This is a genomic window from Labilibaculum manganireducens, from assembly GCF_002843385.1.
GTDB lineage: Bacteria > Bacteroidota > Bacteroidia > Bacteroidales > Marinifilaceae > Labilibaculum > Labilibaculum manganireducens.
Map to the genome: position 1 here is coordinate 1 of NZ_MVDE01000019.1, position 57,671 is coordinate 57,671.

General features: G+C 35.7%; 42 protein-coding genes and 2 tRNA genes (1 of these 44 running past the window's edge). 17 read left to right on the forward strand and 27 right to left on the reverse strand.

Annotated features, from left to right (window positions below; genetic code table 11):
- Nucleotides 1-408 precede the first annotated feature (408 nt).
- The 15 genes from BZG01_RS12750 to BZG01_RS12825 all read right to left on the reverse strand — a co-directional run bounded on the left by BZG01_RS12750 (nt 409) and on the right by BZG01_RS12825 (nt 25,077).
- Entirely contained in the window at nt 409-2,082 is a 1,674-nt protein-coding gene (locus BZG01_RS12750; protein WP_101310229.1) for a glycoside hydrolase family 28 protein, read from the reverse strand.
- A 23-nt stretch (nt 2,083-2,105) separates the two neighbouring features.
- Nucleotides 2,106-2,234 (reverse strand): hypothetical protein, encoded by a 129-nt coding sequence (locus tag BZG01_RS21995; protein ID WP_281256430.1) that lies wholly within the window; start codon nt 2,232-2,234, stop codon nt 2,106-2,108.
- Between the two features lie 88 nt (nt 2,235-2,322).
- Complete coding sequence (locus BZG01_RS12760) at nt 2,323-3,990, reverse strand: glycoside hydrolase family 43 protein (protein ID WP_101310231.1); 1,668 nt, start codon at nt 3,988-3,990, stop codon at nt 2,323-2,325.
- A 46-nt stretch (nt 3,991-4,036) separates the two neighbouring features.
- Nucleotides 4,037-4,990, reverse strand: a complete 954-nt coding sequence (locus tag BZG01_RS12765) for a pectinesterase family protein (RefSeq protein WP_101310232.1) — start codon at nt 4,988-4,990, stop codon at nt 4,037-4,039.
- The gene (locus tag BZG01_RS12770) at nt 4,987-5,973 is read right to left on the reverse strand and encodes a pectinesterase family protein (protein ID WP_218973103.1); all 987 of its coding nucleotides are present in this window, start codon (nt 5,971-5,973) and stop codon (nt 4,987-4,989) included. Before BZG01_RS12770 ends, BZG01_RS12765 begins: the two co-directional genes overlap by 4 nt.
- A 412-nt stretch (nt 5,974-6,385) precedes the next feature.
- Nucleotides 6,386-8,077: a pectate lyase gene (locus BZG01_RS12780; RefSeq protein ID WP_218973104.1), complete on the reverse strand. Its 1,692-nt coding sequence runs from the start codon at nt 8,075-8,077 to the stop codon at nt 6,386-6,388.
- A 271-nt stretch (nt 8,078-8,348) separates the two neighbouring features.
- Nucleotides 8,349-9,971: a DUF4957 domain-containing protein gene (locus BZG01_RS12785; protein WP_180327309.1), complete on the reverse strand. Its 1,623-nt coding sequence runs from the start codon at nt 9,969-9,971 to the stop codon at nt 8,349-8,351.
- A 172-nt stretch (nt 9,972-10,143) separates the two neighbouring features.
- Nucleotides 10,144-12,096 carry a RagB/SusD family nutrient uptake outer membrane protein gene (locus tag BZG01_RS12790; RefSeq protein ID WP_101310236.1) on the reverse strand — a complete coding sequence of 651 codons (1,953 nt, stop codon included), beginning with the start codon at nt 12,094-12,096 and terminating at the stop codon, nt 10,144-10,146.
- 31 nt (nt 12,097-12,127) lie between these two features.
- Complete coding sequence (locus BZG01_RS12795; RefSeq protein WP_101310237.1) at nt 12,128-15,412, reverse strand: SusC/RagA family TonB-linked outer membrane protein; 3,285 nt, start codon at nt 15,410-15,412, stop codon at nt 12,128-12,130.
- 21 nt (nt 15,413-15,433) lie between these two features.
- Entirely contained in the window at nt 15,434-16,633 is a 1,200-nt protein-coding gene (locus tag BZG01_RS12800; RefSeq protein ID WP_101310238.1) for a glycoside hydrolase family 88/105 protein, read from the reverse strand.
- A 550-nt stretch (nt 16,634-17,183) separates the two neighbouring features.
- Nucleotides 17,184-21,209, reverse strand: coding sequence for a hybrid sensor histidine kinase/response regulator transcription factor (locus BZG01_RS12805; RefSeq protein WP_143470909.1), 4,026 nt, complete (start codon nt 21,207-21,209; stop codon nt 17,184-17,186).
- Between the two features lie 542 nt (nt 21,210-21,751).
- The gene (locus BZG01_RS12810) at nt 21,752-22,552 is read right to left on the reverse strand and encodes a hypothetical protein (protein ID WP_101310240.1); all 801 of its coding nucleotides are present in this window, start codon (nt 22,550-22,552) and stop codon (nt 21,752-21,754) included.
- Nucleotide 22,553: 1 nt separating this feature from the next.
- Nucleotides 22,554-23,273, reverse strand: a complete 720-nt coding sequence (locus BZG01_RS12815; RefSeq protein WP_101310241.1) for a L,D-transpeptidase — start codon at nt 23,271-23,273, stop codon at nt 22,554-22,556.
- A gap of 9 nt (nt 23,274-23,282) precedes the next feature.
- Nucleotides 23,283-24,401 (reverse strand): L,D-transpeptidase family protein, encoded by a 1,119-nt coding sequence (locus tag BZG01_RS12820; RefSeq protein WP_101310242.1) that lies wholly within the window; start codon nt 24,399-24,401, stop codon nt 23,283-23,285.
- Between the two features lie 76 nt (nt 24,402-24,477).
- Nucleotides 24,478-25,077 (reverse strand): hypothetical protein, encoded by a 600-nt coding sequence (locus BZG01_RS12825; protein WP_101310243.1) that lies wholly within the window; start codon nt 25,075-25,077, stop codon nt 24,478-24,480.
- A gap of 184 nt (nt 25,078-25,261) precedes the next feature.
- Here BZG01_RS12825 and BZG01_RS12830 point away from each other — a divergent pair, with 184 nt between their 5' ends.
- Together BZG01_RS12830 and BZG01_RS12835 are read left to right on the forward strand one after the other, a co-directional pair.
- Nucleotides 25,262-25,831 carry an RNA polymerase sigma factor gene (locus BZG01_RS12830; protein WP_101310244.1) on the forward strand — a complete coding sequence of 190 codons (570 nt, stop codon included), beginning with the start codon at nt 25,262-25,264 and terminating at the stop codon, nt 25,829-25,831.
- 63 nt (nt 25,832-25,894) lie between these two features.
- The gene (locus tag BZG01_RS12835) at nt 25,895-26,302 is read left to right on the forward strand and encodes a hypothetical protein (protein ID WP_101310245.1); all 408 of its coding nucleotides are present in this window, start codon (nt 25,895-25,897) and stop codon (nt 26,300-26,302) included.
- A 68-nt stretch (nt 26,303-26,370) separates the two neighbouring features.
- Here BZG01_RS12835 and BZG01_RS12840 read toward each other — a convergent pair whose 3' ends face one another.
- The gene (locus BZG01_RS12840; protein WP_101310246.1) at nt 26,371-28,593 is read right to left on the reverse strand and encodes an APC family permease; all 2,223 of its coding nucleotides are present in this window, start codon (nt 28,591-28,593) and stop codon (nt 26,371-26,373) included.
- Between the two features lie 200 nt (nt 28,594-28,793).
- Here BZG01_RS12840 and BZG01_RS12845 point away from each other — a divergent pair, with 200 nt between their 5' ends.
- The 3 genes from BZG01_RS12845 (at nt 28,794) to BZG01_RS12855 (ending at nt 33,059) form a co-directional block, all read left to right on the forward strand.
- Complete coding sequence (locus BZG01_RS12845; protein ID WP_101310247.1) at nt 28,794-29,618, forward strand: oxidoreductase; 825 nt, start codon at nt 28,794-28,796, stop codon at nt 29,616-29,618.
- A 130-nt stretch (nt 29,619-29,748) separates the two neighbouring features.
- On the forward strand, nt 29,749-30,819 hold the full coding sequence (locus BZG01_RS12850; RefSeq protein ID WP_101310248.1) for a lysylphosphatidylglycerol synthase transmembrane domain-containing protein: 1,071 nt from the start codon (nt 29,749-29,751) through the stop codon (nt 30,817-30,819).
- A 365-nt stretch (nt 30,820-31,184) separates the two neighbouring features.
- Nucleotides 31,185-33,059: a DUF4114 domain-containing protein gene (locus BZG01_RS12855; RefSeq protein WP_101310249.1), complete on the forward strand. Its 1,875-nt coding sequence runs from the start codon at nt 31,185-31,187 to the stop codon at nt 33,057-33,059.
- Between the two features lie 51 nt (nt 33,060-33,110).
- Here BZG01_RS12855 and BZG01_RS12860 read toward each other — a convergent pair whose 3' ends face one another.
- The 5 genes from BZG01_RS12860 to BZG01_RS12880 form a co-directional block, all read right to left on the reverse strand.
- The gene (locus BZG01_RS12860; RefSeq protein ID WP_101310250.1) at nt 33,111-34,088 is read right to left on the reverse strand and encodes a DUF6427 family protein; all 978 of its coding nucleotides are present in this window, start codon (nt 34,086-34,088) and stop codon (nt 33,111-33,113) included.
- A 92-nt stretch (nt 34,089-34,180) separates the two neighbouring features.
- A complete protein-coding gene (purD, locus tag BZG01_RS12865; protein ID WP_101310251.1) occupies nt 34,181-35,452 on the reverse strand; it encodes a phosphoribosylamine--glycine ligase in 1,272 nt (423 codons plus the stop codon).
- A gap of 158 nt (nt 35,453-35,610) precedes the next feature.
- Nucleotides 35,611-36,228, reverse strand: coding sequence for a polysaccharide deacetylase family protein (locus BZG01_RS12870; protein ID WP_218973105.1), 618 nt, complete (start codon nt 36,226-36,228; stop codon nt 35,611-35,613).
- On the reverse strand, nt 36,228-39,290 hold the full coding sequence (locus tag BZG01_RS12875; protein ID WP_101310253.1) for a glycosyltransferase family 117 protein: 3,063 nt from the start codon (nt 39,288-39,290) through the stop codon (nt 36,228-36,230). Before BZG01_RS12875 ends, BZG01_RS12870 begins: the two co-directional genes overlap by 1 nt.
- Nucleotides 39,291-39,561: 271 nt before the next feature.
- Nucleotides 39,562-42,630 (reverse strand): glycosyltransferase family 117 protein, encoded by a 3,069-nt coding sequence (locus BZG01_RS12880; protein ID WP_101310254.1) that lies wholly within the window; start codon nt 42,628-42,630, stop codon nt 39,562-39,564.
- A 171-nt stretch (nt 42,631-42,801) separates the two neighbouring features.
- On the opposite strand from BZG01_RS12880, the gene BZG01_RS12885 reads away from it, so the two are divergent.
- A tRNA-Gln gene (locus tag BZG01_RS12885) sits at nt 42,802-42,872 on the forward strand.
- 54 nt (nt 42,873-42,926) lie between these two features.
- On the opposite strand, the gene BZG01_RS12890 is transcribed toward BZG01_RS12885, so the two are convergent.
- A complete protein-coding gene (locus BZG01_RS12890) occupies nt 42,927-43,298 on the reverse strand; it encodes a hypothetical protein (protein WP_101310255.1) in 372 nt (123 codons plus the stop codon).
- A 156-nt stretch (nt 43,299-43,454) separates the two neighbouring features.
- On the opposite strand from BZG01_RS12890, the gene BZG01_RS12895 reads away from it, so the two are divergent.
- Nucleotides 43,455-43,525: transfer RNA gene (locus BZG01_RS12895), tRNA-Gln, on the forward strand.
- Nucleotides 43,526-43,556: 31 nt separating this feature from the next.
- Here BZG01_RS12895 and BZG01_RS12900 read toward each other — a convergent pair.
- Nucleotides 43,557-43,829: an acylphosphatase gene (locus tag BZG01_RS12900; RefSeq protein ID WP_101310256.1), complete on the reverse strand. Its 273-nt coding sequence runs from the start codon at nt 43,827-43,829 to the stop codon at nt 43,557-43,559.
- A 243-nt stretch (nt 43,830-44,072) separates the two neighbouring features.
- On the opposite strand from BZG01_RS12900, the gene BZG01_RS12905 reads away from it, so the two are divergent.
- Nucleotides 44,073-44,951 carry a radical SAM protein gene (locus tag BZG01_RS12905; RefSeq protein WP_101310257.1) on the forward strand — a complete coding sequence of 293 codons (879 nt, stop codon included), beginning with the start codon at nt 44,073-44,075 and terminating at the stop codon, nt 44,949-44,951.
- A gap of 200 nt (nt 44,952-45,151) precedes the next feature.
- Here the strand turns inward: BZG01_RS12905 and BZG01_RS21565 are convergent, their stop codons facing one another.
- The 3 genes from BZG01_RS21565 to BZG01_RS12915 form a co-directional block, all read right to left on the reverse strand.
- Complete coding sequence (locus tag BZG01_RS21565) at nt 45,152-45,304, reverse strand: hypothetical protein (RefSeq protein ID WP_156195472.1); 153 nt, start codon at nt 45,302-45,304, stop codon at nt 45,152-45,154.
- 161 nt (nt 45,305-45,465) lie between these two features.
- Complete coding sequence (locus tag BZG01_RS12910; protein WP_143470910.1) at nt 45,466-45,990, reverse strand: hypothetical protein; 525 nt, start codon at nt 45,988-45,990, stop codon at nt 45,466-45,468.
- A 49-nt stretch (nt 45,991-46,039) separates the two neighbouring features.
- Nucleotides 46,040-47,386: a deoxyguanosinetriphosphate triphosphohydrolase gene (locus BZG01_RS12915; RefSeq protein WP_101310259.1), complete on the reverse strand. Its 1,347-nt coding sequence runs from the start codon at nt 47,384-47,386 to the stop codon at nt 46,040-46,042.
- 417 nt (nt 47,387-47,803) lie between these two features.
- Here BZG01_RS12915 and BZG01_RS12920 point away from each other — a divergent pair, with 417 nt between their 5' ends.
- From BZG01_RS12920 to BZG01_RS12960, 9 genes are all read left to right on the forward strand, one after another.
- Nucleotides 47,804-48,520 (forward strand): ABC transporter ATP-binding protein, encoded by a 717-nt coding sequence (locus BZG01_RS12920; RefSeq protein ID WP_101310260.1) that lies wholly within the window; start codon nt 47,804-47,806, stop codon nt 48,518-48,520.
- A 36-nt stretch (nt 48,521-48,556) separates the two neighbouring features.
- Nucleotides 48,557-49,810: an ABC transporter permease gene (locus BZG01_RS12925; protein ID WP_101310261.1), complete on the forward strand. Its 1,254-nt coding sequence runs from the start codon at nt 48,557-48,559 to the stop codon at nt 49,808-49,810.
- Nucleotides 49,811-49,837: 27 nt separating this feature from the next.
- A complete protein-coding gene (locus BZG01_RS12930) occupies nt 49,838-51,088 on the forward strand; it encodes an ABC transporter permease (RefSeq protein WP_101310262.1) in 1,251 nt (416 codons plus the stop codon).
- A 35-nt stretch (nt 51,089-51,123) separates the two neighbouring features.
- Nucleotides 51,124-52,242: an efflux RND transporter periplasmic adaptor subunit gene (locus BZG01_RS12935; RefSeq protein ID WP_101310263.1), complete on the forward strand. Its 1,119-nt coding sequence runs from the start codon at nt 51,124-51,126 to the stop codon at nt 52,240-52,242.
- 108 nt (nt 52,243-52,350) lie between these two features.
- Nucleotides 52,351-53,712, forward strand: a complete 1,362-nt coding sequence (locus BZG01_RS12940) for a TolC family protein (RefSeq protein ID WP_101310264.1) — start codon at nt 52,351-52,353, stop codon at nt 53,710-53,712.
- Between the two features lie 227 nt (nt 53,713-53,939).
- Nucleotides 53,940-54,653 (forward strand): tRNA (adenosine(37)-N6)-threonylcarbamoyltransferase complex dimerization subunit type 1 TsaB, encoded by a 714-nt coding sequence (gene tsaB / locus BZG01_RS12945; protein WP_101310265.1) that lies wholly within the window; start codon nt 53,940-53,942, stop codon nt 54,651-54,653.
- 18 nt (nt 54,654-54,671) lie between these two features.
- A complete protein-coding gene (locus BZG01_RS12950) occupies nt 54,672-55,439 on the forward strand; it encodes a DUF3108 domain-containing protein (protein WP_101310266.1) in 768 nt (255 codons plus the stop codon).
- A 145-nt stretch (nt 55,440-55,584) separates the two neighbouring features.
- The gene (gene efp / locus BZG01_RS12955; protein WP_101310267.1) at nt 55,585-56,154 is read left to right on the forward strand and encodes an elongation factor P; all 570 of its coding nucleotides are present in this window, start codon (nt 55,585-55,587) and stop codon (nt 56,152-56,154) included.
- Between the two features lie 120 nt (nt 56,155-56,274).
- The gene (locus BZG01_RS12960; RefSeq protein WP_101310268.1) at nt 56,275-57,504 is read left to right on the forward strand and encodes a GAF domain-containing SpoIIE family protein phosphatase; all 1,230 of its coding nucleotides are present in this window, start codon (nt 56,275-56,277) and stop codon (nt 57,502-57,504) included.
- A gap of 46 nt (nt 57,505-57,550) precedes the next feature.
- Here BZG01_RS12960 and BZG01_RS12965 read toward each other — a convergent pair whose 3' ends face one another.
- Nucleotides 57,551-57,671, reverse strand: partial view of a DUF4625 domain-containing protein gene (locus BZG01_RS12965; protein WP_101310269.1) — the 3' portion only. The gene runs 311 nt beyond the window's last position; only the last 121 of its 432 coding nucleotides appear in the window; the start codon falls outside the window, past its right edge — the gene reads right to left on this strand; the stop codon is at nt 57,551-57,553.

Here is a 57,671-nt window from a genome sequence, read left to right on the forward strand (position 1 = left end):
GAAATATCAGATCTACAAGAAAAGATTACAATGATGGTAAATGAGTTGAATCCCGATTTAATCAAATCCATTACTGGTTATCCAATTTATACAAATTGCTTTTGTGAGTAAATTAGTCTGTAAAATGGTATAACGTGAACTTTTCGGTGATTTTGGATGATATTGTTCCTTATAATTTATCTCCAATACAATGGTTCGTGTACCTTTCTTATTAACTGCCCTAGGCAATTAACCTTCCGGAGATCGTCAGATCATCAATAAGTTTATTGATGATCTGAACGTCTTCATCTCACCCATCATTGATAAAACGCCTAAAATATTCGACTCCGGGAAAGGCAAACTGCTGAGCCAGCGCAATTACAAGGAACAATAAAAAAACAACATAATTAATTTTCGCATTCTACTCATTTAGAATGTGTTTACTTTCAGTATATTTCGATTCACTTCATGTCCAACTTCTAGAATCGAATTAACATCTGCTGCTGAATGAACATCGATATGAATCTGTTCTGTCTCTTCTCCGTGAACTGAAATAAGTGGCTTCTCAGATTCCGACAACACAAGCTCTTTTACAGATACATTTTTTGAATTATATAAGGCAATTGCAGGAAATACATTGGTTTGCAAATGCAAATTTCGAATCGTAACACCTGTTGCATCGATACACAACAGCCCTTTTTCTGTTTCCATTGTAATATTTTCCAACAAAATGTTTTTAAGATTCATTTCGGGCAGGCCTTGTAAATAAATGGCTTGAGCGGCTCCTTTACAAGTGACATTTTTAATACTAATGTCTTTAAATTGCGGAGTTTCTTCTGTTATCTCAGGAAGCATTTCGGAAACCGATTTCCCTCCATAATACAAATTAAAGGAGATCGCCTTGTTTGGAATGTTAATCATATCGATATCAGAAATGTAAATTCCTTCCACAACACCACCTCTACCACGATTACTTTTAAATCGCAATCCAACATCAGTTCCCATAAATGTACAAGCCGAAACATGCATATTTTTAACTCCTCCCGACATTTCACTACCTACAGTTAAACCTCCGTGCCCATGATACACAATACAATTTTTCACAATCAGGTTTTCGGTAGGCATGGCTCTTTTGCGACCATCTTCATCTTTACCTGATTTAATACAGATTGCATCATCGCCCACATCAAAACTACAATTTGTTAAAATGGTATTTTTACAAGACTCTATATCAATGCCATCACCATTCTGAGAGTACCAAGGATTACGTACTGTAAGATTTCGCACCGTTAGGTTTTCGCACATTAGCGGATGAATGCACCATGCCGGCGAATTCTGAAACACGGGACCATCCAACAACACCTCTTTACAATTCACGATACTTACCATTACGGGACGTAGAAAATCTTTAATTTCCTCGTATTCTTTTATCGTTTTTAAATTTTGAGGCACATTCATTTTACTTTGCCTGTCTCCTTTTACAAACCCCTCAGACGGATACCACTTCCCTCCTTTTTCATCGACAATTCCTCCTGAAGCGACAAGCTTTTTCCACTGGTCACCGGTTAATTTCGAACGCTTTACCATACGCCATACTTCTCCTGACCCATCAAAAACACCACTTCCTGTTATGGCAACATTTCTTAAATCGTTCCCTTGAATTGGCGACAAACACCTAACTGTATTTAAGCCTTCGAAACTTGCATTCACTAATGGATACAAATCTTTATTGGTACTAAACAGCACCAAAGAACCAGCCTCGGCGTGAAGGTTGATATTACTTTTCAAAATAATGGGTCCGGTTATCCATATTCCCCTTGGAATAATTACTTTTCCTCCTCCTTTACCTGCAACATGCTTAATAGCATCGGCAAAAGCCTGTGTATTTATTGTTTTCCCATCCGCTACAGCTCCAAAATCAGCAATTGAAACTGAAAAATCAGGAAATGCAGGCTCTACAACCTGAGGCATATCAAACTCGATTCCCTCGTACACCTTGCTTATTCCACTATTTTCAATTGGTTTATTCTGACAGGCAAACGCCAATACAAGAACCAAAACCGAATAAAAAAATCTCTTAATTTTTTTTTCTACCACTCTCATTCTATCTTATTGATTTAGGGTTACTATTCTTCAAATGTTTTCATTCCCTCAAAAATCAATCGGACTATTTCTTTTGCTCCGACCGATTGAAAATGTTTATTATCATTCTGTCCATCAGGAAATGCTTCATAAATCCCCGCAGGTAAATTCATGAAATAATATTTGGAAACATATTCTTTTCTTTTACTGGGAAGAAAATCTATCGACAATTGTTTTAAACCGATCAACTAAATATGCGTCCTATTCCTCAATCTTCTCTATTCGAAACCAATCAATGTCAGCACTTCCTGCATTATTAATTACACCATCACGAAGAGCAAAGAATCCTACTTTTGCCCCAATCCAACGTCCCGGAACTGCATTAAAATTGTCTCCTGCCTCTGTAAACTTCTCTCCATCGGCGCTATAACTAAAAGAGCAAACGGCACCAGCTTTAACTTTTAGTCTGAAATAAACTGTTTTCTCTTTAAAACCATGTTCAAACAGTTCTTTTTCAGCTCCATTCTTTCTTGCATTACCGCAACGAACAACCCGAATTTTTAATTTCTCATTGATCTGTTTTAGAGAGATAAACTGATAATTTTCTCCCATTACAACAAAACCTATTTCCTCACCATCAAAATGATTATTGAATGTAAATTTCGTTGTCACCATAAATTCTTCAGCCGGAAATTTCTGTAGTAATAAATTTGGAGTCTCCCACAAATTCACATAATCGTCTGATTTAGGAATACAATTTAGACGATAAAAACCCATATGTCCGGTTGGAAATCCCCATGTTATTTTTGGATTGGCATGCCATTGCCATTGTAAACCCAATGATGGCTCATTAAACTCATCACTTTCGGATGGAGTCATTACTTTCCCTTTTGGCAAATCAGGCTTTTTATAACTAGACACAGGCTCTCCAATTCCATCCCCATCCAAGTCAATACCCATTACCGGCCAATCATTTTTCCAACTCATTGGCTGTAAATGAACAATTCGACCGTAAGCATCTTTATCCTGAAAATGAATGAACCAATCTTCTCCGGAAGGAGTATCGACCCAAGCACCTTGATGCGGACCATTTACAGCTGTTTTTCCTTTTTCCAAAACAACCTTTGAGTCGTATGGTCCATAAATGTTTTTAGATCGAATAATCAATTGCCAACCTGTTGAAACACCACCTGCCGGAGCAAAAATGTAGTAGTATCCGTTTCGCTTATAAAATTTTGGCCCTTCTAAAGTCGGATGATCTTGGCCTCCATCAAAAACCATTACCCCATCGTCTAACAGCTTGATTCCATCAGTACTCATCTTGCTAACAACAAGAATACTCTTTACACCAGCACGACTACCAGCAAATGCATGAACCAAATATGCTTTTCCATCATCATCCCATAAAGGCGATGGATCAATCAAACCTTTTCCTTCTTTCACCAATATTGGCTCGGACCAAGGTCCCATTGGATCTTTTGCTTTGGTAAGGTAAATTCCGAAATCAGGATCAGGATAGTAGATGTAATATTCCCCTTTGTGAAAGCGAATGCATGGAGCCCAAACACCATTTCCGTGCTGCGGTTTATCGAACACATCAAAAGGCGGTTGTTTATGTAATGCATAGGAAATTAGTTCCCAATTAACCAAATCGGTTGAATGTAAAACCGGCAAACCAGGAGTACAGTTAAACGACGAAGCTGTCATGTAAAAATCATCTCCCACCCTTACTACATCAGGATCTGAATAATCAGCATGCAAAATTGGATTTTTATAGGTTCCATCGCCATTGTCAGCGACCCATACCTGAGAGATGTCCTGTTTATTTTCATCATTAGATTGTGCTATCGCAGGACTAACAATACCTGCAAAAAAAGCAATCAGCCAGAACGGAACTATTTTCTTCCTATTTATTTTTTGTTTTCCCATAACACTTTATTCTCTTCAAAATCGATTAAAAACAATAATATCTGATTTATTTTATTTCCCACTTACTAAGCTGAAGCACATTCTCTACTGTATATTTTTCAGCTTGTTTCGCCGTTAATTGTTTCGACCAAACAACTCTATCGCTTGTATCAGCTCCTAAACCACGATTCCGATACTCTGCATAAAATGCTGTTTCTTCTCTCTCAGGCTTCGACCAGTTGTGCCATCCTTCAGGGCGAATATGTGCACCCAACACACAATTCAAGAAAACCACATTTGCGTAATCACGCCAAGGTCTTCCTAAAAATACCTTAGAAATTTCGGGCGTTGCTTCTATTTTGCAATTCATAAATACGTATCCAAACTCACTCTCTTTTGGTGTTGATGCCGCAGTGATGTAAGAATTTTTTTTACATAGAATTACACAATCCTGAAAGACAGCTGTTGACGAGCCAAAAATAAAATCGGTTGTTCCTTCTATATAACATTCCTGAAAATACTGACGGCTATTTTTTCCTGAGGCATAAACAGTGTCCTGATTTCCCAAAATCCGGCATTTTTTAAACGAACAGCCATCTCCTTCTACATGCAAAGCTACTGCTTGTCCTTGCATACCTTCCGAATTTTCAATCGTTAAGTTTTCAACACAAATATTATTTCCTAAAATCTGCATGGTAAAAGATGTAAATGTATTGATATCGCCTTTCCCAGAATAATCATCCCAGGTTATGATCGTTTTTGCAACGTCTTCGCCCACAAAATGAATATTCTCCTTATCTACAGGAACAACAAGCTTTTCTTTATAGATTCCTGATTTAATAAAAATAAGCTTTGTTTCCTCAGATGACCTTACGGCATTAATTGCTTCCTGAATACTTTTGTAATCACCTGATCCATCTGCTGCAACTACAATCTGATTTTCTATTGCTGATGAACAGGAAAAAAGAATTGTACTCCCCAATAAATAAAGGAGTATGAGTATGTTTAATTTTTTTCTCATTGTGTTTGAATGTTTGCGGCTGATTCAGGAATCCAGCCATTAAAAATATTTTCCAATGTATAAGTTTCTCTTTCTTCTTTTGTTAATTGATGCGACCATGAAACTCTATTCGCATATTTGGCTCCTGAACCCGTATTTTTATATTCTGAATAATTAACAGTTCGTTCAGCATCTTTTTTATTCCAATTGTGCCAACCTTCGGCTTTAATAACCTCTCCTAATTCGCAGTTTATAAATGCGGTTTTAGCATATGGCCTCCACGGACGTCCTAAATAAACCGATCCAGCAGGAGCATTTCCTGTGATCTTACAGTTGATAAACACAAAACCAAAAGGTGTTTCTTCCAAGGTAGAAGCCGCTGTTACGTAACCTGGCCCTTTGCAGAAGATCTCGCATTTTTCAAAAACCGCTGTCGACCATCCAAAAATAAAATCAACTGTTCCCTCGATAAAGCAGTTTTTGTAATATTGACGACTATTTTCGCCATGAGGATAAAGAGTATCCTGATTTCCTAAAAAACGACAGTTGTTAAAAAAAATACGATCGCCCTCAATACGCACAGCAACTGCCTGCCCAACCGGTCCTGAGGAGTTCTCGAAAGTAATATTCTCTGCTTTAAAATCATCTCCGAAAATGTAAAATCCGGAAGAGCCTGTTGTTCCTTTTTCTTCTCCGAAACAATTTTTCTTCGATGCATAATCATCAAAAGTAATTATCGTATTCTCCAAACTCTCACCAATAAATAAAACCTGATTTTTAGAAGCAGGAAGAATCAATTTTTCCTTGTAAACTCCATTTTTGATATAAATAGAAGTCCTGTTTTTTCTGAAATCAGGAACCGCATTAATCGCATCCTGAATGCATGTAAAGTCTCCGTCACCATCCTTGGACACAATAAAATCGTAATTTGAACCTGTACTTCCTCTTGAAAATTGACTAAAACAGGTAATAAAAACAATAAGAATAAGATATTTCCATTTCATACACATTAATTTTATTTTCAACATACATCTATATTTTTACAACACACTTAACAACATCCAGACTCTGGTTAATGATTACATTTGATCCGTTCACTCCAATTCTCAATTCTACAATCCAGGTATTACGAAACACATCACCTCCGGATCGTAAAGTAATAGTTGATGCTTCAGGCAATAAAATTAAAGCAACAGATGAAGTTAACTGCCTTTACCATTCCCAAAGAAGACAGTCTGTATTCCCTGACAGGAAATTATTTCCCAAACAAGAGGGGTATTCTTCCCAAAGACTGCAAAAAATAAAATTCAAAAAAGCACAATATACTACTATAGAGATGCTTATAAAGGCAAAACGCTGAATGTTCTTCTTCCAATTCACTTTTCAAAACTCTCTGTTTTTAGTGATATAGTATAGCTATTCAGCGATAATTTTTGTGCTTTTAACTTCTTTTTCAGAAACAGCTCTTACAATATAAAAGCCATGCTTGATTGTAAAATTAATGTCACTATTTATTTGCAGCTGTTTTACAAGTACCCCTTTTATATCAAAAACAGAAACATTAGTACTCAAATCAATACCTTTTATATAAATTCTGTGCCTTCCCCCAAATATTTGTATTTTCGGTTGTTGAATTTCACCCACCCCAGTAACTACATCAACAACTGCATCTTTGTTTTGGTTATTAACAATGTCTGAAACTAAACTATTAAGATAGGTTTCCAGGTTAGAATATTCGGCATCTACAGTCGTCTGCAGGGCATCATCAGCATTATTGCTGTTCAATCCATTATTTTTCTCCCAACTATCTGGCATGCCATCTTCATCAGTATCTACAGGCGCTTCTGCCGACATCAGATTCGGCCAACCACCAACGGCACTTTGTGTATCAATAATACCATTTGTACTCCCATTCCCTCCATCCATAACTGAGGCTGTTCCGTTTCGTACATCATCAATAATTCTTTTATCAACGGCATCTCGCATCAGGCTGGCACCTGCGTAGTCTAATACCCTTTTATAAGCTTCATCTGCGGTATGGGTAGTAATTTCGCCAGAATCGAATGATATATTTGCTTTAATTGCGTCTTTTTCTTCGTCAGACAAACTGCCATACTTACTGGCAAATTGATTATAAACACCATATGTCCAATTGTCTTCTGATGCTTCTTCCACCCCTTCAATAATAGTTCCATCGATATAAAAATGCCCCCAAATATCATAAATTTCAGAAGTGTTGTTTTTTGTGTATTTATCAATTGATACAATACGTGTTGATTTTGATGATGAGGTTGCTAAACCCGGTTTGTAATAACAATTTACAATATTCACATTCATAGCTTCTCCACCATAACAGCTGTTTCCACCCCAGTTATAAATTACATTATTCCGCAAATCAACCAAATCGGTTAATGCGAATTTATCTCCGGCATATTCCCCTAAGCGGGGATTTCGGCTATCGTGATCTGCAAGAAGATTGTGGTGAAAAGAAGCATTTTTACCTCCCCAAACTCCCCCGTATCCATGAGCTCCTTTTTCATGTACCGAATTGCGAAGACTTTCAGAGATGATACTCCATTGCAACGTGAAATTTTCATTTGCGTAAAAGGAAACACATTCATCTGTAGACCAACTCATAGAACAATGGTCTACAATAATATTTTCACGAAAACGACCTCCCAAAGCATCATTTTCTTGTTTGGCAGCATCTCCCATGCGGAATCTCATAAAACGGATAATCACATTATCACAGGAAATAATTACTGGATAATCTCTTAGGCAAATGCCATCGCCCGGAGCTGTTTGTCCTGCTATGGTAATATTGTTGCTGGTTATTTTTAGATTGGATTTCAACTGGATTGTTCCGGAAATTTTAAACAATATAATTCTGGCACCAGTTTGATTTATTGCATAGCGCAATGACCCTTTTTGATCATTATCACTCAAATTAGTTACATAAATCACCTTTCCACCACGGCCTCCTGTAACATATTTCCCATGTCCTTCAGCACCAGGAAAAGCTGGCAATTCACTCCTTTGTGCCAATGCACTACACATAACTGTAAACAGTATAAATATAGTATTGAATAATTTCATCTTCTTATTCATATTTCAATTCTATTAGAAAATAAATAGTTCAAACAATACCAAATTAACATTAAAACATAGCCTGCGAAATGTTTCTCTTCAACTGTATCTCAGTTAAAAAAGATGCAAGCTAAATTGGCTGTGCTTTCCTTTTTTACCTCGATCTACTAAAAATTAATTCATTTTGAGTAAAATCTCTTTTTAAATTAAACAGGTATAATTTTAATGAAAAAAAATATTGCAAAGAATACTGGTTCTTCTTTGCAATATTTTATTGTAGATTAATTGATGTTTACCACCAACGAGAATCACCAACTTTATCTTTCAAACGATCATCAGAAACAGAAAAGTCATTATTATCCGGGTCAGCAAAAACAGAATAAATGTCACCACTTAACTGATTTATGTCCATTGGTGCAACTACTGTAACAGCACCTGCCTCATCAGTAACGAAAGTCCATACCAAATCACTTGTTCTATAATTATCTTTTATAGTAACGCTTGCAGCACTGCTTCGATAACCATTAATCATGTCGGTATTCCATCCCATTCCAAATAATGATTTGGTAATTGAAAAACCATTTTCCAATAATTGCCCTTTAAGATCGAATAAATAATAATTGCTCGTACCAGGAACAAAACATGCTGTGAGGTTTTTAATGGTAAATGATTTTAAAGTAGGAGCCTTAGTTGCCTCAACAAACTTTTGTGCATGTGTTATTGTTGAGTTTGTAATACGAATATCTTCTATTACCGCTGAACTGTTATCTTGTTTTATCACACCGTAACCTCCAATGGAATCTATAAGGCAATTGTTCATTGTAATTGCACTAATTGTTGCCGCAGTTTTAATTCGTATTACTCCACGTTTGTATCTTATTTCACAGTCTTCAAATGTAAGTGAATCAACAGCAGCTCCCGAATTTGAAACATTAAATATATATGTGCCACCAAAATTACTGTCAGTAGTTTTTGGTTTATCCGGATGGTCGGTGAATGAAATACCTTCAAAATACAATTTCTGAATATTTGCCGCTCCATCAACATCGAAGTTACCCGATACTGCAATAACAGCTTTCCCATTCAAGCTGTATCCTGTAACAATACTAACATTGGATGACAATGTTGGTCCGGTTAATTCGTAAGCCATTCCTCCTGCCAATACAAGTGTTACACCATTTGGATGATCGATCGCTAACTGATCAAAATATTCCTGAGATAATAAAGAATAACTTTCTTCTTCACTATAACTTCTAAGATCAATTACATCTCCTTCAAAAGTTTGTGCTGGCATAGTAGTAAAACTTTTTTTTCCCAAATAATTTCCCTCACTATATGCTTTTACAACGTAAGATGATTCTTCCACCAAATTCTTAATTATTCTCTCTTTCTTTTCATTCTCACTATCTGTTAAAGCAACTGTTGTTATAAGGGTATCATTTTTAAACAACATCAAACTATCGTAAACAACGCTCTCCCATGAAACCCGAACCTGATTATCGATTACATCGCTGGATGAAATTGAGTTGAGTTGAGTTGGATAATCTGAAGTCGTAATAACTTTATTTACGTAAGGTCTCGACTCCAGCGTTTCTCCAACTGATTTAATCTGCAGGTAATAATCTGTATCATATTCCAAATTTTCAAAAATATAAAAGGAGGTATCGGTAGTTACTTCCTGTACAAATGTTTTTAAAGAATCATCGGAAATTTTCAGTTCATAATATTCTACATTTTCGTATTGATCCCATTCTGCTTTAATCCATGTTCCACCATAACTGGTTTCACTAATAGTTGGGCGAAATAAGCGGTCTGCAACAGCTAAATCGTCATCGTCCTGACATGCGGAAAAAATAACGATAAATAACATTGCTACCAATAAAGGCAATTTCATTTTGAGGTTATTATATTTCATTTGTTTGCAATTTTTATTTATAATAAACATATAAAACAAGCCATAAGAGTCTATTCTTTGTGCAGGAAAGTATCCCTTACAACACGTTTCATATAACCAGATTTTAAATTTATATTATGGGATTATTATTCTTAAATAATCCATTTGATACTATAATTCACTCTTATAGCTTTTATAAATCAAGTCCATATCCATTATTATCTAAATACATACTGGCACTAATGGTTGTTGTTGAAATTGGGAGTAAATAAGGTACTGCAGAAATACCGCTATCATCAGTATATCCCCGCCAGCATCTGGTTGTATAATCAGCACTTTCATAAATACGTTCGCCAGTTTCTAAATTATCAGTGTAACTATATAATGATTTTGCCCAGTTTGTTGATGCATAAGCATTCTCATTTCCATCATTCTCAAGATCATCTTCATCCACTGTTGTTTCAGGAATTTCTTCAGGCACATATTTGGTATTTAAAAACCGAATTGCACCATTTGTTTTCTGATAATATAATTTAGCTGCGTAATCAACATATTGTGCAACATCAGGATCTGAGAGATCCAGTTCATAAGCTGCTTTCCCAATATTGTTTAATGTGTTTTTAGTTTCAATAATTTTCCTCCCGTAAATATTCCATCTTACCAAGTCAAATTTACGCAAACACTCTCCACCAAACTCCCAGGCACGTTCGTTAACAATAGCATCAAAAAAATCTTCTTTTGAAGAAAGACCGGAAATATAGGTATCAACTTTTGTACTGTAATCTTCTTCTGCAAATGCTCGTTTCCGCACTCTTGCCAAAGCATTTTTCGCAAGTGAATTAGGGCCATTCAACTCATTTTCAGCTTCAGACAACATCAGAAGAATATCAGAATACCGCATTAAAGGCCAATTAATTCCTGTTCCTTTAGAAGACTCGGATCCCGGATCGATTGTTAGCCATAAACGATTCCATTTTCCCGTTGATAAACTGGTAATATTTGACACATATTCATCATTATCATCTTTGTAATAAACTTTTGAAACAGTCACGTCTCTTCTACTGTCTTTATCATCAAATGAAAAATAGTAAGTTGGTGTCAGGTTTACCTGAATTGTTGATTTCCCTTTAGATCCTCCGGTAACAGTTGTTCCAACACACCAACCAACATCACCTCCATTTTCTGCTAAATTTGCAACCTCATAAAGAACATCATCGTTAACAGGCTTTTTAAATACACATTCATTATAAAACACCTCTTTAAAGCTAGGATTTAGCGAACGATCCTTTAAGCCAATTAATTTCTGACAATAATCAGAAGCAAGCTGATAATACTCATCGGAAGTTCTTGCAATTTTCTTTACACCATCAATAGTATACGTCACAGCCAAACTATCATTAGATGCAACAGGAAGGTATTCATCAGCTTTTTTCATGACTCCTTCTTTTGTCATCCCATAACCAGCTCGAAACAAAGCCAAACGGGAAATCATCCCCATGGCAAATTCCCGATTCATACGTTCAATTCCATCGGCATATTCATCGGCAAAATACATTTCTCCTTCACAATCTACTAAATCTTGAATGCACCCGGTATAAATGTAATTCTTATCTGTTTTAGGAATATCTAATTTCAGACCTGCTTTTGCGGCATAAGTAAAATATGGAACATCACCCCAAAAATTAGTAAGAAGAAAATAGCGATATGCTCGTAAACAATATGCTTCTCCCAACATCATTTTCATATCCTTATCCTCTGCGATACTGCTTGATTTAATTCCCTCGATACATTGGTTTGCTCTATCAATCGCCAGATAATTATTCTGCCAAGCTTTATTGATATCACCAAAACCAGTTAAATTGCTTCCCTGCAAAGACCAAATATCCCGGCGTGAACCATCTGGGTTTGCAGATGGCTGTATTGCTTCAACATCTGAATTTTGCATCCATACGCATGACATCCGTGAAGAATAGGGATCCTGAGCAAAAAGAGAATATACGCCAAGAAGCGCTTTTTTTGTGTCTGCTGTATTTGAAAATACATAATCTGCATCAAAAGAAGATGGAGACTCGACTTCTAGATGGTCTTCGCATGATGACATTAAAATCACCATCAAATAGAAGATTGGTATAATATATTTTTTCATTTTTTCTGCTTTTGTTTTAGTTCACTAAAATTTAGAATGTAACATTAACACCAAATGTCCAGGATAAACTCTTTGGATACGATGAATAATCTACTCCTGGAGTAAGCCCTGATGTAGAAGAACTGCGCACCGGAGAGCTAACTTCCGGATCATATCCTGTATAATTGGTCCACGTCCACAGGTTATTCACAGTACAGTAGACTCTAAATCTGCTGCAGGAAACTCTTTGGCTTATTGCTTCGGGAAGTGTATATCCTAATGTAATATTTTGTAAACGCAGAAAAGAACCATCTTCAACTGCCCATGAATGTGGTAAAACTACAGCGTTGCCAAAAGAGTATGGAGACCATAATTCTTTCTTATTATTCCCCTCATTCATTGTTTTTAATGTTTGCAAATCAGTAACTACTTCCCCTGTTTCGCGATTCAGATAAGAGTAACTGTTTTCTGCATCCATTATGGCTAAGAGATTCGCATCATTTGTACGATATTTTTGTGTTGATGCAATTTTATTGGCATTGTAAATATCATTACCGTATACGAAACTAAACATCACAGAAGCATCAAACCCATGATACATTGCATTCATACTAAATCCGCCTGTAAAATCAGGATTTGTGTTTCCAATAACTTTTCGATCTTCTCTATCTACAGTTCCTGAATTATCAAGATCTTTTAATTTTATGGTTCCAGGTCTAACACCTATAACACCCCCCAGTAAGCCAGTGCCGGCAACACCATCTTTTAGTACATATTGTTCAGAAGATTCATCATAGCTTTCAAAATCATCAGTTGTATAATATCCATCAGTAACCCATCCATAAATAAGACCTACCGGTTCTCCTACTTTTACTCTGTAATCATCATTACCTTTATTATCTGTTCCTGCCCAACCCGAACTGTAAACCTGCTCACTAATTCCATCAGCCAATTTGTCAACATTCGATTTATTGAATCCAATATTAAAGTTTGTAGACAGGGTGAAATCTTTTTTATTTATAATAGTAGCATTAAGCGACAGCTCTATTCCTTTATTGGATATGGCTCCTACGTTCTCTACAGTTGTTTCATAACCGGGCGCTACAATAGATCTCTCTATTAAAAGATCCTTAGAAGAATTATTATAAGCTTCCAGTGTTCCTGAAAGTTTCTCATTAAAAAACCCAAAATCCAAACCAATATTGCGTGTTACAGTCGTCTCCCATTTTAGATTAGGATTGGCTAATTGCTTATTTTTTGCACCGTAATAGCCTGAGAATTTATCACCTATACCATAAGCTTTTGAATCTTGAATGCTATAATTTTGTTTGTACATGGTACTCTTAATCCGGTTGTTTCCTACTTCTCCGTAACTTACTCTCAGTTTTAGATTTGATAACCAGTTTTCAGTAGACTCCATAAAAGGCTCCTGCGTAATACGCCATGCAAAAGCTGCTGCTGGAAAAATCCCCCAATGATTTTTCGATGGAAATTTAGACGAACCATCTGCCCGCGCAGTTAATGTCAGCAAGTATTTTTCATTATAATTATACCCAATACGACCAAAGAATGATTCCAAATTATCATTATCATAAACCGCACTTGTTACTTTTGGTATTCCTTCTCCCAAACCCAGGTTGGCGAATATTTTATCTGGAGTTAGGTCTGTACTATAACCAGTAGCATAAATATTACTTTCATCACCTTGCCCCGACACAAGCTCCTGCCCAAGCATTATATTGAAATTATGAAGTGTGCTAATATTAAAATTATATGCAAGCGTTTGCACTTCACGGTAATTTTTAGCTGTGCTTTTTGTCCAGTCTACTAAAGGTTTACCTCCAACATAAGAAGCATTACTTGTATATTGTCCCCAATAGTTTTGTGTTTCGTTAAAACCAATTGTATATCCACCATCTAAACGATAAGTAAGCCCTTTTACAATCTCCCAGGTTAATCCTCCTGTAAAACTGTATTTTTTATTATATTTCCTTTTCCAGTACTGAGCTGCTCGTTCTGACAGTGTCAAATTACTTTTAATCCATTCACTATATTCATCATCTGTTAATGTACCTGGATTAATCTGAATAAATTCCTGCAATCCATTAACAGGCCCTTTTGTAACTGCATCGGATGTACGAACCTTATAAGAACCACCTGATGTTCCTGAACCATTTGTTCTGCCATCAGAAACACGTACATTAGCATCAAACTTCAAGTTCTCAGCTAATTTATGGTTTACCTTTAAATTAAGATAATATCGTGTATAATCATTATCCTTCATTAAGCCACCATCATGATTATAGGAAGTACTTAACGAAAACTTCGTTTTTTCATTTCCTCCGGTGATAGAAATGTTATGTTGTTGTGAAAGAACATCAGCCCCAAACATATCATCTTGCCAATTTGTTCCTTTCTGAAACTTATAAAGATCCAAATCATCGAAAACCCCGAATTTGTTTTCGAAATTTTTCAAATCGTCTTCTCCTCCCAACGCGGCCAGTTCATAATTCCTCATCGTGTACTCATATGGATCCAAAACATCCAGCCTGTTGCGAAGCTTTTTTGTTTGGAAAAAACCATTGTAAGAAACCTGAGTTTTTCCTGCTTTTGCACTTTTGGTTGTAATAATCACAACTCCATTTGCTCCTTGCGAACCATAAATTGCAGTAGATGAAGCATCTTTTAAGACATCAATGGTTTCAATATCATTTGAAGATACATCACTCATACTTGATACCGGAAAACCATCCACAATATAAAGCGGCGAATTATCCCCAGTAACAGAACCTCCTCCACGAACTCTAATAATCATCTCAGCATCAGGAGATCCGTCTGCAGTTGTGATTTGTACTCCGGCCAATCTACCTGTTAAAGCTTGAGCTACACTGCTAACCGGAATGTTAGCCAATGCTTTTCCTTGTACTGATGATACAGCCCCTGTTAAGTCTCTCTTCTTAACTGTACCATAACCAATAGCAACAACTTCGTCCAGCTGTTCTGAATCTACCTCCAGAGATACATTAAGTATGCGTTTCCCTTTCAAAGGAATTTCCTGTGATTCATACCCTATGAATGAAAAAACGAGGATTGCTTCTGATGATGCCTCTAATTTATATGCCCCATCAATATTCGTAATCGTTCCAATTGTAGTTCCCTTCACAAAAACATTAGTTCCTGGAATACTTTCCTTCGTTTGGGCATCAATTACTTTACCACTAACAGTAATGTCCTGAGCGAACACACTGGAAGTGCTACAAAATAATAAAACAAGAACTCCTATGCGAAAACAAATCGGACATAGTTGTTTTTGTTTTACTTTAGAAAAGTTTGTCATAGTTTTTAATTTAGATTTTTATTAGTTATTCATTTCTATACTTGCCAGAATAAAAGGGCCAATTCCTTTAGGATCATTATCCCGGACAGGTTCTTTAATATAATAATCATAAGATCCATCCCGGTATGGAGTTCCACCCAAACCAGCTACCGAGCAAACACTCGTAATACTGATGGTTTCATCAACATTTTCTTTAATGAAATTTTTCAATATGCCATCGTATCCTTTTTCAGCAACCAAACGGTATCTTTTATCGATATAATTTAAGCGAGAAGCTTTTAATAACGAATACACAAACATACACGAGCAAGAGGATTCCAAATAGTTACCTTCCTTATTCCCTAAATCTAAGACCTGATACCAAAGCCCTGTTTTTGGATCCTGAACTTCTTCAATTCCTGCTGCCACCTGCTTTACAATCCCTATTAATTCTTCTCTTTTCGGATGATTTTCAGGAATAAAATCAAGAATATCAACCAATGCCATAGCATACCATCCCATAGCACGGCCCCAGAAATGAAGAGAACAACCATTCTCAGGATTAGCCCAAGCTTGCTCTTTACTTTCATCCCATCCATGGTAGTTCAATCCCACCTCAGAATTATATGTGTGTTTATGAACAACTACAAATTGATTAATAACATCGTCGAAAGCTTCAGGCTCATTAAATTCAGATCCAAATCGAGCATAAAAAGGCTCCCCCATATACAAACCATCCAACCACATTTGGTGTGTATATCTCTTCTTATGCCAAAATCCTCCTTCGGTAGTTCTTGGATGATCGTTCAATTGATCACGAAGTATGAAAATGGCTTTCTTATAACGATCATCGTGAGTATTCTGATAAAGATCAAACAAGAAGTTACCCGAATTCACATTATCAATATTAAAATCACTCCTTTTGTACCCTTTAATCTCGCCATTGGCATTAATAAATTGATCAGCATAAGATTTTGCATAATCGTAATATTTAATTTCGCCGGTTTGTTTCCACAATTCAACCATCGACTTCGTAACAAGACCGGCAGTATAGCCCCATTTTCCTTTGGGGTTAAAATCAACGGTTGAAGAGTTAGGGAAGTGAATCATTTCTGAATCTGCCATTCGAACAGCCATATGCAAACCTTTGCATTCCACGTCTGATTTAATTGTTCTTTTGCAAGAAATACACTGACTATATCCAATCCCAACAATAACTATAAGTAGGATTTTTCTATTCATTTTAAACACATTTATAACCTATTCTAATTAAAATAAACAAAATGAGGTTTCAACTATAGTAAATGCAATTCACAAGAACCATCAATTACCTGTTCCATGCATTATGAAAATATTCCTCAGGAATATTAAAACCTTCAATTTTACAATCAGCTAAATTATGGTAAAACAATGAACTGTTAGCCTTAATTATTCCCAAAGAAGATAGTCTGGATTCCCTTGGGGGTAAATATTTCCCAAAAAAGAGGGGCATTTTTCCCGAAAAAAATCACAAACGTACCCAATCACTAGAAATACAAGCGATTAACAAATAAATAAAAAAGGGAATTTTAAGAAAGGTGAAACGAAAAGGAGAAGAAATCAGCCCTAATATTTTTTACTTAAAACTAATTAAGTATAAAAAAGTACACATCGCAACAAGTCATCAACCTTTTTTCTTAGGGCTAATAAGGAATTGAACTAAAAGCAAATTACTAGAACAAGATCATATACTTCAACAAACTATTGATTTGCAATTATGATTGAAATAAAGTTTTTACAACTAATTTAAACTTCATTTTTTCTGTTTGTACTCTGTTGCATTCATACCATACATTTGCCGGAAACATTTTCGGAAGTGTGACAAATCTTTAAACCCAACAGCATAAGCAATTTCACTAATACTCATGCTTTCCTGCTCTAACAACTGCGAAGCTCTTTTTAAGCGAATACTGCGAATGAATTCTTTTACAGTCATATCTGTTAAAGCATCAAGCTTACGATAAAGCTGCATTCTACTCACACCTACTTCCCGGGAAAATCGTTCAATATCGAGATCCGTATCTGCAATATTGTTTTCCACGACCTCTACCGCTTTTTGCAAGAATTTTTCATCGGGTGAAGAAATAATAATATTTTTCGGCAGCAATACCATTTCGTTCGAAAATTTTTCTTTTAACGAATCCCGAATTAACAACATATTGTCAATCTTGGTCTGTAAAACAGCAAGATCGAAGGGTTTTGTAATATAATCGTCAGCACCACATAATAAACCTTTTATTTCGGATTCTTTTGAATGAAGAGCCGTCAAAAATAACACCGGAATATGTGATGTGCGTTCATCTTTTTTTACTCTTTTACAAAACTCGTAACCATCCACATCGGGCATTAATACATCACTAATAATAATATCAGGAATATTAATAAGCGCCAGTTTCCACCCTTCTTTACCATCATTCGCTTCCAAAACCTGATATTTTGAAGTGAAATGACTTTTAATTATCGCTCTAACATCAAGATTATCCTCAACAATCAGCATAATTTTTGAATGAAAAGAATTTTTCGTCCCGCCCTTTTCTTTAACAAACTTTGCATTTGGTTCGATTGATGGAATTGCTGTTTTATTTCCCGAAACAACTTCAGAGACTTCTTTTTCATAGGGAATCCGGATTGTAAATTTACTCCCTTTTCCGGGTTTACTCACAACAAAAATTTCACCTTTATGTAGCTTAACCAATTCTTTTACAAACGCTAAACCAATACCTGTACCTGTTTGCACATCTTCTTTATTGGCCTGAAAGAACCGATTAAATATTTTAGGAACATTTATCTCAGATATTCCTTGTCCAGTATCACGAACGACTATTTCTATAAATTCTCCGTCAGTATTCTCTTCGTTCGTATCAAAAACCAAGGAAAGATTGACAGTAATTTCCTCTTCTTTTTCTGTAAATTTAAATGCATTGGAAAGTAAATTATTCAATATCTTTTCAATTTTGTCAGCATCAAACCGAGTCACTAACCTCTCCTTCAAAGTATTGAATCTTAAATCTATTCCTTTCTCCGCAGCATAGCTTTCAAAAGATTGTACAACACCCGAAATAAACCTTACAATATCTCCCTCCGCAAGTTCCAATTTTAAATTGCCTGATTCTAATTTTCTAAAATCTAATAATTGACTTATCAAACGATCGAGCTTTGTTGTATTGCGATACATAACATCCAAATACGAATTTATTTCATGAGGAGGCATTTTTTGAGAAATCAATTTCTCCAAAGGAGTTAGTATTAGTGTTAAAGGGGTTCGTATTTCATGCGATATATTTGTAAAAAACTTTAATTTTAACGTATCAAGTTCATGAAGTTTTCGGGCTTTCATTCGCTCCAAAACCAATTCATTTTTCATTTTTCCCCGATAAATAAAAAATTGAATCAGAAAGTATATTACTGTTCCTAAAATAATTAACCCAATAAAACGAAACCACAATGTTTTCCAGAATGGAGGAAGTATCGTTATCAAAAATCTCAGTTCATTATTATTTTCAGGATTACCTAAAACAACTCTTTTAATATGCAGAACATAATCACCTGGATTTAAATTAGTATAAGTTGCTGTTCTGTCTGCGCTAGGTTCATTCCAACCTTTATCAAACCCCTCCAAATAATAACTATATAAATTGCTGGTACTTTTAACGTAGTTAAGAGCAGCAAATTCAAGAGTGAAAACATTCTGGTCGTAATTTAACACCAGATGATTGGTTTCCGAAATGCTTTTTTTCAGAACAGAGTTCTTACCTGAACCAATTCCAATTTTTTTATTAAAAATTCTTAATTCAGTAAGTACCAAAGGAACTTGATTCTCTTCACATTTTACTTCAGAAGGATCAAAAATAGTAAAGCCTGAAATACTGCAAAAAAGCAAATCACCTTTACTTGATTTATAAGCTGCTCCGTAAGTAAATTGATTATTCCCCAGACCATCGTGACTTGTAAAATTACAGAATGTATTACTTTCCACATTAAATTTTGACAAACCATTGGATGTACTTATCCATAAAAAATGCTTGCCGTCCTCTAAAATACGTAAGGCCTGATTATTGGCTAATCCATCAGCTTTATTATAATACTGAACAGGTCCTTTTACATCCGAATACTGAACAATCCCCTTGTCAAGTGTTGCAATCCAACATCTACCTTGAGTATCTTCTGTAAATGATCTGGAATGCTCTTTGAAACGTGTTATTTTTTTTGTCCTTTGATTGTGCACAATAATTTCATCAGAAGTACCCAACCAAATATTATTCTGTGAGTCCATATCAACCCAGGTAACAAGTTTCTGCCCAGCCAACTGCGGATAATGAATAAATTCTTTTGTTTTAGAATCGAACCGATCTATTCCTAATGAAGTACACACCCAAACATCTCCTTCTCTATCAAGAAGAAGATCCCATACTCTATTATCTGCCAAAGTGCGGGAATCAAAAGGATCATTTATATAGTGTTTAATTTTGTTTGTTTTAAGATTTAAAACATCTATTCCTCCCCCAAAGGTTCCAATCCAAAGATTTCCTTCCTGATCTTCCTGAAACGCTTTAATGCAATTTTTCGAAATAGAATTTGGATTAGCAGCATCTGCTTTTAAGTAGGTATATGATTTGGTTTCAGGATGATAAATATTTACACCTCCATCTTCTGTCCCAAGCCAGATATTATTCTCATCATCCACCCACAAGGCATAAACGAAACTACTGTTTAGGTATTTATTATCTGAGAGATGTGCTTTAAAATTATGAAAGACTTGTTTGTTTTTTGCCAATAGGTTTAAACCTCCACGTGTACCAATCCATGCTTCACCTTGTTTATCATGTATAATATCAAGCACCGAATTGTTGATTAAGCTGCTAGGTTCACGATCATCATTCCGGTAAAAATCTGACGTAGCTTTTGTTTTATTGTAAAGATATAAACCTCCACGCGTGCCAATCCAATAATTACCAAAAGCTCCAACTGAAATAGTACGCACTGTTTCTGTCCGTTCAAAAGATGGATTCAAAATCACCGGCTTTACCGACATAGAAACAGGATCGACGATAAAAGCCCCGTTGAAATAGGTGCCAATCCACATACTTCCATCCAAATCGAGGAAAATCTCCCAAATCTCATCTGTATCACCATTTTCAAATGGCAAATCAACATGATCCACTTTTTTACTTTCAGTATCAATAATAAAAACACCATTATTAGTCCCGGCCCATAAGCGCCCCAAATTATCAAACTGAAGAACACGAACAAATTCCCAATTAAATTCGTTGGTGGCATCATCATTTCCCAAGGATACAACACTGACTGTTCCCAAGGAATCGATCTTTAAAATATTAGTATTCGTTCCCAACCAGATATTTCCCGCATCATCTTCCTGAATATCATTTACTGAGACATCTTTTGATTTTAACAGTGGATTATTGTTATAGGGATGATGAAAAAGTTCTAATTCCCTATCGAATACATTTAATCCCCCGTTTTCTGTTCCAACCAGTAAATTTCCTTTCCGGTCTTCAAAAATTACCCGAACCAGTATTCCGCTTAGGCTCAAGCTATCTTCAGGCGAGTTCAGGTAATTAACAAAACGATACCCATCAAAACGACTCAGTCCCTGACTGGTACCAAACCACATCCACCCTTTTTGATCTTGATGAATACATTGAATTTGATTACTTGGAAATCCATCATCCTGAGAAAAACTATCGAAGCTCATTTCATTCTGAGCCGACACACTCAAAATAAACAGAGACAATATTATTTGTAGATATAAAAACTTCAATCCTATTTTTTTAATTCAACTTACTGTAGAAAATAGTTGTAAACCACGGATTTCCTTCAACTTAATTTCCGATTTAAAACCAAAGACAAATATCATATAAAAAACATCTTGGACAAAATGTATATAATGAATTATTGATAATATTGTTTTTACGCCCAAAATTCTAATCTTGCTTCCATTTTGAAAAGAATAAATTAATCCTATGCCACAAATACTTTAGTAACCAGAGCGATACATTATTTCACTTTCTCCATAACACCAAAACAACAAAGCTATAACGCACAACAATTAAGCATATTAGATGTTTACGTAAAAATTTTCAGCTTAAAAATACCGGTTAAGTTGTTTAACCTTAATTAACATCTTTTAGCATTTTCAATCCAGATAGTTTTCATAAGTTTGTACTATCCTTTCCGAGAGGATTAGGTTTTCATAGATTAAAATGGGTTAGATTAAAGTCCGGGGTGGTTCCCGGACTTTTTATTTTATATGAATTGCTCACAAATAAAAAACCGGCTATTCTACAACCGGCTCTTACTTAGCTACAATCTGATACCTACAAAAGGTTTTGCAGGCAATGCGCGGTATATGGCTTTGGCCTCCGATTCTGAGATCACCAATCGAATTACGGGATAATATTCAGGCACTTTAAACCTAATGGTCTCCTTTAAATTTTTAAGACTATTCATATCCTCCTTAAACCAAAACTTTCGTCCGATCCACCAATCCGATCGGGAATATTGATCGCTTCCTTCAATTTTCAGAACAATTTCCTTATCCAGCGTCAGCATCCAATGTACGACTTCTGGTTTTAATGATTCAATTTTTACATTTGAAGCCTGAGCTTCTGTTGTATCTTTGGGTGCTTTTTTCACTATAACTGGAGCCTTGCTAATTGTCGACAAATAGCTCTTCACCCGTGATTGCGTACCAAACAAATGCTGGTAGGTTGCCGGTTTTAACTGATAAAAAAATTGATCAACTTCAAAATCTGTAATTTTAGTTGATTTTATAACAACTCCTTTCAGTTCCAACTGAAGAATGCTGTCTTTCAGATTTACGGACAGACTGATTGAATCGGCTTTCGACATTTGGAAACGAGTTTCCAGAAATACTTTTTTCTTAAATAAATCTGCAAGCACCGAATCCATGTGCCTTTCGTTTATCGGCAACAATGCTGCATCAATTTGTTGATCAAACATTTTCATTTTTTGCCTTACAGCCATCACTGAAAAAACTCCGTATTGCAAAGCGATTCCAATAATTACAAGCAAAATACTATAAGTTATGTAATTCCTGAATAAATGAAAACTTCTGGAATTGTAATTTCTTTCCTTACTCATATTAGTAGATAAAAACCTTTGCCCCAATTGGCAAAGATTGATAAACAGTCTTTAAATCGTCATCGTTCATTCGAATACATCCATGAGTAACAGGCTGTCCTAAAAACCTTTTATAAAGTGTACCATGAATCAAATATCCCTTACCCAGACTAAGTGCATAGTCTCCCAACACACCATACTCAAAACGGGATGATGAATTGGAGCCAGGAATTGGTAAGCCTTCCTCAACAAAAGCCCAATCGGGTTTTCGCCAAACGGGTGACGTGATTTTCCCTTGAATGGAAAACACACCTTTGGGAGTTTGAAATATCCAGTTCTTATTATCTTCTGCCTCGAGTTTAATGTAACTGCCTGTAGAACACAAACCTTCCCGAATAAGAGCTTTATTTCTATAAAGAGAAAATGTATTATCAGAGGTATTTACAATTAAATAAGCACCTCCGGGAGTTAATCGATCCATCTTTTTTTGTACTTGCGCGATTCCTGCCTCCAATTCTTTCCCGAACTTACTGTTATTCTCATTCTCCTGAATTGCACTTATAGTCTTCTCAAATATGAAAGGTCTGTTTTCCAAATAAGGTACTCCAACTAAAATAAACAGAATAATAAACCAAAAAATAACCGGCATTAAGAGCCAAAAAATAAACTTGATCAGCTTACTTTTTTTGCCAGAATATGTAGTCTTCAATTCTCCTTGTAAATTGCTTTCATCATTTATCATGATTCTTCCTTAATTTTTTCCGCAAATCTCGCTTAAAGGCTCTAACGACCCAACAATAATTACTGATATTCCAGTATCTATAAGGCAAAACAGAACGTCCATATCTTTGTTGTTTAAGGCAATACAACCATCTGTCCAATCAATTCCTTTTCCCCCAAGACCATGAATTTCAATTAAATTCCCGATGTGAGTCCGAAAAGGCAGAGCACCCTTTTTCTTTTCAGAATCAAAGCGTTGTTTGTCTTCCTCGTTTGGATAATTAATTAAAAGTGCCTTATAGAATTTTGTGCGCGATCCTTCTTTTTTTTGAATGACCCGGTACATTCCTTCCGGAGTAGCTTTATCACCCTTTTGTCGTTTATCTCCCATCCAATTCACACCCAGCTCTGCCTTAAAGCTTCTAAGGATTTTTCCATTCTGATAAACAAACAACTGATGAGCCATCTTATCCACCAAAATAATTTTATGTCCGCTCTTTGATAAGCGTATTGCATCGGCTCCCATTTTTTCCCAATGTGGATAATCTGAGAACCATTCTTTCAAAATCTGTTCTGCCTTATCATTTGAAGAATTTAGCAAACCGTCAGCTTCTTTATAACTTACAAATGCTTCATTATACCGTTCACTATCGTAGGCAATTTTTGCCTCGCTAAGCTTCATCACACCTAAATTATGTGCTTTACTTACAGTCTTAGATAAAGGGATCTGCTTATAAATACGATTGTAAAGCAATATTTTTCCCTCCAGATCCTCAATACCGCGCTTAGCAATAACATTTGTATTTTTAATCTGCTGCAGAGAATTCTGTTCTGCATGAATTGCTTTTGCTATCGTTAAATTAACGAAGCTCAACACCTCCCTATAGTCTCTTCTTGGGAAAAATCGCTCGTTCTGAGCAGTCCATGAGCTCATGGCTGAATCGTATAACTGCTTTGCCTCTTCATACAAAGGTTTTGCGTACTCCTCGGCCCCTGCTTTCTGAGCTGAATTAATTGCCTCCCGGGCAAGTTTCAATTCAGTTTGAGGAGACTTCGGCTTCAACCAAATAAGCACTATGCCTAAAACAAACAATAAGCCAACTACCGCAATAACAATCCTAATAAAAGGCTTGTTCTTCCCTTTCCCCATACTCTAAGCGTTTATAAAAAATCCCTGAAGAAGACTCTTCAGGGAAATAGTATTTGATTATAAATTATACTTGATACTATTTTCTTTTATTTTTGGCATATTTTGCAATCACCTCGTTTAATTCGGTATTAATTTCCAATGCTTTTTCTTTTGCAGCTTTAACCTTATCCAAGGCAGCAATAAGTTGATCTTGAGACACAAGACCTGCAACGTCGATTAAAGAAGCTTCGATTAAGCTGATATCACCTTTGATTGCTTCCAATGCAGCAACACCTTCTTTTCCTTTTGGTGCTTGAGTTGTTAATTCCTTGTTTTGCATTACAATTGAATCAACTTCTGCCTGAAGGCTTTCAATCTCTAATTTCACCTCTTCTTTTCGAGCTTCAGCATTATCTTTAACTTCTACAGCCATTGCATTTACAACAACTAATTGAGCTTTCACCTGGTCGAAATTTTTAAAAAATTTGGCATTTTGAACTTCAACATTCTCGTTTACCGATCTCATTGAATCCTGAAGTGCTGCAAAATCTTCTGCAACGTAAACATTAGCTCCTACAGATTTAGCAACTTCGATTGCAGCATTTGCACCATCTATTTCTACTTGTGGTACTTTTCCACAGCTGCTAAATAATACAGTAGTACCTACTGCCAATACGAACAACAACTTTTTTTTCATCTTTAAATTAGTAAAATTTATTTTTCTTGTTTTTATTTCAATTTCAATGACTATTTTCGTTTGAGTAATTTAAATCACGATTGAAATTTCCATTTAGACGAAAGATTTTAACGAAGTAACGCTGAAGAATAAAAAAATATTAAAAAAAAACACCACAACCGAATCAAACCATCAACACTCTGATATGCAGAGAGAAAACTACAGCAAGACCAGCGACGAAGAACTTATTCGTATGATCATTCATGAGAACAAAACAAGCCTTTTTGAACTTCTGTATCATCGCTACTTCAATAAAGTAATGGACAAATGTTACAGTTTCATTAAAGACAAACAACAGGCTGAAGATTTCGCCAACGATATTTTGTCTAAAGCCTACGAAAAACTGTCTGGCTTTAAAGGAAATTCGTCCTTTTCATCGTGGCTGTACTCCATTACCTATAATTACTCTATTGACTACCTGAGGCTAAAGAAAAAACTACATTATCCAAACTGGAACAAACGGAATGAAATACCTGATATAATAGACGAATCTGAAACAGATCTGGAAGATTTCAATTACGAAAATCTGTTGGCAATTTTGGAGATGATTCACCCGGAAGAAAAAGCCTTGCTGTTAATGAAATATCAGGACAATCTTTCTGGAAAACTAATTGGCCAAACTCTGAGAATAACCGAAGATGCGGTGAAAATGAGACTTAAACGAGCAAGAACAAGAGTTATCTATCTTTATAAAAAAACATATCCTAAAGAATAGAAAATTGCGTTACTATTTTGGCAGTTCCCGTCAAAATGGGACGATTGAACTAACAGTAAAAAAATGGATTTCAAAAATTTATTTCGCAAAATATTTAATGATTCGCAGGAATCAGTGACCCCGCAGACCATAATTGACACCTTCAATAATCAATTCGATTCACCATTAAATACCGAATGGCATAAAACAGATCAATTTTACGAGGCTATTTTCTACAAAAACGAATTGGAACATATTGCCGTTTATCGTGCAAACGGAACGTATGTATGTCTGAAAATCAATCTTCAGCTGGAGTCGATTCCTGATGCTATTTATCAGGCAACTAAATCACACGGTGAGGTTATGAATGCAATTAAAATTAATTATGCGGACTTGCAAAATTTTGAAATTATTGTTCGTGACCAAAACCTTATCCGCTACTCTTTACTACTGGATGCTCAGGGAGAAATAGTGGATAAAAAAATTGTTTAGCCCCAAACAAATTAGTTTTTAATTCCTCTAATCAAGAATATTTTCCAATATCATTGTTTGTTTTCTTGCTACTCGATAAGCTTGCGACTATTTGCATTGATAAAAAGAATATTCCCAAGTTTGTCGTATCCCTTAAAAAGTTCCGCCTTCTCGTGCTTAAGCGATTCACCTCTAAATCCAATTATTGTTATGCCTGCGTCGGCCGACCGCTGATTAATAACTTCTTTCGATGATACATTTTCCTGCTCATGGATGATTTCAATATTAGAGGTTGTAATCGGTAGTCGGCCCGAAACTACCAAATCATCCAATTGCTTTCTGGTTTCATCGGCCTGTTCCTTTTTACAGATGTTGAATATCTTAATATCCGCCTTTTTCCAATCAGAATGACCTGCAATAATGAAACTGAGCAGAATCATTAAATTCGCATTATAAGTATCCGAAGATTTAATCCAGACATGGATATTGCTCTTGAAATTTAATGTCCGCGAAGAACTTCCCAAAATACAGAAATCAAAATTACCTGCACGCGCCAGCGAATAATTATCAATGATCAAATTCAAACGATCAGGGTTTCCCTTATCATACTCGAATATCACCATATTATTTTCCATTCCTGCAACACCAGGCAACTGAATTGCTTGTGCAATAGCCGAAGTATAGGATGGTGAGATGATGGTATCAACGTAAACGTGATTCTCTATTTTATCAAAACTTTTAATTAACCGATCCAATTCTTCTTTTGATTGCTGATAAGTAGCTTTTGAATAATATCCCTCAATTCTATGTAAATACGTTCCAAACCCATATTTGTAGGATATCCAGTTCAAAAGTTTAAAAGCGGTATCTCTCTCAAAAGATTCTTTCGAAATACAAATAGCACTTGGTCTCCATTCCCGGGCTTTTCCTTTTCCTGTTTTCTGCAAAAATACCTGCATGTTTCTGTTTAGCTGATAAAGAGCATTTAGAAAGATTGACTCTATTCCATTCCTGTTTTTATGATATCGGTTAATGAACAAATAAATTATCGACATGACCACTACGGCGGCAAAAGCATATAGAAAGCTAATCTTAAACATCACCCAAACCGAGGTTATAAAGCCAATAAGAGATAATACCCACTTTGATTTAAAGGAAGGACGATAACTTGGCGATGACCCAAAATGATTTAAAAAAGATATCAGACACAAAGATCCATAGGTTACCATAAAAAACATAGAAATAATTTGTGCTACCGCATTCACATCACCTAAAACAACAAACACCATTGCAATAATGCATGTAATTAATGACGCATTTATGGGTTCATTATCAGATTTCCGGCCTTTTGCCAACCATCTGTTTACCTTTTTGGAGGGAAAAGAACGATCGGCCGATAGTGCCTGAAGAGTTCGTGGAGCAACCATTACTGAACCCAGCGCTGATGAAATTGTTGAAGCCGCAAGTCCTAAAGGAATCACCAGACTTCCTCCAATAGCAATTTTTGCCATTATCAGCTGATTTTCCATCAAATCGGCACTACTAACCGAAAATGCCAGCTTGTAAACTACAAAAAAGTAAACAATCATTCCCAATAACGTTGCAGTGCTGGTACCTAAAGGAATTGATTTAGATGGATTTTTAAGATCTCCCGACAGACCAACACCAGCAGTCATTCCTGTAAAGGCAGGAAATATAATTGCAAATACAATAAAAAACTGATCTGCATTTCTAAATTCTGCATTCATTAAACCAAAGTCTGAAACGGATGCATGATCGGTTGAACCGAGGAAAAACAGTACAAGTGAAACCATTAAAACAGCAACTACAAAATACAAAGCCTTTACCCCCAGATTGGCTCCTTTTTTCAGAATCAATATCGATAAAAAGAGCATTGCAGGAACACTAACTATCTGACGCGGAAACTCATACCCATAGGTACTGAAAGCCAAATTAAATAATGGTTCGAAGGCCTCAGTAAAAGCAATTACGTAAAATGCAACACTTATTGCCTGAGAAAAAAACAAGGCAATACCAATAGTCGCACCAATATTTAAACCAAACGAACGTGAAATAATAAAATACTCTCCACCACCTTCAACACGCTTATTTGTCGCCAGTTCAGAAATAGCCATAGCCGTTGGTATCGTAACCAAATGCCCTAAAAGAATAATTAAAACTACTCCCCAAAAACCCAAACTCCCAACCGCAAAACCAAAGCGGAGAAATAAAATTGCACCTAAAATGGTAGAAATTGCAGTAAAAAAGACAGGTGCTGTCCCAAATTTTTTATCAGAAGTAGTTGTGGGCATAGATTCGGTTGTAAAAGTTTGTGTACTAAAAATAGCAAAAAACTACCACTATAAATGTGTATAGTAAGCTGATAAAAGAAATAAAGTTAAGATCTTAGGAGGTATCGCACCTATCCCATTGAAATAAACTCAGATTCTATGTATCTTCTGATATTTATAATGATGCATTATAAACATTAACAGGCATACGATTCATTTTCATGAAAGAAAAAATTGTTTTAATCACTGGAGCTTCTTCGGGAATAGGTAAAGCTTCCGCCTTACTTTTTCTTAAAAAAGGATACACCGTATATGCAACAGCTCCTTCAACCATTGCTATGATAGATTTGGAGGAAAAAGGGGCACGAATTTTACAGATGGACGTCACTAACTCTGAAAATTGCAGGCAAGTTGTAAATCGCATCTATAAAGAATCCAAACGCATTGATATTTTAGTGAATAATGCAGGATTTGGTCTTTATGGTGCAATTGAAGATGTTTCGCCGGAGGATGCCCGCCAACAATTCGAGGTTAATCTTTTCGGTTTGGTACAATTAACTCAGATGGTTCTGCCCATAATGAGAGCAAATTGTGAAGGGAAAATTATTAACATTAGCTCCATTCTTGGCAGAATGACACTCCCAATGGGCGGATGGTATCATGCTTCAAAATATGCATTGGAAGGAATTTCTGATTGCCTGCGCCAAGAAGTAAAATCATTTGGAATAAAAGTAATCCTAATTAATCCCGGTGTTATTGAATCAGATTGGGCAAATATCGCCTTATCTAAGGCGAAAGAAAATTCAAAGAATTCAGTTTATGGCACAATGACTATCCAACTTGAAAATCTTCTTATAAAATCGAGAAAAATTCAAGTAAAAGCAGAAAAAGCTGCAGAAGTAATTGTGAAAGCAAGCCTCTCAAACAATCCAAAAGTAAGATATATTGTACCAACACATGCAAAACTAATTTGGTTCCTCAGGAAACTAATCAGTGAAAAGAGTTTTGATTATTTTAAGGAAAAACTATTTAAATTTCATTCATAAAATGGAATATAAATGATCCTAATTTAAAATTTCTTCATTTCAATTTTAGAGTATTTTAACAAAATCTTAATTAAAATTTGATCAAAAAAACTCTTTAAATCCGTAAGTTTAACATCTTTAAGTGCTAAAAATGAACAAAAACCAACCTGACAGTCAAAAAAAATTACTGAACGGGGTTCGCCCTGGAAGAATTGTATATCCAATTCTGATTGGCGTTGCTGTTGTTGTTTACATGTTGATGAATGAGGTTGACGGCGAAACTCTTTCCTTAATTGAATTTTCGTGGTATTCGTTTTTTTGGCTTTGTGTTGCATTAATCATGATGATTGTCCGCGATTTAGGTTACATGGCTCGTTTGCGGATCCTTACCGACAATACATTTTCATGGATCAAAGCTTTTCGTATTATTATGCTGTGGGAATTTACATCGGCAATAACTCCTTCTGCAATAGGAGGAACATCCGTTGCAATTCTATATCTTAATAAAGAAGGCTTAAAAGTCGGAAAAAGTTCGGCAGTAGTAATGTCCACTTCTTTTCTCGACGAACTGTATTTTATTCTCATGTTCCCAATCCTTATCTTGTTTCTGGATATCAACCAATTATTCATGATGGATATTCAGGAACATTCTGTTTGGCTGGATTCTCTTTTATATTTTGCTTTAGTTGGTTACCTTGTAAAAACGGGTTATTTTATTGTTTTAACTTATGGATTATTTTGGAACCCAAGAGGATTAAAGTGGTTGCTGCTTTGGATATTCAAACTTCCGGTTCTTAGAAAATGGAAACAAGGAGCAAATCAGGCTGGCACCGACATAATTGAAAGTTCCAAAGAACTGCGAAGAAAACCGTTCTGGTTTTGGTTTAAAGCATTCATGGCAACTTTTTTTTCCTGGACAGCCAGATATTGGGTCGTAAATGTGATTCTTCTTGCATTCATGTTTCAAGGATACAGCTTTACAGAGCATATCATGATATTTGCAAGGCAATTAGTCATGTGGATCATGATGCTTGTCAGTCCGACTCCTGGCGGAAGTGGATTTTCGGAATGGGTATTCACAAAATATCTAGGTGAATTTCTTCCATCGGTAGGAGTTGCGGCAGCCATGGCATTAATTTGGCGGCTAATTTCATACTATCCCTATCTCCTAATTGGAGTCTTTATTCTTCCTAAATGGATCAAAAAACATTTTAAAAAATAAATACCACACAGATTTCAACATGTTTTTGCATTCGAAATAACTTCGGAGAATATCAAATCAAACAGATAACAATAAACCGCAAATTATCGTATAACCCGTATTAATTAACGCGAAAAACAAGAATTACCCAACATTTCAAAGGGATTCAGACAGTATTCATCTACTGATCGAACATAGATAGAATCGTGATTATCAATTGATAGAACATCATCCTGAACAAGTTTTTATAATTATTCACCAATGAAAAGAAGCAGTTCATCAAATCTTTAGGTCGCTTAACAATAATTAAACTTATCATTTAAAACAAACAACGTAACTTGCAACAGTAAACTAAATTTGCAATTCAGTAAAAATAAAAAATACTTATGAGAAAATATCTACTAGTAATGATTGGGCTTTTCATAATTGTTTCTTCTTGCTCGGACAATAATGATGACAATCAGCAAACCGATCAAAAGAAAACAATTCAAGAAGGCATTTCTATCAACAATAACCCTGCGGATCTTTCCAGTAGGGTTAAAACAATGAATGATTTAGTTATTATCAACAATCTTCCAGCTGGAACTACAAAAGAAGGAACAACGGAAATTGAAATTGATTTGACTAAAAATTATGCTTTTAAACTAAAAGCTGAAGTTGAAGCACCTAAAGTAAAAGGTGAAGCAGTTCAGGCTACTCACGTCAAAATTATCGACAACATGGCATTTGTTTCCTACAATACAAAGGGAAGTAAATATAGTGGTGGTGTTGAATTATTTGACATTTCAGATCAAGACAATCCAGTATTACAAGCTCAGGCGTTATTTCCTGATGTTGACGTTAGTGCCGTTGACTATTATGACGGAGTAATTTATCTGGCAGGTGCAGTAGATCCGGAAAGTGCTGGTTATGTTCTTGCATCTCCTGCTGTTTTAATTAGTTTGGAGTTAAGTAATTCTAAAAAAATCATGTCTGTTTCAGGACTGGTTGATCTTCCTTCTTATGTTGCTACAGATGTTGAAATTGATGAAAATTACATTTATGCCACTAGTGGATCTGATGGAAAATTAAGCATTCTTAAACGCAGCGACTACTCTTTAGTAACTGGAATTGATATTAATGATGCCAGATCGTTAAGTAGTAATGCTGAAAATATTTATGTGTTGAATGCAACCAATGAAAAAATACAGTCTTTCAAAAAAGCTGATTTTACAGAATTAGAGGCAATTGAGGTTCAAGGACCAATAACAGACGAGTCAAAAACTGAAATTGATGTTACCGACAACTATATTCTTGCTGCATTAAACGTATCAGGATTAGATATTCGTAATTTGGACGGAAGTCTAAAAGAACGTTTCAATCGCCCTGAAACTCCTGAAGGTGGTCTTGAGGAGGATTACGTAACCAATTCGGTATGCTTAAATGAAGAACTATTGCTGATTGGTAACGGTGGTGCTGGTGTATACGTTGGTGCAATGATTCCTGAAAATGATAATAATGTTACTCTGTTGGGAAGTATGGATTTTGGTTCATCGGTAAATTTTGTTGAATCGAGAGGAAACTACATTTTTGTTGCTGCCGGAACCGGCGGACTTAAAATTATTACCATCGAAATGGACGAAGGGGTTCCGGATGATATCATTCAAACAAAACCTTGCGAAACACTTGTTGAAAATATTAAAGCAATGTTCCTTGAAAATAAGGATAACCGCGCAGCGAATTCTGAATTATTCTCAGATGAAAACAACTTGATTCTAAAATTAACCGAAGAATCTCCTGTTTATTTAACTTTCGTTGATGAAGGCGCTGGATGGAAAAATTCATTGGCATACTACACCTATAATAGTGAAAATCCACCTGCAAGTGCTGACGAAATAGAGCTTCATATGCTTTTCCCTAATGTTTCAAAAGAAGGTGAAGGAGGAGGATTAAAAACTGGTGATCGTGTTCAGTTAGGTGATGCTCCTTTTGCACAAAACACAGTAATTGGATTTTGTCTAATCGCCCAAGGTTGGAAAAACGGTGCTACCGTTGATGGTGTTTATCGTCATTATACCAACATTGAATGGAACAAAGACGCAACACAACAACATGTATTGTTCAAAGAGAAAAACTGTAAAGATATTGTATTGTGTTTCGAAGATATTCAACTACCTGGTGGAGACAAAGATTTTAACGACATTATTTTCACAGTTAATGATAACAAGGAAGATGCTAATATAGCAACAGCCTTCGACATGACTAATATTGTAGAAAAATAAAATCGAACTTAATTATATGGAGTGCCATTTCTTAGGAGATGGCACTTTTTTTTATCCAATAAAGTGGATGAGAATACTTGAGATCACAAGAATATAAAACAAAAACTCTCCAATCCAAGAGTGTTTTTGAAATACAAAATAATGGCTTGCAATGTAGGTTACCGGAATAATACTGATAAAGTACTGTTCAACACCAGCCCCTTTAAAAAATACAAAGCTAAAAGCCGAAACAAGAAAGAAACTCAACAAAATAATAAAATATTTACGCGAACTAATTTTTTTCTCCTCATAAACATTCAGCATGTACAAAGAAGAGAGAATAACCAAAAAGCCAAGTATTCCCCAGTATGAATATTGGAAAACTGATACAACCCCTAAACTATTTTTAGATGAAAAGAGATTCCTAATTGTATTTAAGAGTTCAGCCAAATTATCGTTCCAGATGTACCAAACAACAACTAAAAAAACAGGGACTATAAAGCCTGTTAATCCTGCCAGAATTTCTTTACCGCGCAAATATCCTAAAACTGCAAGAGCCATCCAAAACCAAAAGATATATACTCCTGCATACAAATAGAACAAACTTGCCAAACCTACTAAAAATCCGGCATCAAAAGAGTTCGAAAGGGTTGCTGTTCCCTGATAAATTTTAAATACCCGATCTACAGACAGAAATAATAAAAATGCGGCAAATAGTGAAGGATGCATGCCTCCTAATGAGACAGTTCCCGTGGCAATAAGAGCAAATACGAATGCAGGTAAATCTGTTCGTTGCCGAATAAAAATATACTGCTCATTTAAACGCACCATTCCGTAAGCGATCAATATTAAAATCAGGCAGGCAATTAAACTTAGAACGAAATTATTACCTCCCGTAAGAAATAACAACAATTCATACAATGGCATTTGGTTTTGTCCAGCCGTTAAGGATTCCGAATGCAGTAACGTACCCATCCAAAGCAATACGATAACAACCGGCATTAGTATCAGTAAAATGGAATGGCGTCCTTTAATTGTCTTTAAGAGCATGAATTTAAGCTTTTAGCGAACCAGAAGTGCAAAATAACAACTACCACTCAATTTTCAAATAAAAAAAAAGAGCAGTAGTTTTTATAAATCAATTACTTTAAATCGAAACCAATATCTTTTCTGTAATATTTCCCTTCAAAATTAATCAGTTCAGCATTTCTAAAGGATTTATCCAAGGCCGACTGCATCGTATCACCGTATGAGCTTACCGAAATAACACGCCCCCCGTTAGTTACAACATCATTACCCGAAAAAGTTGTTCCCGCATGAAATACAATACTTCCTTCTACCTCATCTAATTTAGTAATGGTTTTGCCTTTTTCATACGCTTCCGGGTAACCTCCCGCAACTAACATTACAGTAGTTACCGTTCTGTCATCCATCTCAAAAGGAGCTTTATCCAATTCCTGCTTCGAAACGGCTTCCATCAATTCCAGTAAATCTGATTTGATTCTTGGAATGATTACCTCCGTTTCCGGATCGCCCATTCGAACATTGTATTCAATAACATAAGGATCGCCTCCAATGTTCATCAATCCAATGAAAATAAAACCTTTGTAAGGAATATTATCTTTCTGAAGACCTTCAATTGTTGGAACAATCACGCGATCTTCTACTTTTTGCATGAAATCCGCAGTTGCAAAAGGAACCGGAGAAATTGCACCCATACCACCTGTATTTAAACCGGTATCTCCTACTCCAATTCGCTTATAATCTTTTGCCTCGGCAAGTGTTTTATAATTTTTGCCATCGGTTAATACAAAAACTGACAACTCAATACCTGCCAAAAACTCTTCAATAACAACAGTACTGCTTGCGTCACCAAACATTCCACCGATCATCTCTTTTAGAGATTGTTTTGCCTCCTCTAAGTCAGAAATAATTAAAACACCTTTTCCTGCAGCAAGACCGTCTGCTTTTAAAACGTATGGAGCTTTTAAGCTTTCCAGAAAAGTTAATCCTTCTTCTAAATTTTCAGAGGTGATACTTTTATATTTTGCGGTAGGAATATTATGCCGGAACATAAATTCCTTTGAAAAATCTTTGCTTCCTTCTAATTGAGCACCTAATTTTTCAGGACCAATGACTGGAATGCTCTTGATAGCCTCATCGGCAAGAAAGAAATCGTGAATTCCATTTACCAACGGATCTTCCGGACCAACAACAACCATGTTAATTCCTTTTTCAAGAACAAAATCTTTTATTTTTGCAAAATCGTTAGGATTAATATCTATGTTTTCTGCAATTGCAGCAGTTCCGGCATTTCCCGGAGCAACATACAATTTTTCCAATTTTTCACTTTGAACAAATTTCCATGCAAATGCATGTTCACGGCCTCCGGAACCCAAAAGAAGTACTTTCATCTAATAGTATTAATTAGCAACCACTCCCTATTTGCTGTCTGCAAACGGGAATTATCAAATGGTTTTGGTTATAAAATGGTATTAATAGTTTGATCGAGAGCAAATTTACGTATTCAATTGCAGTTTACCTGATGGAAAAGAAATGTTTTTTTGATTTCTTATTGGCAAACATCAAACTCGTAACCCTGAAGCTTTAATTCATCGATCAGCCGGGGTACTGTAAAACGCATATTCACCTCCGATTTCTGATGATTGTGGAACAATATTATGGATCCCGGACGAACCGTTTTAAGAACATCTTTCAAACACTCTTCGGGAGTTATATCCTTCCGGTAATCCCCACTCAAAACATCCCACATAACAATCTTATACTCTGGTAGTAAATGTTTTGCCTGAGATCGTTTTATTTGGCCGTAAGGTGGCCGAAATAATTTTGAATTAATTAAATCGGAAGCCATTATTACATTCTCAAGATATAGTTGTGTATCAACAGACCAACCTTTTAAGTGATTGTAAGTGTGATTTCCAACAGCGTGACCTGAAGACAGAATTTTCTGAAACAGCTCAGGATATTTATGCACATTCTCACCTACGCAAAAAAAAGTAGCTTTTACACTCTTCTCCTTCAGCATATTCAATGTCCACAAAGTAGATTCCGGAATAGGTCCGTCATCAAATGTCAGATAAACCTTTTTTGCTCCCGAATTATATCGCCAAATAAAGTCCGGAAATAAGATTTTAAATATCCCCGGCGCTCTCATCCATCTCAACTTCATCATCCCTTTTTATAGCTTTCTAATAATCTTTTAAATTCCAATTCAATTTTCCGATTCAATTCCTTTTGATTGTACTGATTTGTAATGCGGTACAATTCCTGCAATAAAGCCAGATCCCTACTCCTTAACCGAGGAAATTCCGAAGTTGAAACCGGAGTTAGAGTCATATAATAATCTAATTCCTGTACCAATCGATCCGATATGGTTTGAATCATCTGATTGCCTTTTTCATCCTCCGCTGCACGATAGTAGGACTGAGCCATAAGAATGGCTAAATAATCAAAGGGTACCTTCTCATTAGGCACCAGCTCAACACATTTATCAAGTACCTGAACAGCAGAATCTCTTTTTCCCTCATCCAGTAAACTTTCTGACAGCCTCAGAAAATTATTTCTCATGTTGGTGCACAAACGGGAAGTTGTTTCATCGATATAAACATCCGGATGGTTCATATTTCCCCATTTGAACTTATTCATCAGATTGGTATACATTACATCCGTATTTACACCCCCAATCTGCATTTCCTCATTTTCAAATTTGATCGGTACCAGTCGATAAGCAAAACCTTCCAAACGAAAATAGTCTTCTAAGCCATAATATCCGCTTGACGGCACTGTTATGGAAAAATAAACAGGTCGTTTCCAATTGTTTTGCACCAGCATATCATAAAGAATTAAACCACCTTTATCTATATAGTTTGTTTTCACTTCCCATTCCATTTGATTCACAATTTTTGCAGAATCTTTTTCGGAAAGAGTATTGGTCTTTACGACTTGCTCCTTATCAATTACAAGGCGAAATTTATTTGCCGGGAAATGATCAATCCGCTCATCGTATCCGTATATTTTTTTGGTACTTTCCTTTTCACTCGCAACATATTCTATCGCGTCTTTCAGATCCAATCCTCCGTTTTTCTCAACGTAAGCCTTCAAACGCGGATCATCAAGAACATAAACCACATCTCGTTTCCCCATCAGGTATTTATCCTGAGTAAGAGATATTGGTAACGGATCTGAATCGTAGTTTTTTTGCTTCATCTGATCGATGTACCAATCGGTTGACAGATAACTTAAATTACAAACGCGAACATCGGTTCGAATACCCTCTACCTCCTGCAAATACCACAAGGGGAAAGTATCATTATCGCCCATGGTAAATAAGATTGCGTTTGGCTCGCAGGAATTCAGATAATCGTAAGCCAAATCCCTTGCCACATATCGATCCGACCGATCATGATCGTCCCAATTTTGTTGCACCAACAAAGCGGGAACTGCCAAAAAGCAAAGCGTGAATGCTACAGGAATAGCGACCTTATCTTTTCGAAGCAATTTTTTAGAAACCTGCAGTACTGCAAGAAATCCCAAACCGATCCAAACAGCAAAGGCATAAAATGATCCCACATAGGCATAATCCCTTTCCCGAGGCTGCAATGGAGGCTGATTCAGATAGACCACAATAGCCAAACCCGTCAGTAAAAACAGCAGAAAAACCACATAAAAATCCTTTTTCCCCTGATTACTTTTTCGGTACTGATAAAGTAATCCTGCCAAGCCTAGCAAAAGCGGTAAAAAGTAGTATGTATTGTTTCCCTTATTTTTAGTCATGTGCTCAGGCCTCAGACTCTGATCACCCAAACGATAATTATCTACGAATGGTATTCCGGAAATCCAGTTTCCATCAACAACACCACTATAGGATTGCCGGTCGGATTGCCGACCGGAAAAATTCCACATAAAGTAGCGGATGTACATGTAATTAACCTGATAACTAATAAAGAAGTCCAGATTCTGCACAAAGCTCGGTTTTGTTTTCTGATCAGCCTTGAGTCCTGTCCACTTGGCATATTCTTCGGGGTTCCTACCTGTCATTCCCTTTGTATACATTCTGGGAAACACTGTTTTGTGAGAACTGCTATAGTTTGGTTTCTTTGGCGTGTAAGAAACTACATATTTCCCGTCCTTTTTAATGTAAACATCTTTGCCATCTACATAACTCTCCTTTTCATCATACGGAGCATTAAAATATTCGCCGTACAACAAAGGATTATCGCCATACTGCTCTCTGTTTAAATAATAAAGTAAAGAAAACAGATCCTCAGGATTATTCTGATCCAAACCAGGATTTGCCGCCGAACGAATCATGATAAGCGAATAGGACGAATATCCAATTAGAACAACGGTTAGTGCAGTAAGTAATGTATTCAAGACCACTTTACCATGAGAAATTGTATATCGAATACCGAATACAAGACCTGAAATCAGCAGAATAATAAATACATATGCGCCTGAATTAAAAGGCAAACCAATTACATTTACAAAGAACAAATCGAAAACAAAAGCAAGTTTTACAACACCTGGAATGATTACATACATTGCTCCACCCAAAAGAAGCAAAGCAACACCCAAAGCTTTTAAAACTCCATTTCTGCTTGGTTCGTACTTCTTAAAATAGTAAACCATTACAATGGCCGGAATTGCCAATAAATTCAGAAGATGAACACCAATAGACAAACCCATTAGGTAAGCAATCAAAATCAACCATCTGTTTGCATAAGCCTTGCCTTCTTCGTTTTCCCATTTTAAAACGCACCAGAAAACAACTGCCGTAAACAGCGAAGATGTAGCATAAACTTCTCCTTCGACAGCTGAAAACCAAAATGTATCGGTAAAAGCATAAGCCATGGCTCCAATAAATCCGCTGCCAATAATTGTCCATATCTGAGATTCTGATATTTTATCTCCTGCAACAACCAACTTTTTAGCCAAATGGGTGATTGTCCAGAATAAAAACAGAATGGTAAAAGCACTTGCCAAACCAGACATGGAATTTATCATGAGAGCCACATTTTCGGTACCCGAAGCAAACATAGAGAAAAAACGAGCCAACAGCAGAAAAAACGGAGCTCCCGGAGCGTGTCCAATTTCTAATTTATAAGCAGAAGTTATAAATTCTCCGCAATCCCAAAAACTAACTGTAGGTTCAAGAGTTAAAAAATAGACAACTGCAGCTATTGCAAATGATATCCATCCGACAATAATATTTGTTTTTTGGTACTTACTCATATATTATCAAAATAAAGGTTAGATTTTATGGTACAGACAGCGAAGTTACCACTTTTGGCAAAAAGAATTGATTTGTATTATGTGAAAAAACCTTAACAGACTTTCCATATTTCAAGACCAATATAACCATCATTATTCTTTTTTGCAGATGAACTCTTTGCATTAGTTTGTAGAAAGATGAATTACTTTGATTTAGGAAATCAAAAAAAAGACATAAAAGAAATGGCTGTCTCTACATGAAGACAGCCATTTAAAGTATATTATAAATCTTTTACTCCCCTGAAGCAGATTTAAATAGCAGTTCGAATTTTAATTGCAAATCTTCCCTCAACTTAGTTTGCTCACCCATATCAGCTAAACCTAAAAGCATCTGCACAACCCGCACTTCACGCTCCTGTTCTGATCTAAAAGTATTTGAATATTGAGGATCCAAACTTAAGAAGTAATTCATTTTGTCGTATGATTGTTGTGCCACCTCCATCAATAAAGCATTTGCTTTATCTACTGCATTTGCTCTGTAATACTCCTGAATAAATCCAATCAGTGTATTATCAACCGGTATTTTATTGGTTGGCAGTTCTTCCATACATCTATCCAAAATATCAATGGCTTTTTCTTTCTTTCCCTCATCATTTAAAGCACTGGCCAATCGGCTGTAATTTGCTCTGAATGACATGATATTCACAGTTAATATATGAAATTGATCAACATATACATCCGGATCTTTTATCCCGCCAAAAGTGAATTTATTCATGTAATTATCATACAATAATTCTGTATTCACATGGCCAATACCATTTCGTTCCGGTTTTGTTTCAATTGGAACCAAACGATAAGCAGCACCTTCCAACTGAAAATATTTCTCTAAGCCAAGAAAGCTTTCAGTCCCCATTCCTACAGAAAAATAAACAGGGCGTTCCCAATTGTTATTTGCAATGATATCATAAACCATAATGTCATTTTTATACAAATAACTTCTTTTGATCTTCCACTCTAACTTGTCTACAATTAAATGAGCATCTTCGGGCTGAACAGTACCATTTGCAAGCACCTTAGCCGAATCAACAGGAATATAAACGTTTCTTCCAGGGAAATAATTAAGTTTTTTACCCGATTGGGTTTCTACTTTTGCAGCATCATTATCGCTTCCTACGAATTTTATCATTTCACTCAAAAGCTCTTGTCCTTTCAATCGCTCAACAACAGGAACCTGATCGCGAATACCTGGTTCCACTTTATCCGCGGTAAGCGACATAGGAATCAGATCGGAATCGTAGGCTTTTCGTCTCATCTGATTGATGTACCAATCGCCGGCAAGTAAACTCAAATTTACAATCCGGATATCTCTTCGAATCCCTTCCACTTCCTGCGCATACCAAAGCGGAAAGGTATCGTTATCGCCATAGGTAAATAAAATAGCATCAGGTGCACAAGAATTTAAATAATCTTTTGCATAGGCCAAAGTAGCATGTCTTCCCGAACGATCGTGATCATCGAAATTCTGCTGAGCCAATAATCCGGGAACGGCAATTAAACAAACAGCAGTAACTGCTCCTGCGGTAACAACAGATGGTCCTTTTTTACTCAACCATTGATACAAACCCATTACTCCAAAACCTATCCAAATGGCAAACGCGTAGAATGAACCGGCATATGCATAATCACGTTCACGTGGTTGATAAGGTGATTGATTCAGGTAAACAACAATTGCCAAACCTGTAAAAATAAAAAGCAACATCACCACAAAGAAATCCTGTTTGCCTTTTTTGCTCGATTTATAATGATAGAACAAACCTATTAAACCAAGTATAAAAGGTAAAAAGAAGTAAGTATTTCTTGATTTTTTATTTGCCATTTCAGGATATAACTTATCCTGATTTCCAATTTTCATTTCATCGATAAAAGGAATCCCCGAAATCCAGTTTCCATTCAGGATATCGCCATGCCCCTGAATATCGTTCTGACGGCCTACAAAATTCCACAAAAAATACCGCCAATACATGTGATTCACCTGATAGGTCAAGAAAAACCTAAGATTTGATCCAAAACTTGGTTTGTAAAGAGTCTCATCGCCAACCTGAATTGGATTGTTCTTTTTTACATCTCCCCAGTATTCATATTCATGAACATGATTTGCCCGGGAACTATACATTCTTGGAAATAAGGTATTGAAACGCGAATCGAATTTATATTCCTGTTTGTGCGATGCAATAACATACTTATCTTTATTGTTTTTATCCTTTTTTTGAATGTAAACAGGACTGGTTTCAATCAGGTCAACTGCAGGAGCATTGTAATACTCTCCGTACACAAGAGGTCTGTCGCCGTATTGCTCCCGATTCAAATAGGAAAGCAAAGCAAATACGTTATCCGGATTATTTTCATCCATTGGGGGATTAGCCGATGAGCGGATCACGATCATGGCAAAAGAAGAATAGCCAATCATGATCACCACAAAAGCTGTTACAATTGTATTCAAAACCACCATTCCACGTTTAATGGAGAAGTTGATCAACCAAACTACAAGAGCAATAAGTGCTGCTGCATAAAAAATTACACCAGTGTTGTAAGGCAAACCAAATTGATTTACAAATAACAACTCGAACCATGATGCAATAGTAATTACGCCAGGAATAACCCCATACATAACCACTCCCAAAATAAGAACCGAAAGTAAAAATGCTCCTATTATTCCATTTCGGGTAGGTGTATATTTTTTAAAATAGTAAACAAATATAATTGCAGGAATAGCCAAAAGATTCAGCAGGTGAACACCGATCGACAATCCCATTAAATACGCAATTAAAATAATCCATCGGTTTGCATACTTCTCATCCGCAACATTTTCCCATTTCAGAATTGCCCAAAAAACAACTGCCGTAAACAGTGATGACAAAGCATATACTTCCCCTTCAACAGCCGAAAACCAGAATGTATCAGAAAAAGTATAAGCTAGCGCTCCCACCATTCCGGTTCCCATTACGGCAATTAAATTTCCTTTTGAGATTTCACCATTAGTTATCACCAGTTTTTTGGCAAGATGTGTAATTGTCCAAAACAAAAATAGGATTGTGAAAGCCGAAGCTAAAGCCGACATAGAATTCACTAACAGGGCTACTTGAGATGGATTGGGTGCGAAAAGAGAGAAAAACCTCGCCATAATCATGAACAAAGGTGCTCCCGGCGGATGTCCAACCTCTAATCCGTAGGCGGTAGTAATAAATTCTCCACAATCCCACAAACTGGCTGTAGGCTCAATAGTAAACAAGTAGGTAAGTGCAGCAATGACAAAAGCCATCCAGCCTAACACATTATTAACCACATTGTAATTAGATTTCATCTTGTGTGTATTTTTGTTTATTATATTCGATATGCAGGATAATATTTTGAACGAAAATAGTCAATTTTAATAGTTCCCCCGAATTCTATCTGAAAATTTTACACTTTTTGTTTGAGCAAATAAAAAAAGTATTACATTTGCAGAGTTCTTTGCAAAAAGGACAATTATGATTGACCCGTGGTGTAATGGTAACACACCTGGTTTTGGTCCAGGCATTTAAGGTTCGAGTCCTTACGGGTCAACAATAAAAAAGCTTCGAAATATTTCGAAGCTTTTTTTTATTTTATCCTTTATGTTTATTTTTCAACAATCCTCTCAAACTTAAAGCTACCCGAAATTCCCTGATCATCTAAACTATCTCCCTCAATTGTTGTCTCATTAATCAACATGCCATCCCAGGAATCCAATTCGTAGCAAATATCAAAATCGGAGTGAATAACATCATACTCTATAGCTTTTAGCTGAATTCGATTAAGATTTATCTCTCCTTCCAATTTTTCCTGGATCATGAACGTCTCCTCATCCTCTACATTTTCAGAAAAAATGATTTTACCACTCAATTTTCTCCCGTTTTGAGTCAATAAAAGCTCTCCTTTAGCGCTTCCATAACCGTAATCTTCCTCGTAAAGCCACTTTCCTGTTAATGATTCTATTTTTTTTTGCTCCATATTTTCTACCCTTTCAAATTGACAATCAGAATAATTACAAATATATAACAACAACAACGAATAAAAGTCTGCAATATTTTTGCATTTTTTGGTTTTGCCTAACAAATATTTCTACTATATTTGCACCGTCTTAGTCAGATATGACTGAACGGGAATTGACCCGTGGTGTAATGGTAACACACCTGGTTTTGGTCCAGGCATTTAAGGTTCGAGTCCTTACGGGTCAACACAAGCTTCTGATTTTATCAGAAGCTTTTTTTATTTTATGACGAAATCAGTAAAATCCTGATCCGGCAAATTACAAATAAAAACATCCTTCACTTTAGCCCAATCAGGTCCCTTTCTGCACCACTCACAAAATAGTTCAACTCCCAAATTTGTTCCAATAATTTCAGCATAAACCGTACCATCCGGCTGATTTCTGACGAACCCCTTAACACCAAAACGCTTTGCAGCCTCTTTGGCATGATACCGAAATCCAACATTCTGTACCCTACCTGACACTTTTATGCTTACCGATCTCCCTTCCATTTTGCTGCGATTTAAATGCAAGATAGAATTTTAAATGATGAATTAAGAGTTAAAAATTAATAATTAAAACACTCCTCAGTCTATCATCTCCGGTAAAAAGGGAGAATTTCATTCAAAAATTTTAAGTCTTGCTTGATATTTCTACTTGGCCCCTTTTACTTTATCCTTAAACCTTGTTACTTCTTCCTCGACACTTGGAACTTGATACTTGATACTTGATACTTCTTTTTCTACTTTTGCCCCATGATCAATTATCACGAACCGTTATTTAGACCGCCAAGCGAGGCTCACTCCCTAATTATCCAGGCAACATTAGGTTGTGCATGGAACAAATGTGCTTTTTGCGAAATGTATACCTGTAAACAATTTCAGGCTCGCAAAGAGGAAGATATTTTTGCTGATATCCAGAGCATGTCTCCCTATTCAAATCATTACCGTAAGGTATTTTTGGCAGATGGAAACGCTATGGTACTTTCTTTCGATAAACTTTCGCGGATATTGGATCAGCTAAATGCAACTTTTCCCCGACTAACTCGTGTTTCGGCCTATGCAATACCAAAAGACATAGAAGCAAAAACAGATAAAGAACTTCAAATTCTTGCTGAAAAAGGACTAAAACTACTTTATGTTGGTATAGAATCAGGAGATGATGAGCTTTTGAAGGCAATTGATAAAGGTGAAAATTTTGAAAGCACGAGTCACGCCCTGCAGCGGGCCCGAAAAGCTGGCATTAAACTTTCGGTGATGATACTAAATGGTTTGGGTGGTAAAAAGTATTCTCGGCAACATGCCCTTAACTCAGCCAAAGTCGTGAACAAAATTCAGCCCAAATTTCTATCTACCCTTGTTCTTAGCTACCCTTACGGAGAAGAACACTTCATGAAAAAATTCGATGGTGAATTTATTCCCCTCAACACCATAGAGTTAATTGCCGAAATGAAAGTCTTTATCGGGAATCTGGAATTAAGCCAGTCTATTTTTCGAAGCGATCATGCTTCCAATTATTTGATTCTGCGCGGAAACTTCCCCCGCGACAAGCAGGAAATGCTCAATCGCATTAATGGTGTTTTGGACGACCCGGCCAACGCACAGTTGAGACCGGAATGGATGAGGGGATTGTAGTTTTCCTCAATTTGCCTCGTAATCAGACTATTAAAAACCTAAAAGAATTAATAAAGCTTGTAGAAATCAATTTCGTTTTACTTATTAGTTCAGTAATATATTTTAAGGGAACTAAAAAGGTTTATAAATGCACACAGAAACACCTTATAAAACACTCTTGCTGTGTTTTATAAAAGAAAGAGCTGGCAATAATTCAAAGATTACTTTATCACCATATAATTCTTCTTATTCTGCAATCTGCCCCAGTCTTTAGTATTCATCGACTGAATCATTTTTGTTGTTAAATCAACCACAACAAAATCCTCATCTCTCGAGAAAGAAAACAACTCTTTAATCATTCTTAAAATCTTCATGCCCCTAATTTTTTTGTTTTTCTGATATTCTAAATTTAAGAGGATTAAAGGATAAATTCAAGGCATTCTGGTACGATTTAATAATTACGTAATATAGGTTTTTAAAAGCGTATTTTCAGTTCACACTTGCGTAATGTGAAATTACAATCTGATTCGTTTTACTAATCTTTAAACTCTACGGTATCAAAAAAGAGATTCTTTTTATCAACTAAAAATTGCTTCATTCTTGAAGGACCTCCAATTGCAATCTGATAAATAAACTTCCCACGAAAGAAAAATCGTTTGTAATAGGTATACTCATGTTCACCAACCAATTGTGTATAAACAATTTCTTTCCCCAGCATTTTCTGATACGCTACAGAGTTTTCCGAAATTAAAATCGCATTTCCGGTTACCAAACTCCCCTCTTTCATTTCCTGATAATATTCCGAGGGATCGGAATACGTAAAATCCAAACCTACCTCTGAAAAATCGGAGGCTACAACACCAAAAACCGTTGCCGCATCTTTATAACTAAAAACCTCTATTTTTATTCCATTCAGCTCCTTATCCTGAATAATCGGATTTTCGGGTAATTCAAAGCTAATCTTTGATTTTTCCGATCCGGATCTTACCCAATCGTTTTGTGCGTATACAGCAGGTGCTGCAAGATTAAGCAACACTAGTAAAACAACTATTTTTCTCATTTGATACATTTAAATCGAATTTAGAATCTCAATTTTGCAGATAAATTCATTAATTAATTCCGGGCAGTTCTATTCCTTTTATAGTTCTGTACAAATCCAAAGCAAAAACATCTGTCATTCCAGAAATAAAATCAAGAACAGACATAATTTTCTCGTAATCAGATTCGCCGTTTACATTATACTGCTCAGGAATTAATGACAGCAGGTTTCTGGAATAAAAATTTTCTGGTTCCAAAACGGCAGTAACAAACTCATCAAGCAAAGTTCCTAAAATTTTGTAACCGGCAAGTTCTATTTCCACAACCGAACGATGACGATAGATTCGTGAAACAGCAACCTGAGTGCATTTTTTATAGGCAAACAGCAAAATTTCATTGATCTCTTTAATTAAGCTTGATTGAAATTTACCTTCCATTATTAACTCATAATGATCAACAAACACACCTACACATTCCGAAATTAATTTCCCAATAACTCCTGCCCGTATGTATGCAATTTGCTCATTAATATCGGTAACCTCCTTACAAGTTTCATCAATTCGGTTCAGAATAGTTTTGTCCTTGTCCGGATGGTAAAAACTCAACAACAAATCCTTGGTTTCTTCGGTGCTTAGTATCTTTAGCTTATGAGCATCTTCAATATCCATAATTTGATAGCAAATATCATCAGCAGCCTCAACCAAGTAAACCAATGGGAAACGGGCAAATATTCCTGATGACAATTCAGGAATCCCCAGCTCTTGGGCAATCACAAGGTAATCTGCCTTTTCAGCTTGAAAAAAACCATATTTTTTTTTCTTTACTACCTCAATCTTATTACTTTCCCAGGGATATTTAACAATAGATGCAATACTCGAATAAGTTAAAGCAAACCCGCCGTTTCTTCTTCCGTGAAATGCATGAGTCAACAATCGAAGAGCATTTGCATTTCCTTCAAAGTTGGTCAAATCACACCATTCCTCCTTCGTGAATCTGCCTTGCAGTTCTTTCCCTTTTCCATCCGAGAAAAAATGAGATAATGCCTTCTCACCCGAATGCCCAAATGGTGGATTGCCCAAATCGTGAGCCAAACAAGCTCCGGCAACAATACTCCCAATTTCTTTAATTAATTGAGAATCATCAACCAAACCAAGCTGAATAAGATTGTCGGCAAGTGCATTTCCCAGTGATCGTCCTACGCTGGAAACCTCAAGGCTGTGAGTTAAGCGGTTGTGTACAAAAATACTTCCGGGCAACGGAAATACCTGTGTTTTATTCTGTAAGCGACGAAAAGGAGATGAAAATATTAATCGATCATAATCGCGCTGAAACTGAGATCTGATATCTTTCTGCTGAACAGAAGAAAATTGGTCTTCCTGACCAAACCTTTTTGCTGATAGTAAGCTATTCCACTTCATTTTTTCAATTTATAGAACCTAAAATTACACTAATATTTGGCTTTGCTCTTATCCCTTGGTATTTATTCACATTTATTAAGACAACGCACACTAAATTACTCACATAATACCAAAATTACCGTACATTATCGTACACTCAATGTAATATAAGTGGACACAAAACACAAAATTCTGCAAACCATTTTGCATGTAAAAAGCTAAATATCAGAATAATTAACCCTATGGCACGCCAATTGATAAACTAACAATAATTTGGGGTGAATATTTTCTTTGGTTATTTTATCGATTAAAACAAGACATTATCAGTTATAATTGCTGGTTTGTCGATAGGTAAACATGTTTGTCTAATTTTGTTTGCAATAAAATGTAATAACATTAATATTGTATACAGATTTATTTTTAATACCAATAGCTATTATGATTCGATTACAAAACATTCACAAATCGTATATTACCGGTACTAATAAACTTCACGTTTTAAAGGGGATCGATTTGCATATAAAAGAAGGCGAATTAGTTTCCATAATGGGGTCGTCAGGATCAGGTAAATCTACACTTCTTAATATACTTGGCCTTTTAGACAATCATGATGAAGGAGCTTACACTCTTAATCAGGAAGAAATAAAAGCCATGAGTGAAACAAAAGCTGCAAAGCTTCGAAACAATCTACTCGGTTTTGTATTCCAGTCCTTTAACCTGATCTCTTTTAAAAATGCGATGGAAAATGTGGCACTTCCATTGTATTATCAAAAGGTTGCCAGAAAAAAGAGGAATAAAACAGCTTTGGAGTATCTGGATAAAATGGGACTAAAAGATTGGGCTGAGCACATGCCAAATGAGCTTTCAGGTGGTCAGAAGCAAAGAGTTGCAATAGCCCGGTCAATAATCACGCAACCAAAAATTATTTTAGCAGACGAACCAACTGGTGCATTAGATTCTGCAACCTCCGTTGAAGTTATGAATCTTTTAAAAGAAATTAATCAATCCGGTATCACAGTTATTATCGTAACACACGAAAATGATATCGCCCATATGACAGACCGGATTATTAATCTAAAAGATGGTAGAATCGAATCCATTATTGAGAATAATAAAATCAATAGTAAGGAAACTATCAAAATTCCTCAGGAATAAACAAACTATCTAAACCTAAACACCTGGAATAAAGCTATGTTCGACAGAGATAAATGGCAGGAAATATTTAGTACCATTAGTAAAAATAAAACCAGAACCGTTCTGACCGGTTTTTCGGTAGCAACAGGAATTTTCATGTTGATTTTTCTTTTGGGTGCAGGACGAGGTCTTAGAAATGGAATGACTTCAGTTTTTGCACAAGATGCAACCAACAGCATGCAAATATATGGTGGCAGAACAACCAAAGCATACAAAGGAACTCCCGAAGGAAAACGAATTCAAATGGTTAATGAAGACTATCTTGGGTTTAAAAAATCAATTGAAAAATTGGATGTAATTTCTGCAATGTCTTACATTCCCGGAGCTGAAATAATATCCTATAAAAACAATTATGGAAATTTTAATGTATCTCCTGTTCATGAAACTTATAAAGAGATTAAAAATTTTGAAATACTTGAAGGACGGTTTCTAAATGAAAAGGACATTAAGGAAAACCGAAAAGTTGTTGCCATTCAGGATGTTGTTAAGGAGGTTCTCTTCCCTAAAGAAACGGCTATTAATAAATTAATTAATATCAACAACATCAAATTTAAGGTAGTTGGTGTTTTTAATCAGCCAAGTTTCGATGATAATTCCAGAGAAATTTACATCCCGATTACTGTTGCTCAAAATATTTTTAACAACAACGATCACCTTCAAAGAATATCCTTTACACTAAACGATATTTCAGTAGATGAGAGTAAAAAAGTTGAGCAATTTATTACTTATCAAATGGCTAAACGACATGAATTTAGTCCCGAAGATAAGAATGCTCTTTGGATACAGAACAACATCGAAAATTCGCAGCAATTTGCTGGTCTTTTTAGTGCAATTGAAATGTTTGTGTGGATTATTGGAATTTTCACTATTGCATTAGGAGTAATTGGTGTTTTTAATATTATGATGATTGTTGTTAAGGAAAGAACCAAGGAAATTGGAATTCGAAAAGCAATTGGGGCTTCTCCAAGCTCTGTAGTTGGACTGATATTAATGGAGGCAATATTTATAACAGCAGCCTCGGGATATGTTGGACTAATTGCCGGGGTGGGCTTACTTGAAGTAATCACCAAATTTGACCTTATTAACAAAATATACCCACCTGCAGCAATTTACTTTTTAAATCCACAGGTTGATTTAGGAATAGCTATAGGTGCAACCATTGTTTTGGTTGTAACCGGTGCTCTTGCGGGTTTTTTCCCGGCAAGAAAAGCCGCTTCAATCAGACCCATTGAAGCTTTAAGAGACGAATAATAAACCAGACTAATAAACGATCAGCTAATGTTCGATTTGGATAAATGGCAGGAAATTACTGCCGCACTAAAAAAGAATAAACTACGGACCATACTTACCGGTCTCGGTGTAATGTTTGGAATCTTAATTCTGGTAACCTTACTGGGTATTGGAAGAGGTTTTCAAAATAATATACAATCCTCATTAGGTAATTTCGCAACAAATTCAACAGTTTTTTGGGTAGAAAAAACTACCAAAGCTTACAAAGGTTTGCCACGAAACAGATCGTATCTGTTTACCAATGATGATCTGGAAGTACTTAAAAGATCGATACCTGAATTACAGGATATTGCTCCTGATATAAATGGATGGAGCGGAAATGCCACCAACAATACATTTCGGGAAGATAAAAAAGGAAATTTCAGAATCAAAGGGACTTCACCGGAAATGAACAATGTAAATCCGGTTGAAGTTACTGCCGGTCGTTTTATCAATCAAAATGATTTAAAAGAATTTCGAAAGGTAATTACAATTGGACCAAGAGTTCAGGAACTAATGTTCGAAAAAGATGAAGATCCAATTGGTCAGTACCTTAAAGTAAATGGAATTTATTTTAGAATTATTGGTACAATTAAACCATTAAGTAGAAATATGGGAATGCGCGATGACGTACTTCAAATGCCATTTACTACGTTGCAGCAATTGTATAACCAAGGAGACAAATTCCGTGTCTTCTTAGCAACGGCTAAGGTTGGAGAATCAGTAGCCGACTTGGAAGACAAAATATTTGAAATTCTGGCCAGAAGGCATTCCATTCATCCTGATGACAGACAAGCCATTGGTAATTTTAATATTGCCAAGATGTTCAACAAAATATTTGGCCTTTTTAACAGCATTGGATTCTTATTTTGGGTAATAGGCTTTGGAGTTCTTCTAACCGGTATTATTGGAGTTAGCAATATTATGCATGTAGTTGTAAAAGAAAGAACAAAAGAATTAGGAATTAAACGTGCCATTGGTGCACGTCCTCGTGAAGTTGTTGGTCAAATCATAAATGAAGCCGTTTTCCTTACCACCTTTGCGGGATTCTGGGGACTGGTTTTAGGTGTTTTAATTGTAGAAGGAATCGGTAAAATAACAGAAGGTGATCCTAATCCACAAATTTTAAATCCTTATGTTGATATAAATGTTGCATTTATAGCACTCGGTGTTTTGGTTTTATTTGGTGTTTTGGCTGGACTGCTTCCAGCACAAAGAGCCATCAGAATTAAACCCGTAGATGCATTGAGATACGAATAAAAAAAATAATTCATAATCCGAAAATAATACTAGTCATGAAAAAAGTTTTTAGAATTGTATTGGTTGTATTTTTTATCCTCCTTTTTGTAGGAACCATTGTATTCCTATATCAAAAGTCGCAGGATAAACCTGTGGTTTACAACACAAAATCACCTGAAATAACAGATATTATTAAAAAGACGGTTGCAACCGGATCTGTTGTTCCAAGAAAAGAAATCGCAATTAAACCTCAGGGAGTTTCCGGAATTATTGAAACTTTATATGTTGAGGCTGGGGATATGCTAAAAAAAGGTGATCCTATTGCTAAAATAAAGATCATTCCTGATATGATTAATTTGAATAGTGCTGAATCAAGAGTAAAAGTAGCCCAAATTAATTACGAGGATAAAGAAATTAACTACAACCGGGATAAGGCTTTGTTTGACAAAAAAGTTATTTCAGAATCTGATTTCCAAAAGACACAATTGTCTTTCCGAAATTCTACAGAAGAGTTGCAATCAGCAAAAGATAATCTGCAGTTGATTAAAGAAGGTGTAACTAAAAGCTCTGCAAAAGCTACAAATACCATTATTCGTTCAACAATTGAAGGAATGATACTTGATATTCCGGTAAAAGAAGGAAATTCAGTAATTCAAAGCAATACTTTTAATGATGGAACCACAGTTGCTATTGTTGCTGACATGGGTGAAATGATTTTTCAAGGTAAAGTTGATGAAACAGAAGTTGGAAAGATTGTTCAGGGAATGAACCTTGAATTAACCATTGGTGCAATTGAAGATGTGAAGTTTGACGCTCATCTGGAATACATATCTCCAAAAGGTGTGGAAGAGAATGGCGCCATTCAATTCGAAATAAAAGCCTCTGTTAAGCTTAAAAAAGACTTCTTTATTCGTTCGGGATACAGTGCTAATGCTGAAATTGTGCTTGATAAAAGAGAAAAAGTATTGGCTGTAAACGAAAGTCTTTTAGAGTTTAAAAATGATTCAACTTTTGTAGAGGTAGAAACTTCTGAGCAAAAGTTTGAAAAGAGATTTATTAAAACTGGTCTTTCGGATGGTATCAACATAGAAGTTTTAGAAGGTATTACAAAAGACGATAAGCTTAAAGGAGAAAAAAGGAAAAAAATTGAAGAAATAAAAGAGAAGAAAGACTAGGAAAAACTTCCATTGAGGTGGAAAGATTAAATAAGCATCATTAATTTATCCTTGTTAAATTAATGACGAAAGAACTAGTTTTATCGGATCAAAAAAATACATACACACATGAAAAAAATATTATTACTTGTCCTTGTTTTTGCCTTTTCCTTTTCTGGTATTTATGCTCAGGAATTATGGAATTTGGAGAGATGCATAACACATGCAAAGGAACACAATATCAACCTTAAGTTACAAAAACTGGATGCTGACGTTCAGGCAAACAATACCAGGCAATCAAAATTGGATCTTTTACCAGACTTAAATGGTAATACAGGATACAACTTTAACTATGGACGTTCGTTAAGCGCTGACAATACCTATGTAAACGAAAACAGTCAAACTGGTTCTCTTGGCCTTTCATCCAGAGTTACTCTATTCAGTGGTTTTCAAAAATGGAATTCAGTTAAACAAAACGAATTGGATCTTAAAGCAAATTTGCAGGATGTTGAAAAAGCAAAAGAAGATCTAGCATTGAATATAACATCCTACTATTTAGATATTTTATTCAAAAAGGAACTTCTTCAGGTAGCACAAGAACAATTAAAAGTTACTGAGCTTCAGATTAAAAGAACAGAAGTTTTGGTAGAGGCAGGAACTTTACCAAAAGGAACTTTGATGGAACAAAAAGCTCAGGCCGCACGCGAAGATCTTGCTGTAGTTAATGCGCAAAATTCTCTTGATATCGCTTTGCTCGATTTGGCGCAGTTATTGGACTTAGAAGACACGAAAAATTTTGATATCCAGACACCTGAACTACCTGTTTTAAATGCAACCAAATCAATGGTTGATCCTGAATCAGTTTTTATTAATGCATTAACCTTCCGTCCGGAAATGAAAGCGGCACAATACCGTTTGGAAAGTTCTGAGAAAGGTTTGATTATTGCTAAAGGTCAACGTACTCCAACTTTATCTATGTCGGGATCATGGAATTCGGGTTATCGCAGAAATCAACCTGAATATGGATTCGCCACAGACGGAAGCCCTATTATTATCAGAAAAGAAATGAAATTGAATGATCAATTAAGATTGTTTGAATCTAAAAGCTTTGGTTTCAATTTAAGCATTCCAATTTTTAATGGAGGAGTTGTTAACCGAAACATTAGTAACGCAAAAATCAATATTGATCGTTATCGCTTAAATATGGACAACTCTAAAAATGTCCTGCGAAAAGAAATTGAACAAGCACATGCCAATGCCAAGGCTGCCATGAAAAAGTTTTTCTCTAGTGAAACTGCAGTTTCTTCAACCGAAGAAGCCTTCCGTTACACCGAAGAAAAATTCAATCTTGGCTTGGTTAATTCTGTTGATTACAATCAGGAAAAAAACAATCTTTTCAAATCTAAATCAGATTTACTGCAAGCGAAATACGAATACATATTCCGCACCAAAATTCTTGATTTCTATAATGGCATCGAAATAAATTTATAATCAAGTTTCAAATTCAAAAAAGCTCTCAGCCCATTTCGGGTTGAGAGTTTTTTTTATCAAGTAAGTGTTTCCTTCCAATTATTTGTCTTAGTAATAGAACCATTTTAAAACCATATCATTTACCCATTTTAATAAATTTGGATAGTGCACTGGTCATATATTTGAACTGTTATCGTTCACAATTAGTATTTTATCCTTTATTTTGCATTGATTTTAAATTTTATCAAATGGCATTACTATTACATATAGAGACATCAACAGCGGTTTGTTCTGTTGCATTAGGAAAAGATGGTGATTTACTGGCTCTTAAGGAAACGAAAGAAGGAATGAAACACGCAACTCACCTAACCATTTTTATTCAAAACATTTTAAAGGAGAATAATTTAACTCCAACCGATTTAGACGGAGTTGTAATTAGTATGGGCCCAGGATCGTATACTGGCTTACGCATTGGTGTATCAACAGCAAAAGGGATTTGTTACGGAGCTAACCTGCCTCTAATCTCAATAAATACTTTGCAGGCAATGACAAAGCCATTACTTGAAAATAAAGATATTACGTCTCTATTGACTAATCCTGAAAAAGCCTATTACTGTCCGATGATTGATGCAAGAAGGATGGAAGTTTACACTGCCTTTTTCAATAGCAAAAATGAATTGGCCGGAGATATTTCTGCTGATATTATTGATGAAAACTCCTACTCGAAAGAACTTTCGGAAAGAGAAATTATTTTCTTTGGTGATGGCTCTTCAAAATGCAAGGAAGTAATTAAAAGTAAAAATGGCATCTTTCTTGATAATATAACACCATCGGCAGTAGGAATGATAGAACTGGCTGAAATAAAATTTCAGAATCAGGAATTTGAAGATGTGGCTTATTTTGAGCCCTTTTATCTGAAAGATTTTGTTGCAACTACTCCTAAAAAGAATATCTTTAATTAAGAATCAACAATAATCCATATGTATAAATTATCTCTTAGCATTCTTCTAATTTTTCTAAGCCATACACTTTTATTGGCCGATTCTCCTATTAAGAATACCGAAAAAGGGGAAAATCTAAGATATGTTATACATTATGGAATTATTCGAGGTGGAAAAGCAAGCCTAAAAATCAGAAGTGAAAAAATAGATGGCAAAGATCTGTATCATGCAACTCTAACTGGGAAAACCATCGGATTATTCAATTCGCTTTATAAAGTAAAAGATACATACGAGAGTTTTATTAATACAGAAACCCTGTTGCCTGAAAAAGCAATTAGAGATATTCGCGAAGGAAATTACAAAAGATATACTGAAATTGTTTTTAACCGGGAAAAGAATGAAGTGAACTCTACACGTTCAGGAATTCATAAAGTACCGGAAGGAACACATGATATTTTATCGGCTTTTTACTTTGCAAGAGCCAATCATTTCAATTCAAATTTAAAAGTTGGAGAAGTTGTGAAAATCCAAACTCATTTCTCCGATGAATTGTTTCTTCTTCAATTCCGATTTATGGGATATGAAACAATTAACAGCAAAATTGGAGATGTGAACTGTTATAAATTCATACCAATTGTAGCAACAGGTAGAGCATTTAAAGATGAAGATGATATGACCATCTGGATATCTGCTGATGCAAACCGGATTCCGGTTCGCGTACAATTCGATCTTTTTATCGGTTCATTGCGCTGCGATTTGATTAATTTTTCAGATTTTTCCTATGACTCCCTCTTGGATAACGACTAATTTTTTACCATTTCAAGGGTATCTATTTCAAACAAAGCCTCATAATATTTCAGAATATTAATTGTTTACCCTATTTTTGCAAAACTCAAAAAGAGACGAAGCTTTTCTTTTCTTAGAAATGATTATTAAAAATTAATATTATATCATGGCATCTACTACAGATTTTAAAAATGGAATGTGTATCCACTATAAAGGAGATTTATATACAATTGTACAATTCCAACACGTAAAACCAGGTAAAGGTCCAGCCTTTGTTAGAACAAAACTTAAAAATGTTAAAACAGGTAAAGTTATTGACAATACTTTTAACTCTGGTGTGAAAATTGACATCGCCCGTATCGAGAGACGTCCGCATCAATTCCTTTATAAAGATGATATGGGATATAATTTGATGCACACCGAAACATACGAACAAATTGTTTTACCTGAAGAATTGTTTAATGCCGCTGACCTTTTAAAAGAAGGTGAAATGGTTGAGGCGGTTTTCCACGCCGACACAGAAACTCCATTGTATGTCGATCTTCCTGCTCATGTTGTTATGGAAGTTACTTACACAGAACCTGGTTTAAGAGGCGATAGTTCATCGACCTCATCGCTAAAAGCAGCAACTGTAGAAAGTGGTGCTACCATAATGGTACCTTTATTTATCAACACGGGCGATTTAATTAAAATTGACACACGTGACCACTCTTATTCAGAGCGTGTAAAAGCATAATTTTTATAAACTCATCATCAAAAAAGGATTCTTTATGGAATCCTTTTTTTTTTTCATATTTCCGATTGACTGATGATTTGATATTTCTTAAATTAGCATGGAACATAAACCCTCCCTATCGTGATCAAGCAACAATCTGTTAACAGCAAATTTAAGCTCAACCTAATCCTTAAAATTACTCAGGCGATTAATGAAAACTTATCAATTGATGAGCTTTTGCAGCAGTATAAGCATATTTTATTTAATGATCTTAAGATTGGGAAAATTGCAGTTTACAAATTTAGTTCCCGCTGGGAAAAATTATTGGTATCCGGTATTTCAAAAGAATGCATTGATAAGATTAAAATTGGAAAACACCTAAGCAGTATTTCTGAAATTACTTATGTATCACGAGATTTACCCGAAGTGTTCTGGTCTTTTGATTTTATTATTCCGGTCATCCACAAAAATTCAGTACTTGCATACATCCTAATTGGTGATATCGATGAAGAAATGGAAGGAATGAGCCCGGCAATCAGACACCTTAGCTTCATACAAACCATTTCCAATATTATCATTGTGGCCATGGAGAACAAACGTCTGTACAAACAATTATTGATTCAGGAAGCTTTTAAGAAGGAAATGGAATTGGCTTCAAAAATCCAAAACCTTCTCATTCCCAATCAAAGCTCACTGCCACAAAATCAATATATTTCTACCTGCGGATATTATCAGCCACACTTTGAAATTGGCGGCGATTATTACGATTTTATCAACTTTAACGATCAGGAGTTAGGATTTTGTATTGGTGATGTTTCAGGAAAAGGAATTCCGGCAGCCTTAATCATGTCTAATTTTCAAGCTACATTACGGGCGCTTTTCAGGCCTGAAACACCGCTGGATGAACTCATGGTTCAATTGAACCAAAAAGTATGCGACAACTCAAGCAGTGAGAAATTCCTGACCTTTTTTATTGGGATTTACAATTACACCACCAGAAAGCTGAAATATGTGAATGCCAGTCATCACCCTCCACTTCTTTACAATTTTGTAAATGGAGAAACTACCTTACTAAAAAAAGGATGTATTGGTTTGGGTATGCTTAATGAAATCCCAGCCATATCAATTGGAGAAATTACTATTAATGAGCATTCAAAGCTGCTTTGCTATACCGATGGATTAATAGAACTCGAAAGAGATGATCAAATGGAGGTAGGCGTTCAGTTCCTAACCAAAACGTTCGCAACACAAAAAAATATCTCAGATACCTTTACAGATCTGATACATCACATCGACATCGGAAAAAAGAACAAGACCGTAATAGACGATATCTCTTTGTTCGGCATCGAGTTCAAAACTACACAAATGTAAAAAGGAACGGCATCAGCCGTTCCTTTTCAATTGGAATATTATTTTTCTATTCTACTACAAAAATTCGGGGCTCTGATTTTATATTTTCTTCTGTTGAAGCATCCGTAACTTTTATTTCTATGGTATATTCTCCCTTTTCTGGATTACCCGGCAATGTCATATCAAAT

Bases quoted from the DNA above. Each gene is read 5' to 3' on its own strand.
- BZG01_RS12930 (WP_101310262.1), top strand. From the start codon at position 49,838: ATGTTCGATTTGGATAAATGGCAGGAAATTACTGCCGCACTAAAAAAG.
- BZG01_RS12940 (WP_101310264.1), top strand. From the start codon at position 52,351: ATGAAAAAAATATTATTACTTGTCCTTGTTTTTGCCTTTTCCTTTTCT.
- BZG01_RS12845 (WP_101310247.1), top strand. From the start codon at position 28,794: ATGAAAGAAAAAATTGTTTTAATCACTGGAGCTTCTTCGGGAATAGGT.
- BZG01_RS12860 (WP_101310250.1), bottom strand. From the start codon at position 34,088: ATGCTCTTAAAGACAATTAAAGGACGCCATTCCATTTTACTGATACTA.
- BZG01_RS12890 (WP_101310255.1), bottom strand. From the start codon at position 43,298: ATGGAGCAAAAAAAAATAGAATCATTAACAGGAAAGTGGCTTTACGAG.
- BZG01_RS12770 (WP_218973103.1), bottom strand. From the start codon at position 5,973: ATGAAATGGAAATATCTTATTCTTATTGTTTTTATTACCTGTTTTAGT.
- BZG01_RS12910 (WP_143470910.1), bottom strand. From the start codon at position 45,990: ATGAGAAAAATAGTTGTTTTACTAGTGTTGCTTAATCTTGCAGCACCT.
- BZG01_RS12870 (WP_218973105.1), bottom strand. From the start codon at position 36,228: ATGAAGTTGAGATGGATGAGAGCGCCGGGGATATTTAAAATCTTATTT.
- BZG01_RS12840 (WP_101310246.1), bottom strand. From the start codon at position 28,593: ATGCCCACAACTACTTCTGATAAAAAATTTGGGACAGCACCTGTCTTT.
- efp (WP_101310267.1), top strand. From the start codon at position 55,585: ATGGCATCTACTACAGATTTTAAAAATGGAATGTGTATCCACTATAAA.
- BZG01_RS12780 (WP_218973104.1), bottom strand. From the start codon at position 8,077: ATGAATAAGAAGATGAAATTATTCAATACTATATTTATACTGTTTACA.
- BZG01_RS12760 (WP_101310231.1), bottom strand. From the start codon at position 3,990: ATGGGAAAACAAAAAATAAATAGGAAGAAAATAGTTCCGTTCTGGCTG.
- BZG01_RS12920 (WP_101310260.1), top strand. From the start codon at position 47,804: ATGATTCGATTACAAAACATTCACAAATCGTATATTACCGGTACTAAT.
- BZG01_RS12810 (WP_101310240.1), bottom strand. From the start codon at position 22,552: ATGAGTAAGGAAAGAAATTACAATTCCAGAAGTTTTCATTTATTCAGG.
- BZG01_RS12855 (WP_101310249.1), top strand. From the start codon at position 31,185: ATGAGAAAATATCTACTAGTAATGATTGGGCTTTTCATAATTGTTTCT.
- BZG01_RS12785 (WP_180327309.1), bottom strand. From the start codon at position 9,971: ATGAAATATAATAACCTCAAAATGAAATTGCCTTTATTGGTAGCAATG.
- BZG01_RS12750 (WP_101310229.1), bottom strand. From the start codon at position 2,082: ATGAGAGTGGTAGAAAAAAAAATTAAGAGATTTTTTTATTCGGTTTTG.
- BZG01_RS12900 (WP_101310256.1), bottom strand. From the start codon at position 43,829: ATGGAAGGGAGATCGGTAAGCATAAAAGTGTCAGGTAGGGTACAGAAT.
- BZG01_RS12905 (WP_101310257.1), top strand. From the start codon at position 44,073: ATGATCAATTATCACGAACCGTTATTTAGACCGCCAAGCGAGGCTCAC.
- BZG01_RS12800 (WP_101310238.1), bottom strand. From the start codon at position 16,633: ATGAATAGAAAAATCCTACTTATAGTTATTGTTGGGATTGGATATAGT.
- BZG01_RS12950 (WP_101310266.1), top strand. From the start codon at position 54,672: ATGTATAAATTATCTCTTAGCATTCTTCTAATTTTTCTAAGCCATACA.
- BZG01_RS21995 (WP_281256430.1), bottom strand. From the start codon at position 2,234: ATGAATTTACCTGCGGGGATTTATGAAGCATTTCCTGATGGACAGAAT.
- BZG01_RS12880 (WP_101310254.1), bottom strand. From the start codon at position 42,630: ATGAAATCTAATTACAATGTGGTTAATAATGTGTTAGGCTGGATGGCT.
- BZG01_RS12815 (WP_101310241.1), bottom strand. From the start codon at position 23,273: ATGATAAATGATGAAAGCAATTTACAAGGAGAATTGAAGACTACATAT.
- BZG01_RS12765 (WP_101310232.1), bottom strand. From the start codon at position 4,990: ATGAGAAAAAAATTAAACATACTCATACTCCTTTATTTATTGGGGAGT.
- BZG01_RS12795 (WP_101310237.1), bottom strand. From the start codon at position 15,412: ATGACAAACTTTTCTAAAGTAAAACAAAAACAACTATGTCCGATTTGT.
- BZG01_RS21565 (WP_156195472.1), bottom strand. From the start codon at position 45,304: ATGAAGATTTTAAGAATGATTAAAGAGTTGTTTTCTTTCTCGAGAGAT.
- BZG01_RS12825 (WP_101310243.1), bottom strand. From the start codon at position 25,077: ATGAAAAAAAAGTTGTTGTTCGTATTGGCAGTAGGTACTACTGTATTA.
- BZG01_RS12935 (WP_101310263.1), top strand. From the start codon at position 51,124: ATGAAAAAAGTTTTTAGAATTGTATTGGTTGTATTTTTTATCCTCCTT.
- BZG01_RS12790 (WP_101310236.1), bottom strand. From the start codon at position 12,096: ATGAAAAAATATATTATACCAATCTTCTATTTGATGGTGATTTTAATG.
- BZG01_RS12830 (WP_101310244.1), top strand. From the start codon at position 25,262: ATGCAGAGAGAAAACTACAGCAAGACCAGCGACGAAGAACTTATTCGT.
- tsaB (WP_101310265.1), top strand. From the start codon at position 53,940: ATGGCATTACTATTACATATAGAGACATCAACAGCGGTTTGTTCTGTT.
- BZG01_RS12850 (WP_101310248.1), top strand. From the start codon at position 29,749: ATGAACAAAAACCAACCTGACAGTCAAAAAAAATTACTGAACGGGGTT.
- BZG01_RS12925 (WP_101310261.1), top strand. From the start codon at position 48,557: ATGTTCGACAGAGATAAATGGCAGGAAATATTTAGTACCATTAGTAAA.
- purD (WP_101310251.1), bottom strand. From the start codon at position 35,452: ATGAAAGTACTTCTTTTGGGTTCCGGAGGCCGTGAACATGCATTTGCA.
- BZG01_RS12915 (WP_101310259.1), bottom strand. From the start codon at position 47,386: ATGAAGTGGAATAGCTTACTATCAGCAAAAAGGTTTGGTCAGGAAGAC.
- BZG01_RS12835 (WP_101310245.1), top strand. From the start codon at position 25,895: ATGGATTTCAAAAATTTATTTCGCAAAATATTTAATGATTCGCAGGAA.
- BZG01_RS12875 (WP_101310253.1), bottom strand. From the start codon at position 39,290: ATGAGTAAGTACCAAAAAACAAATATTATTGTCGGATGGATATCATTT.
- BZG01_RS12820 (WP_101310242.1), bottom strand. From the start codon at position 24,401: ATGGGGAAAGGGAAGAACAAGCCTTTTATTAGGATTGTTATTGCGGTA.